Source organism: Flavobacterium sp. PS2 (genome assembly GCF_046250155.1).
GTDB lineage: Bacteria > Bacteroidota > Bacteroidia > Flavobacteriales > Flavobacteriaceae > Flavobacterium.
This window is the reverse complement of sequence record NZ_CP176426.1, coordinates 5,190,435-5,248,105: the sequence shown is the minus strand read 5'-3', so window position 1 is coordinate 5,248,105 and position 57,671 is coordinate 5,190,435. Positions and strand designations below refer to the sequence as shown.

At 32.1% G+C, this 57,671-nt stretch carries 41 protein-coding genes, 1 pseudogene and 1 riboswitch (1 of these 43 only partly in view); of the genes and pseudogenes, 5 read left to right on the top strand and 37 right to left on the bottom strand.

Going from position 1 to position 57,671, the window contains the following annotated elements:
- Positions 1–264: 264 nt before the first annotated feature.
- The 12 genes from ACJ6WR_RS22530 to ACJ6WR_RS22475 form a co-directional block, all read right to left on the bottom strand.
- Positions 265–552, bottom strand: a complete 288-nt coding sequence (locus tag ACJ6WR_RS22530; RefSeq protein ID WP_409416581.1) for a hypothetical protein — start codon at positions 550–552, stop codon at positions 265–267.
- A 222-nt stretch (positions 553–774) separates the two neighbouring features.
- Positions 775–2,133 carry a S41 family peptidase gene (locus tag ACJ6WR_RS22525; RefSeq protein WP_409416580.1) on the bottom strand — a complete coding sequence of 453 codons (1,359 nt, stop codon included), beginning with the start codon at positions 2,131–2,133 and terminating at the stop codon, positions 775–777.
- 41 nt (positions 2,134–2,174) lie between these two features.
- A complete protein-coding gene (locus ACJ6WR_RS22520; protein ID WP_409416579.1) occupies positions 2,175–2,963 on the bottom strand; it encodes a hypothetical protein in 789 nt (262 codons plus the stop codon).
- Positions 2,964–3,023: 60 nt separating this feature from the next.
- Positions 3,024–3,881, bottom strand: a complete 858-nt coding sequence (locus tag ACJ6WR_RS22515) for a T9SS type A sorting domain-containing protein (RefSeq protein WP_409416578.1) — start codon at positions 3,879–3,881, stop codon at positions 3,024–3,026.
- 71 nt (positions 3,882–3,952) lie between these two features.
- Complete coding sequence (locus ACJ6WR_RS22510; RefSeq protein ID WP_409416577.1) at positions 3,953–5,254, bottom strand: hypothetical protein; 1,302 nt, start codon at positions 5,252–5,254, stop codon at positions 3,953–3,955.
- Between the two features lie 469 nt (positions 5,255–5,723).
- Positions 5,724–7,025 carry a hypothetical protein gene (locus tag ACJ6WR_RS22505; protein WP_409416576.1) on the bottom strand — a complete coding sequence of 434 codons (1,302 nt, stop codon included), beginning with the start codon at positions 7,023–7,025 and terminating at the stop codon, positions 5,724–5,726.
- A 94-nt stretch (positions 7,026–7,119) separates the two neighbouring features.
- Positions 7,120–10,347: a TonB-dependent receptor domain-containing protein gene (locus ACJ6WR_RS22500; RefSeq protein ID WP_409416575.1), complete on the bottom strand. Its 3,228-nt coding sequence runs from the start codon at positions 10,345–10,347 to the stop codon at positions 7,120–7,122.
- A gap of 174 nt (positions 10,348–10,521) precedes the next feature.
- Entirely contained in the window at positions 10,522–11,370 is an 849-nt protein-coding gene (locus ACJ6WR_RS22495; protein WP_409416574.1) for a FecR family protein, read from the bottom strand.
- 335 nt (positions 11,371–11,705) lie between these two features.
- Positions 11,706–12,284 carry an RNA polymerase sigma factor gene (locus tag ACJ6WR_RS22490; RefSeq protein ID WP_409416573.1) on the bottom strand — a complete coding sequence of 193 codons (579 nt, stop codon included), beginning with the start codon at positions 12,282–12,284 and terminating at the stop codon, positions 11,706–11,708.
- A gap of 191 nt (positions 12,285–12,475) precedes the next feature.
- Complete coding sequence (locus ACJ6WR_RS22485; protein ID WP_409416572.1) at positions 12,476–13,072, bottom strand: hypothetical protein; 597 nt, start codon at positions 13,070–13,072, stop codon at positions 12,476–12,478.
- Positions 13,069–13,692, bottom strand: coding sequence for a hypothetical protein (locus ACJ6WR_RS22480; RefSeq protein ID WP_039119756.1), 624 nt, complete (start codon positions 13,690–13,692; stop codon positions 13,069–13,071). Before ACJ6WR_RS22480 ends, ACJ6WR_RS22485 begins: the two co-directional genes overlap by 4 nt.
- Before the next feature lie 222 nt (positions 13,693–13,914).
- Positions 13,915–15,120 (bottom strand): CynX/NimT family MFS transporter, encoded by a 1,206-nt coding sequence (locus tag ACJ6WR_RS22475; RefSeq protein ID WP_409416571.1) that lies wholly within the window; start codon positions 15,118–15,120, stop codon positions 13,915–13,917.
- A 96-nt stretch (positions 15,121–15,216) separates the two neighbouring features.
- Here ACJ6WR_RS22475 and ACJ6WR_RS22470 point away from each other — a divergent pair, with 96 nt between their 5' ends.
- Entirely contained in the window at positions 15,217–15,987 is a 771-nt protein-coding gene (locus tag ACJ6WR_RS22470; protein WP_409416570.1) for an AraC family transcriptional regulator, read from the top strand.
- Between the two features lie 44 nt (positions 15,988–16,031).
- On the opposite strand, the gene ACJ6WR_RS22465 is transcribed toward ACJ6WR_RS22470, so the two are convergent.
- From ACJ6WR_RS22465 to ACJ6WR_RS22440, 6 genes are all read right to left on the bottom strand, one after another.
- A complete protein-coding gene (locus tag ACJ6WR_RS22465) occupies positions 16,032–16,553 on the bottom strand; it encodes a hypothetical protein (protein ID WP_409416569.1) in 522 nt (173 codons plus the stop codon).
- Positions 16,554–16,713: 160 nt separating this feature from the next.
- Positions 16,714–16,890, bottom strand: a complete 177-nt coding sequence (locus tag ACJ6WR_RS22460) for a hypothetical protein (RefSeq protein WP_409416568.1) — start codon at positions 16,888–16,890, stop codon at positions 16,714–16,716.
- A 25-nt stretch (positions 16,891–16,915) separates the two neighbouring features.
- Entirely contained in the window at positions 16,916–17,614 is a 699-nt protein-coding gene (locus ACJ6WR_RS22455; protein WP_409416567.1) for a hypothetical protein, read from the bottom strand.
- 274 nt (positions 17,615–17,888) lie between these two features.
- Positions 17,889–18,575 (bottom strand): hypothetical protein, encoded by a 687-nt coding sequence (locus tag ACJ6WR_RS22450; protein WP_409416566.1) that lies wholly within the window; start codon positions 18,573–18,575, stop codon positions 17,889–17,891.
- A 3-nt stretch (positions 18,576–18,578) separates the two neighbouring features.
- Positions 18,579–19,715 (bottom strand): hypothetical protein, encoded by a 1,137-nt coding sequence (locus ACJ6WR_RS22445; RefSeq protein WP_409416565.1) that lies wholly within the window; start codon positions 19,713–19,715, stop codon positions 18,579–18,581.
- A 3-nt stretch (positions 19,716–19,718) separates the two neighbouring features.
- Complete coding sequence (locus ACJ6WR_RS22440; protein ID WP_409416564.1) at positions 19,719–21,527, bottom strand: type VI secretion system Vgr family protein; 1,809 nt, start codon at positions 21,525–21,527, stop codon at positions 19,719–19,721.
- 365 nt (positions 21,528–21,892) lie between these two features.
- Here ACJ6WR_RS22440 and ACJ6WR_RS22435 point away from each other — a divergent pair, with 365 nt between their 5' ends.
- Positions 21,893–22,966, top strand: coding sequence for a BamA/TamA family outer membrane protein (locus ACJ6WR_RS22435; RefSeq protein ID WP_409416563.1), 1,074 nt, complete (start codon positions 21,893–21,895; stop codon positions 22,964–22,966).
- 318 nt (positions 22,967–23,284) lie between these two features.
- Here the strand turns inward: ACJ6WR_RS22435 and ACJ6WR_RS22430 are convergent, their stop codons facing one another.
- The 3 genes from ACJ6WR_RS22430 to ACJ6WR_RS22420 all read right to left on the bottom strand — a co-directional run bounded on the left by ACJ6WR_RS22430 (position 23,285) and on the right by ACJ6WR_RS22420 (position 25,917).
- A complete protein-coding gene (locus tag ACJ6WR_RS22430) occupies positions 23,285–23,773 on the bottom strand; it encodes a GNAT family N-acetyltransferase (RefSeq protein WP_052250142.1) in 489 nt (162 codons plus the stop codon).
- 133 nt (positions 23,774–23,906) lie between these two features.
- Complete coding sequence (locus ACJ6WR_RS22425) at positions 23,907–25,322, bottom strand: PLP-dependent aminotransferase family protein (protein ID WP_409416562.1); 1,416 nt, start codon at positions 25,320–25,322, stop codon at positions 23,907–23,909.
- 184 nt (positions 25,323–25,506) lie between these two features.
- Entirely contained in the window at positions 25,507–25,917 is a 411-nt protein-coding gene (locus ACJ6WR_RS22420) for a hypothetical protein (protein WP_039112118.1), read from the bottom strand.
- 237 nt (positions 25,918–26,154) lie between these two features.
- Here ACJ6WR_RS22420 and ACJ6WR_RS22415 point away from each other — a divergent pair, with 237 nt between their 5' ends.
- Entirely contained in the window at positions 26,155–31,095 is a 4,941-nt protein-coding gene (locus ACJ6WR_RS22415; protein WP_409416561.1) for a hypothetical protein, read from the top strand.
- Positions 31,096–31,185: 90 nt separating this feature from the next.
- On the opposite strand, the gene ACJ6WR_RS22410 is transcribed toward ACJ6WR_RS22415, so the two are convergent.
- The 6 genes from ACJ6WR_RS22410 to ACJ6WR_RS22385 all read right to left on the bottom strand — a co-directional run bounded on the left by ACJ6WR_RS22410 (position 31,186) and on the right by ACJ6WR_RS22385 (position 39,224).
- The gene (locus ACJ6WR_RS22410; protein WP_409416560.1) at positions 31,186–32,133 is read right to left on the bottom strand and encodes a DUF4465 domain-containing protein; all 948 of its coding nucleotides are present in this window, start codon (positions 32,131–32,133) and stop codon (positions 31,186–31,188) included.
- Between the two features lie 79 nt (positions 32,134–32,212).
- Positions 32,213–33,439, bottom strand: a complete 1,227-nt coding sequence (locus ACJ6WR_RS22405; RefSeq protein ID WP_409416559.1) for a hypothetical protein — start codon at positions 33,437–33,439, stop codon at positions 32,213–32,215.
- A 4-nt stretch (positions 33,440–33,443) separates the two neighbouring features.
- Positions 33,444–34,685: a hypothetical protein gene (locus ACJ6WR_RS22400; protein WP_409416558.1), complete on the bottom strand. Its 1,242-nt coding sequence runs from the start codon at positions 34,683–34,685 to the stop codon at positions 33,444–33,446.
- A 40-nt stretch (positions 34,686–34,725) separates the two neighbouring features.
- A complete protein-coding gene (locus tag ACJ6WR_RS22395) occupies positions 34,726–36,021 on the bottom strand; it encodes a hypothetical protein (protein WP_086894265.1) in 1,296 nt (431 codons plus the stop codon).
- A gap of 12 nt (positions 36,022–36,033) precedes the next feature.
- Complete coding sequence (locus tag ACJ6WR_RS22390) at positions 36,034–37,179, bottom strand: YncE family protein (protein WP_086894264.1); 1,146 nt, start codon at positions 37,177–37,179, stop codon at positions 36,034–36,036.
- Positions 37,176–39,224: a TonB-dependent receptor gene (locus tag ACJ6WR_RS22385; RefSeq protein ID WP_409416557.1), complete on the bottom strand. Its 2,049-nt coding sequence runs from the start codon at positions 39,222–39,224 to the stop codon at positions 37,176–37,178. Before ACJ6WR_RS22385 ends, ACJ6WR_RS22390 begins: the two co-directional genes overlap by 4 nt.
- 116 nt (positions 39,225–39,340) lie before the next feature.
- A riboswitch (cobalamin riboswitch) is annotated at positions 39,341–39,550 on the bottom strand.
- 339 nt (positions 39,551–39,889) lie between these two features.
- Here ACJ6WR_RS22385 and ACJ6WR_RS22380 point away from each other — a divergent pair.
- Positions 39,890–40,732, top strand: a complete 843-nt coding sequence (locus ACJ6WR_RS22380; protein WP_039112124.1) for a GNAT family N-acetyltransferase — start codon at positions 39,890–39,892, stop codon at positions 40,730–40,732.
- A gap of 319 nt (positions 40,733–41,051) precedes the next feature.
- Positions 41,052–41,513, top strand: a complete 462-nt coding sequence (locus ACJ6WR_RS22375) for a DUF1810 domain-containing protein (protein WP_039112125.1) — start codon at positions 41,052–41,054, stop codon at positions 41,511–41,513.
- A 92-nt stretch (positions 41,514–41,605) separates the two neighbouring features.
- On the opposite strand, the gene ACJ6WR_RS22370 is transcribed toward ACJ6WR_RS22375, so the two are convergent.
- From ACJ6WR_RS22370 to ACJ6WR_RS22325, 10 genes and pseudogenes are all read right to left on the bottom strand, one after another.
- Positions 41,606–41,887 carry a hypothetical protein gene (locus ACJ6WR_RS22370; RefSeq protein WP_131474456.1) on the bottom strand — a complete coding sequence of 94 codons (282 nt, stop codon included), beginning with the start codon at positions 41,885–41,887 and terminating at the stop codon, positions 41,606–41,608.
- A 938-nt stretch (positions 41,888–42,825) separates the two neighbouring features.
- Positions 42,826–43,464, bottom strand: coding sequence for a peroxiredoxin-like family protein (locus ACJ6WR_RS22365; RefSeq protein ID WP_409416556.1), 639 nt, complete (start codon positions 43,462–43,464; stop codon positions 42,826–42,828).
- A gap of 693 nt (positions 43,465–44,157) precedes the next feature.
- Positions 44,158–44,721: a DUF922 domain-containing protein gene (locus ACJ6WR_RS22360; RefSeq protein WP_409416555.1), complete on the bottom strand. Its 564-nt coding sequence runs from the start codon at positions 44,719–44,721 to the stop codon at positions 44,158–44,160.
- Positions 44,722–45,158: 437 nt separating this feature from the next.
- A complete protein-coding gene (locus tag ACJ6WR_RS22355) occupies positions 45,159–45,548 on the bottom strand; it encodes a hypothetical protein (RefSeq protein ID WP_409416554.1) in 390 nt (129 codons plus the stop codon).
- 12 nt (positions 45,549–45,560) lie between these two features.
- Positions 45,561–46,535: pseudogene (locus ACJ6WR_RS22350) on the bottom strand (hypothetical protein); the annotation flags it as partial.
- A gap of 270 nt (positions 46,536–46,805) precedes the next feature.
- Entirely contained in the window at positions 46,806–47,291 is a 486-nt protein-coding gene (locus ACJ6WR_RS22345; protein ID WP_409416553.1) for a hypothetical protein, read from the bottom strand.
- Positions 47,288–48,964: an RHS repeat-associated core domain-containing protein gene (locus ACJ6WR_RS22340; protein ID WP_409416552.1), complete on the bottom strand. Its 1,677-nt coding sequence runs from the start codon at positions 48,962–48,964 to the stop codon at positions 47,288–47,290. Before ACJ6WR_RS22340 ends, ACJ6WR_RS22345 begins: the two co-directional genes overlap by 4 nt.
- A gap of 138 nt (positions 48,965–49,102) precedes the next feature.
- The gene (locus ACJ6WR_RS22335) at positions 49,103–49,672 is read right to left on the bottom strand and encodes a hypothetical protein (RefSeq protein ID WP_409416551.1); all 570 of its coding nucleotides are present in this window, start codon (positions 49,670–49,672) and stop codon (positions 49,103–49,105) included.
- Between the two features lie 2 nt (positions 49,673–49,674).
- Entirely contained in the window at positions 49,675–55,146 is a 5,472-nt protein-coding gene (locus tag ACJ6WR_RS22330) for a DUF6443 domain-containing protein (protein ID WP_409416550.1), read from the bottom strand.
- Between the two features lie 10 nt (positions 55,147–55,156).
- Positions 55,157–57,671, bottom strand: partial view of an RHS repeat domain-containing protein gene (locus ACJ6WR_RS22325; RefSeq protein ID WP_409416549.1) — the 3' portion only. The gene runs 749 nt beyond the window's last position; only the last 2,515 of its 3,264 coding nucleotides appear in the window; the start codon falls outside the window, past its right edge; its stop codon occupies positions 55,157–55,159.

The window sequence follows — 57,671 nt, the reverse complement described above, 5'->3', positions numbered from 1 at the left end:
TTGTTAAAAAAATGAAAACTTAAAGCGTCTATTTTCTTAATTATTCGTTAAGAAATCTTGAATTATGGAGTGTTTACTGGGGATTATTCAATAATAACTTTATTGTTTAGTTTAAGAAATGTAGAATTATTGATAAGTTTGATAAAACAATTAAGCCTAGGAAATCGCAAAAGTTGCATAGATGTAAACATTTGTTTCCATTAGTTATATAAACAGTAAAGCCCGACAGTGATGTCAGGCTTTTGAATATTTTAGGAAATATTTCTAACTATATTGGTCTCTTTTTTGTACCTCAGGAACTAATCTTCGCATGCTTTTATTGATAATGCTGCGTACTGATTTCTTTTTGAACTCATAAGCTTTGGTGCATTTCTCGAGTTCAACATATAATAACTGAAACTTATCGTATAGCGCATCAAGCTCTTCCATGGCTTTTCGCGTCTTTTCGTCTTCAGTTTCTTCGATTTTATTTTGGGATATCTTAGACAGATATTCAAATTTATGAAATGCTGTTAGCAAAATTCGATGCTCTCTTGAGTTTATTCCTTGCATAATATGGTAATCTAAATATTGATAAACGATATAACTGTTTTAAACTATATAAGCCATAAACATAAGTTTTGCATACTTCGCTTAAATGGACTTATATAACTTACATGGTTAACCTTTTTTAAACCATATAAGTCATTTAAGAGAATATACGTTTTTGTACACTTCACTTAAATAGACTTACATCACTTATATGGTTGCTTTATTTTTTTATAAAACTTGAATTTAAGGTGTAAAGCGCAATAAGGGATCTATATCGGTATAAATTCTGGATGTAGGCAACAATCGCAATTTTGTGCTCTCTCTTTTGCTTACATTTCCCGATATTTTTCCTAATACTGCACTTATCAGAACTTCTGAACGGTTGCCTAAAGGAAAGACTTCGAGCTCTTGTAGTTCATCAGAATATATCAATGGATTTATTCCCTTTGAATAATTACCTTCATGTTTAGCATTAAATAATTTATAGATTGAAGGATATAATACCCAACCTTTAGTTCCTGTAATTCGATTATCTTCTATAGGAAATCCTGCTACATCTTTACCAAAGGTTTTATCGCCAATGGTAATTACATCCATATATGGTTTCAGATTATTTATGATTAATTCTGAAGCAGATGCTGTACGATTTCCGCATAATATATATACTCTATTAATGAGAGGATGCGCATTTTGTAATGCTTCAAAACTTATTTTAGATTCATTACTTTCTAATGCCTGCTTAAAGGATTGATCTACATTTCCTCCATTTTTATTTCCTTCAAATTTTATAAAAAGATCATTGGCACGAACATTTGGAGCTATGGCAATACTCAGCGCAGTTGCCGAGGCGATATCTCCTCCTCCATTATATCGTAGGTCCAGAACGAGTTCTGTTATTGATTTACTTTTTAGCTCCTGAAAAATTTGCAGGATTTGTTGTGATTGCCCAACATCAAAATGTGGAATTTGAACATATCCTATTTTTATGTTTTTATCAGTAATTATTTGATATGATATGGGTTGTAAAAAAGTGAACCCTGATGATAAAGTAACATCTTTTGTTTTAGAAAAACCTGATTGTGCCGTATAAGAGTTTATACGTAAACTTAATTGGGACGATGCTATCATGTTTGTATACATACGATCATAATTACCCTGATTAAGATCTGTCCCGTTTATCTGAGTAATAAGATTTCCTCTTTGCAGTCCATTATTTTTGGCTGGAGAATCTTCTAATACGTATAATACAATACCATAGTATTTTCCCTCAAACTCAACAAAGCTTATATCAAAACCAAATTTTCGCCTTAGACTTTGTGGTGCTGTATCCGGTAATGCAGGATGTAAAGCATAAGAAAAAATATCATCTTTCTGTAACAGTTTTGCGAAGTACTCTTTTGGAGTAGCCGACAAATCGCCTTGGGCTGGCATAGTTTCATTCCAGCGATAATATTTTTTCATTTGTTTGTACATCCATTCATTTACATATTCGTTGGTCCCTTCATTATAGACTTGCGTCGAATGATCATCTGGCGTACAGGAAATAAATAAACACCATAGAAAAAAAGATAAGTAGGTAATAAAAATAAAGGGGCGTTTCATATTTTATGCTTGAAATTTATAAGTGTAGGTTTATTTATTAACTATTTAAAAGTAAAAAAATCAACTAAATTTAAAGTTCCCTCTACTCCTGAAAATGCGCCGCTTGCATCTTTCTTTTCATCGAGTACAATTAATCGTGATTTATTTACCGACATAGTCATCATAACAGTAACTTTTTTTCCTGTAATGTAAGATTCTGTTGTGCCATGTTTTACTAGTTCCATTATGATTGTAGGTGGTGAACTAAAAGGAAATTCTATAAACGAACTAAATTTATCTTTATCAATATTCTCGACAACTCCCAGAACCTGGCCGTTAATTTTACGGATAATTCCGTCGAGCTTTCCTTCGTATCCGCTATTCGAATATTTGTTTTTGGATGGGAAAATAAATTTAAAGCCACTATTACTTGGTTTGCTTAATACACCAGGTTTTATGGATGTAATTTTATCAATCCAAATGTTTTCTTTAGTAAAAAAAGAAAGTGTATCAATAGGTGTTTTAGAGTTAAAACGATACGTACGTAATAACTCTTTTGTTACTTTATTTGTAATTTCTAAAGTTTTCTCAGCGTTTCCGTAATAAACAAATTCATACTCTTTTTCGATTTTTTTTGCAAAGGCAGTTTTTTTATCCTTCCCTATTTCAATCAGTTTACCATTTGCAGTTATCTGAATGGAATCTGCTAAAGCGCTATATCCTACTATAACTACTTTTCCGGGTTGGTTGGTTTCATTACTATAATAAGGTGTTAGCTCATCATTGGCACAAGATCCAAAAAAAGCCATTGTAATCGTAAAAAATAATGTTCTTGTTACTGTATTCTTCATATTTGTTTTTTTATTGTAGAAACTCTGTTTATCTGAAAAGCGCGAAAACTTTCTCTAATATTATTTTTTAATGAATTTTAATTTTTTAGAAATGTTATTGTTGGTTACTAAAAGAAAATATACGCCTTGTGATAAATGATCTACTGCTATACCTTCTTCTTTATATGCAGATGCTGCAACTAACATTCCGCTTGTATTGTAAATTTTTAAAGTTGTTTTTTCAGTCTTAAATTCTTCTCCTAGTTCTAATTGTAAATTTCCTTCAACTGGATTTTGTTTTAATTTACAAACTTGTGCTTTTAATTCTGCTTCATCTACACCTAGCAATGATTCAGCTGTAACAGAAATTTTATCGATTTCATAACCAAAAAAATTAAAATCACGAATAGTACCTAAAGCTATATATACAGCTGGTTTACCTACAAATTGCGAAATATCTACGTTATAATCTTTAAACTCTGTATCTTCAATTGTTGTTCTTTTTAAGTTTACTGTACTTAAAAGTGTAAAAGTTGCAGGATCTGGAGAGGTTGATCCATATACAAATAAATCCTGATTACCATCATAAACACTTGTTTGCGCATTTAGGATTAAGGAAATTTTTCCCGAATAAAAGGAAATATCTATTGCTGGAGATATTGCCAAATTGTCTTCTGTAGTTCCTAATTGTGTTCCACCATTTAATAAATCAATATTGTAAGTTCCCAAAACATCAATTGTACCATCTACAATAGCGCCAGTACCTGCATCTAATTGAATGTTTTTTCGGGTAAGCCAATTACTTCCATTTCCGTCTTTGTCCAATAAAGTCCAGTCTGAAGCATCGGCATCATCAAAATCATCTTCCCAAATTGTATATTGAGCAAATGATGTTCCTGTAACCATGATAAGTAATAATAAAAGTAGATTTTTTTTCATTTTTTTAGTTTTTTAAAAACATGGGCAGCTTAGTACTGCCCATGTGGAATTTTAATAATTAACCTAATGCATTAAAAATTTGTAAACTTTGTCCAAGTACCAGTCCAGTTAGATTCAGTTTTGAATGCTCCTGTAATACCTGTAAAGTTTAACGCTCCATCATTAAAGAATGGTTGGCTAAGAGCCCATTTTGTAGCTGGATCTGCTATAGAAGTACTTGTACCTATACCTGTAATAGTTGTTCCTACTGGTAATAATGGGTTGTCAAATCCGTGGATTGATATTCTTAAGTATGAAGAACCAGTTGGAACTGAAGGAGATTCCCAGTTGATACCTCTGTTGTATCCTGTAACTGTAACATCTGTAAGGCTGATGTTACCTGCTCTACGTACGTGAATAGCATTTTCGTATAAATCTGCTACTGTATTAGAGCTAACTCCGATAATTGATAATTGAGAAATAACAGGACGTGTAATAATTGTAGTAACAGTTCCTGTTGAATTGTTGTCTAATTCGATACCATTAGAATCTGGTTTTCCGCTACTTAAACTATGAGTTGAATTACTATCTGCAATTGCAATTGCTTTTGTGATCTTTCCAGTGTAACCAAAATCGAAATCGAAGTTATCATCATCTGGTGCAAATGAAACTAAGTGACTAGCATCTACTTTACCACCAAAGAATTCAAATGAATCATCTTTACCGTATGATACCTGGATGTGATCAACTACAGTTCCGCTACCTACTCCTGCAAGTGTAAGACCGTTAATTTCAACATCAGTATCTAAGATACGTCCTGCAAATTCGATACGTACATAGTTTAATGCTCCTGCACTATGAGCATTATTTGTACCTCCATAATAGAATTCAGCAAAATTAGGCTGATCATCTAATCCTTCAACGATATTAGTAACTGAACCAGTGTTAACTTCTGCATCTCCTAAAAGTACTATACCTCCAAAATCTCCAGGAGCTGCTCCTGTATTTGCGTTACCATCTAATAAATTATAACTTGTAAAAATTACCGGAGCAGTTGCAGTTCCCTGCGCATCTATTTGTCCCGTTTTTGTAATTACAAGAACTCCTGTAGCTACACCAGCAGCAAGTGGCTTAGCTTTAATATAAGTACCTGGCTGAATAGTAAGTTTAGCACCGCCCTTTACAGTAATAACTCCATCAATTTCCCATACTCTGTCGTTTGTCCAGGTAGTATTGGTTGTTATAGCACCACTTACCGTTTGAACTGCAGCTGGATACCCTGTGTAATCTGCTCCAGAAGCTTTCATAGAAAAAGAAGAATCTGTAGATGAATCATCATTTTGGCAAGAGCTCACAACTAGAGCTACCATTGCGAATAGAAAAAATTTTTTCATAAATAATTTAATTATTGCTATATTTGCCGCTATTACAATCTAGGCCTTTGGAGAGAGCAGCAAAATATCTTTCCTCAGGTCTTTCTCTTTTTTGGTAAAGATTTTTTTATAATTTCCCCGCTTTACCATCGGATTTTGTACCTACTATTTACTTCTTTTGCTCTTAGGATTTTTTACCGCAACAAAAGGTTATCTTTCCATTCTTTTAAAATTTTATTATCCAAAATTGTAAAAGACCTTATTAAGTATTTCGTTATTTTTTGTGCTTAATGCATTAAAGCAAAAAATCAAATTCAATACTTACAACTACTTATATTAGATTTTGAAAAACCAAAATATCATGCCAGATTTTATTGTTAACGGTTTCTTAATATTCAGTGATTGAAATCATTTTTTTATAAGATGTAATACTTTAGATTATAAAATTTAATCACCTGATAAATTGAATGTTATGAATAAATTATTAAAATTAAAAGTTTATAAACTTGGTCCAAGTGTTAGTCCAGTCAGTTTCAGTTTTAAATGCCCCTGTAGTACCTGTAAAATTTAATGGTCCATCATTAAAGAATGGTTGGTTAATAACCCATTTTGGAGCTGGATCTGCTATAGAAGTACTTGAACCTGGACCAAATAAACTTGTGCCGACTGGTATTACAAAATTATCAAAGCCATGAATTGATATTCTTAATCTTGAAGAGCCACTTGGGACTGAAGGAGATTCCCAGTTAATACCTCTGTTGTATCCTGTAACTGTAACATCTGCAATGCTTATGTTACCTGCCCTGCGTACATGAATAGCATTTTCGTATAAATCTGCTACTGTATTAGAGCTAACTCCAATAATAGACATTTGAGAAATAACCGGATTTGTAATAATTGCTGTTGCCTGACCACTTGGATTGTTATCCAACTCAATACCATTAGAATCTGGCCTTCCTCCGCTTAAACTGTGAGTTGAATTACTGTCAGCAATTGCAATAGCTTTTGTAATAGTTCCTCTATATCCTAAATTAAAATCAAAATTATCATCATCTGGAGCAAAAGATACCAAATGGCTTGCATTAACCGTTCCTCCAAAAAACTCTATAGAATCATCTTTAGAATAAGATACCTGAACATGATCTACTATAGTACTGCTACCTACCCCTGCAAATGTTAATGCGCTTAATCCGTAATTTGAATCTATAAGCCTTCCTGCAAATTCGATTCGTACATAATGTAAAGCTCCTGAATTATGAGTATCATTGGCTCCTCCATAATAAAAATCAGACCAAGTAGGTTGGTCATCTAATCCTTCGACAACATTTGTAGTAGAGAAAGTATTAATTCTTGCATCTCCTAATATTGCTACACCTCCAAAATCCCCAGGAACTGCTACAGTATTGGCGTTGCCATCTAATAAATTATAACTTGTAAAAATTACTGGAGCAGTTGCAGTTCCCTGTACATCAATCTTTCCCGTTTTAGTAATGACAAGTACTCCTGTTGCTACATAACTTCCTAAATATTTTGCTTTAATAAATGTACCTGCCTGAATGGTTAGGGTCGCTCCGTTTTTTACAGTAACAATTCCGCTAATTTCCCATACTCTGTCGTTTGTCCAGGTAGTATTGGTTGTAATAGCGCCACTTACAGTTTGTACCGTTGCAGGATATCCTGTGTAATCTGCTCCAGAAGCTTTCATAGAAAAAGAGGAGTCAACAGCATCATCATTGTTTTGGCAAGAGCTCACCGATAGAGCTATCATTGCGCATAGAAGTAATTTTTTCATAAAAGTATATTTATTAGATATTTGCCGCTCTTAAGAAGAAACCTTAGAAAGTGCAACAAAATATCTTTCCTTAGTTTTTTGATAAAAATCTCACTTAAAACGAATAATTAACTGATACACTTATAGTTCTACCGCTCCAAGCTTTAAACATAACCTGATCTATGTCTTCATCATATTTTTTACTAGCATTGGCTCCTAATGAAAATTGGCTTCTAGGATTACTCCCCATCGAAAAATCTTCAAGATGTGAATAGCTATTAGCATTATTATAGGTTTGAATACCAGCATCAAACATGTTTTTTATACTGCATTTTAATTCCAGATTTTTTTCTTTAAAAAACTTATAACTTACCTGAGCATCAGTTACAGCATAAGGCATTCTGATTTCTTCTCTGGAATATTCAAATCCTACCAAAATATATTGGTCACCAATTCCATTTTGCCTCACACTAAATCCCATGCGGTCTCCTATATAGTCTAATCCTAAATTATAGGTATAAGGTGATTGTCCGTAAAGTGGTCTGTTAGCCTCATATAGTCCACCCTCACCATCTATACGTACGTATGATGTTACTTTTGTATCATTAATAGAAACATTTCCTGAAACGAATAATTTTTCTAAAATTGGTCCTTCTCCTAAAAAAGTAAGATTTTTATAAAATTCCGCTTCTATCCCCCACAGTTTGGCGTTATAAGAATTAAGATTATAAATAATACCTGAGTTTCCGTTTACAGTACCAATAGCTTCTATAGGATCCTTAATGTCTTTATGATAAACTCCAAAAGACAAAATTTCACCACCTGATGGAAACCATTCTAATTTTAAATCATAATTATTAGATACACTAGAAATCATTCCTCCAGACCAGTTTAGAATTTTGGCGTTACGAATGGGATCATAATACGGAGTACCTACTCGTTCCGAAAATTGAGGACGTAATACAGATCTATTATATCCAACTCTAACATTCATTTTATTGGTTGGACTAATTGTTAAACTAGCGGATGGTAAAAATTGCCACTTTTTGTCTTCTTTTATGAATGAAAAAACGCCAGAACCTTCAAACTGATTCGATGTTTCGCTATAAATATAACTTTCGGCTCTTGCTCCCCAAACGAGTCTTACAAAACGACCAATTTTATTATCGAGCATTAAAAAAGGGGAATGAACTTTTACATCTCCTTCATATTTATCTCCATATTTTCCGTAATCATCCCAGCCAAAACCACCATAATAATATTGCGAACCATTCAAAAATTCTGAAAGCGGCATATAAATTTCAGATGTTTCACTCTTTTGTCCAACAGTTATAAGTTTAGCCGATCTTTGCTGATTAGTAGCTGTTTTATATGTTCCGAAATAACCTGCTTTAATATCATTTTTGCTTACTTCACCTAAATCAAAAGAATAATCTAAATTAATAGCCCAGTTATAATCCGTTTCATCATTAGAATAATTGTCTCTGCTAAATGGTAATCTATTTCCGCTGTTGTAGACTGTATTATAAGCTAATACATCGTCACCTACTTTTTTATATGAGGTTTGTAGAAAAGTAGCATCTTTTGTGTCTTTTGTGATATTGCTATAACTAGTATACCAATTAATCTCAAGTTGATCAAAACGATGATTTCCCTCAATTTTATTTTGAATAAAAGTTGTATAAATAGGATAATTAGTTTCAATTGTTGTTGGAAGATCACTACCGTCTATAATTCCGGTAATAGTATTCCCTTTTTCCCAACCCGTAATTTGAGTCAATTGATTGTTATAGATATGCATTGCGGTGTTACGAGTAGTAATTTTATGTTTACCTAGCTGAATAGCAGCATTAAACATTCCCCCCAAAGTAGAATTATAATTATAATTTGCACCTGAGTTATTAAATCCATATTTTTCAAAAATCGAATATGCTCTTCCTCCTTCTCCTTCTTGTGCAAATCTTGAGTTTTCAATAAATCTTCCTCTTTGTGTGTGTTCGATCTCTATTTTTTCTTGTGTATTCTTGAAAAGTATGGATCCCACAAATCCCCATTTATTGTTGTTTTTTAAATTATATGATCGCCCCAATGCAAATTGTAATGTAGTTCCTGGTGCGCCATACGTTTTATAGGTAGAAAAATTATCCTCGGTAAACTTTTTAGACTGTTCTATAAAAGGTCCTGATGTGGCTTGACTTGTTGGTGGCTCCAGAGGTAACATATTAGGATAATCACGTCTTCCGTCATCAAAACCCAAATAATCATAAGCTCCTTCTTGTTTGGTAAGTCTTTCTTTAAAAGCGCTTCGACTGTTATACGAGGTACTTACCGAAAAACTTGTAAAATCTTCTTTAGGAATATCCTTTGTTTTTATCTCAACATATCCTCCGGCAAAATTAGCGTACATATCTGGCGTTGCCGATTTACTTACTACAATACTTTCTACCATAGCAGTTGGGATAATATCAAAAGAGAAGTTTTGCTGGTATGCATCTGTACTAGGCAACGTGATTCCGTCCATTACAGCTTGGTTCCAACGTTCTCCCATAGAACGAACTACAACATATTTATTATCAATTGTTGTTACGCCCGTGATACGTTTAAGCGCACTACCCACATCTTTATCTGGTGTTCTTGCGATTTGTTCTGCCGAAATTCCATCAGAAAATTGTGCTGCTTTTTTTTGCTGTATCAACATTCCCTGAACAGATGCTGTTGCTTGTTTATAATTCTGAATTATAATTACTTCATTAAGCGATTGCGCATCTTCTTTTAAGGAAACTACTAAAGGAGTTTCGCCGCCTTCAAGCACTTTTATGCCAGTAATTTTTTGTGTTTGAAACGAAATGGCGCTAATCTCAATAGTATATTCGCCAGGCTCTAATTCTAAAACATAATTACCATCAATATCCGATTGTGCTCCCAAACTCAGTTGGGTTACTTTTATATTTACTCCGGGTAATGAAAGTCCGTTTGCATCGACAACTTTACCTACGATTTTGCCCTTCTTTTTTTTTTTGCCCGAATCTTTACTATTTACAGCTATATTATTTTCATTTCTTCTGAAATTTAAATTTGTCTGATTTTGCAAATCATTTAAAATTTCATCAATTGTAACATTTTCTTTTTTTAGTGTAACCAGAGGTAAACTTAGATCCAAATCTTTTTGATAAATAAATTGATACGGAGTTCTGGATTTTAAATTATCAATAATTTTTTGTGGTGTAGAGTTTTTAAAATCAACCGAAACTGTTCCGGTTTGTGAGTAAATAATGTTTGTTCCGAAGAATAATCCGAAAAACAAAATCCAAAAGGCAAATTGCCTGGAGTAATCATTGTTCATAATTGATAATTGTTAGTTTGTTATTGGTATTTATTTTAATATGAGATTTATGGTTAATATTTTTATAAAATTTTAATAGCTTCCCAGCAGCTAGCCATTAAATCATTTTTCTTATTGATTTAATACTGCTGAATTCTTTCTGTCAAAGTCTGTTTAAAAAAACTGTAGAACGGATTATCTACTTATGAGATAGGTGTCTTTGCCAGTTGTTCTTATTTTAATTTCCAGAGCAAACGCTACAGTTTGAAGCATTTCATAAAACCCTTGTCTAGTATCGAGGGTTCCCTGTATTTTAAGGTCTTTTATATTTTCCTCTAGATAGTCAACCGTAAAAGAATGGTCAAGTTTTAGTTTCTCTATAACTTGTGCGAGAGTTAACCCATCTACATAAATTAAAACCTTTTTCCATTCAGGCTCAAGCAAAGTAGTTTTTTGCTTTTCAATTTTTGCATCAGCATTATTATAAATAGCCTTATCCCCTTTTACTAAGAAAACTACATCTTGATCACTTTCTACTTTTACTTTACCAGTTCTTACATTTACTTGAGGTTCTTTGTTAGCATAAGAACTAATATTAAATGATGTACCTAAAACAGTCGTTTTTATAGCTCCAGATGTAATTACAAAAGGTCGTGATACATCTCTCTTAACTTCAAAGAAAGCTTCACCAGTTAATTTTACTGCTCTTTCATTTTTAGCAAATTCTGTTGGATATTCTATTAGAGTATTTTGATTTAGCCATACACGTGTTCCATCAGGTAAACTTATCAGGCGTATATCTTTGTTAAATGTTTTTGTTGAAGTAATTGCTACTGTAGCATTATGCGATGGAGTAAAAACCTGATATCCACTAAAAGACAAAATTATTACTGCACACGCTGCTGCAACCCAATTATAAAAGCTTTTGTATTTATTAATTGTAACGCTCTGAATGTTATCCCACATTCGGGATGCAATTTGGTCAGGAAGAATACCTCTATTAGGTATTGCGTTCCATTCTTCTTTTAATTTTTTAGATCTCATTACAATTAAGTTTACTATTGAAAATTATACATGAATTTTATCAATTCAATTACATTAGATTCCTAGTCGGGCAAATATCATGGGGTAATATTACTATTAACGTTTTCTTAATCTAAGTAACCATTTGAGAAGGTTTTTTTTGGAAGTGATAAACCAAAAATAGGTTAGCCAAAAAGAAAAAAGGGAGAGTAACGAGCTACTGTAATGTCATTAAGTTAAGAGATTTGAGATTGATGATTAATGATTCAAAATTTAGTGTTTCGGATAGTAAGATTATCCAATTTTTTGAGGTTTCAGAGTTCTGAAATCAAAAATCGTTAATCGAAAATCACCAATCAATTTATCAAGCTTGGCTGACTTATAAAGAATAATGCAAACCAGTACAGTTCATGATTATGTACTGAATTCTTTTTAAGAAATTGTAAGGTCTTTGAGATTTGATTAGCAACCGCGCTTGGCGACATATCCATCTCTACGGCTATTTCTTTATAACTAAGATCTTCAAATTTATGTAGATTGAAGATTTTCCTTCTTTTTGGAGGGATTTTATTCAGGAGGTATTCTATTTTTTCCAGCTTGGAACTTATATCATCTTCCGTTTCAGATACGCTATCAAGTTCTTTAATTAACTGGTCATTTTCTACAGAAAAGATTCTGTTTTGTTTTTTATACCATTTCGATATCTCTTGTTTTGAACTTTTAAACAAGATAGCTTCTAAGCTTACATTTGGGTCCAATTTGGTTCTGTATTTCCAAAGGTGAATAAATACATTTTGAGTCACATCTTCAGAATCTGCAAGCTGCGAGGTATATTTCTTTATAAAACAAAAAACTTTATAATGATATAGATCATAAATTTCTTTGAAGCAGGAATCATCTCCCTCTCTTAACCTTATTACTAAATTAGAACTCATATTGTAATTTTAAATCGTTAAAGAAGACCCTTACAAAAGTAAGATTAAACCTTTATCAATATTTTGTGGTTTAGTCATTTAATAATTTATTAATATTACGCTATGTCTGTTTTATAGATTTACGTTGAATTATTTAGAGGAACTATCACAATAAAAAAAAGCCATCTTTTTAGGATGACTCTTTATATAGTTTAATTGAAAGATATATAGGATGAAGAAGGAAGCGGAAATATATCTTTATCTAAAATGATGCTTGCATTAAACAGAGACACTAATTTACTTGAATTAAGTGTAGTGCTTAATTGGTAATCATCCAGATGATTAAAGATTACTTCAAGAAAATTACAAATTCCTAATACTTTTATTATAGCGGAACGATTCTCACTTTGAAATCCCATTTCTATAATCAAAGCAAAATAAGATTCCCATAATTTTTCTTTATTTTCCAGATAAGAATCACTTTTAAGATATATTAAAAAATCATTTACATTAGTATTAAAAAACACGCAGGTTTGTTCTATTATTTGGGTGAAATTTTTATCTTTATTTAAGATGTTATAAAATGATTTGAATTTATTAATATTTCCTTGTAAGTCGCTTGGATTAGATACATATTGTAATTCATAAGGAGCAATTCCGTCAATATAAGCAATAGCTTCATTTTGCATTTGTTCCCTATGTCCTCTTATTTTTAACGACGCTAATTTCGCAAGAAAAGAAAAACTGGCGGAGTCTTTAGCAAAAGGTTTGTACTGAAAAAAATCTAATGTTTTTATTTCTCTATTCATTGTTTATTTATGTTTTCTAAACTAAAATTGAATGCTGGCGAGTGATTACCAGGTCCCCCACCTGTCATTACAATATCTGCACTAGTTATACCAAATAAATTTATTTGTGAATTAATCTGTGAGATTATTGCAGAGTCTAATACATCTCCTTCTTCTATTTCAGGAACAACACCTATAAAAAGTCTTGGGTAAAATTCAAAAACTGCTTTTTCTCCAGGAGCTAGGTTTGTTTTTGTAGCAATTAATCTATTGTTTCTGTAGCAGTTTGCGTTGATTATTCCAGACGGAAGCGCGTTTTTTACTTCTATTTGGCTAAGATTAGTAGCTGGTTTTGATGCAACTCTCAGTACACTGCCAGCGTTATCCTTGACCATTTCATACGCTGTTCCTTCATAAGTGTAAAGCATTGGGGTAAAATTGCCGTATGAATCACAAGTAGCTACTTCATAGCCCATTGAAAATGCAAAAGGATGGTTGTCTAGTCTGCTACTATTTTCTATTACCTTCCAGGCAATAGCACTTTTTTCAAATTCCTGAGCAACATTTTGTTGAAAAATAATGACATTGTTGTTATTTGCGTCATTAGATTTGTTGATGAAATTCAATTTAATTTTGTCCATTATCATAATAATTTGGGGGTTGAACTTTCCTTTTTTACTTACCCTAATAATATTTGGTTTATGGATTTTTAATTTAAATACAATTTAAAACGAAAATTTAAATATCAATACCGTATTTATACCTATTTTGAAAATGTTAAATTCATACAAATAAGGATGATTATATACATAAAAAAAAACAGGCAATTACGCCTGTTTTAAACTTAAATATGTAGGTTGTAATTACTTTATAAGATGGTTTCTTGCCGCCTTAAGCCCTACAAAAAACATTATAACTATCATTATTAAAAGAAAGTATAAAGATAAATTCCATGTCTCACCGTATTCATATAAACTACCAAATATAGGAGGTCCAAATGCAGCCAATAAATAACCTACCGATTGTGCCATACCAGATATTCTTGTAGCAGTGTGACTATCTGCAGTACGAAGAACAAAAAACATCATTGACAGACTAAAAGATAATCCTGAAGATATTCCGAAAAGGATAACTGCAGTATAGATATATTGTAATTGAAAGAATAGTATAAGCAAGACACTAATAAACATTCCTGCAGCAACAACAAAAATTAAGCTTTTCTGGTTAGTAAGTTTAGATGCAATAATTGGCCCAAGGAAAGTTAAGGGTAACATCGCCATTTGCATAAAAGACAAAACCCATCCACTTTCTTCTTTTACCATACCAAAACCCTGTAACAACATCGGAAGCCAGGTTACAAGAGAATAATACATTAATGATTGAAGCCCCATGAATATACTAATTTGCCATGCCAATGGTGATTTAAATATATTTAGATTGCTCTTTACTATTCCTGTCTCTTCAATGTTTTTTGTTCTTTTTAATACGATTGGTAACCATATTAAAAAAGAAAATACAGCAATCCAAATCCAGATTCCTAAAGAGCCTTTCCAGCCAAGACTGCTTAATTTACCAATTGCTATACTAAATCCAGAAGCTAGAGCTGCAGTAAAATTCATCGATACAGAATAGAAACCGATAACCATTCCGGATTTATTAGGAAATGTTTTCTTGATATATCCTGGCACTAAAACATTTCCGATGCAAATTGCAATACCAAGTATGGCAGATCCTAGAAATAGTGTTACTACTGTCCCCATTATTCTTATATATAATCCTGCGATTAAAAGTGCAATCGAAAAAAGTAGAAATTTCTCCAGACTCAGTTTTTTAGATAATTGCCCAACAAGAATAGATAGGAATGCAAATGCCATTAATGGAATGGTTGTAAGGAATCCAGCCTCGCTATTTGAAAGATTTAGTGATTTACTAATCTCGGTTAATACAGGCCCTAGTGCTGTTAATGGCGCTCGCAATGTGGAGGCAACAAATAATATTCCGATAAATGGCAGTACGATTCCGAAACAGACCCCTGTCTTACTTTTCCAGTCTTTTTTATGCTTATTCATAATATTTTTTTTCTTCTGCAAATTTACCATGCGTATTATAATTAAATTTGCCATATATTTAATCTAAAACGACAAAAGCAAATCATATAATGCATTATGAAGAACTATGAATTAGTAGATCGTATTGCCAAAAAAGCCTACGTTTGGTTTGAAGATAATTGGATACATGACTCCAATGAGCATTCTCATAATAGGGCGCAACTTGTTTATGTAGAGAAAGGTTTTCAATACTTACATGTGGCTGGGCGTATCTATCTCTTGCCTCAAAATCATGCTGCATGGATTCCCTCTAACCTATCACACAGAACAACTGCAGTTTCTGAGGATATAAATTTGAGAACCATTTTTTATTCTATTAATGAGGAAGATAATTTTTATGATAAGCTAAGAATTTTTTCTGTTCCTCCAGTACTTCGGGAGATGATATCTTATTGCGTAAAATGGAGTAAAAAAGAAGAATATTCGATTGAAGAGAAAGCTTTTCTGAATGCCATTTTTGTAGAGTTGCCTAGCTTTTTTAAAGGCGCAATAACTTTAAATATCGTTATCCCAAACGATGAGCGATTGTTACAAATAAGCAATTTTATCTTAGATAATATGGCAAATTATATACATATAAGTACTATTGCCGAAAACAACAATATGTCTTTGCGATCCTTAGAACGAATATTTAAGAAAGAAACAACAATTACGATTTCAAAGTATATTCAATTGGTACGAATTATAAAAGGTATCGAGTTTTTAAGTACCGGAAAATATACAGTTTCTCAGGTTGCTTATCTTGTGGGTTACAAAAGTATACAAGCATTTAGTACTAGTTTTTTTCAGATACTCAACAAAAGACCTAATGAATTCTTAGGGTCTTGAAATAAATAAACTATTATTAAAAATGAAGTTGAGAAACTTTACTTTCAGAAAATTTTATTATACCTATTCATCTTCATTGGAGTTTTTAACTCTAACATTTTATTCTCGATTACATTTCCTCTTAAATCTATTTTAAAGCACAAATAAATATATCCACTTCCTATAGTTGAATATGAAAAACTATATAATTCAATTACAAGAATATAATATTCTGCTTTTTTAATACCATATATTTTATTTGGAATTAAGTTTTTAAAGTCTTTTATATTAATATCTTCTATAATATATTTATTTATCTCTATGAAAGGATTTTGAACAGTATTTAGTTTAATAAGAAGTTGATTGTCTATAGTTACATTAGAACATTCTTGAGTAATTAAATTTTCAGTCTTGATCATAATTTCAATAGTATTATTATATATTTTCTCCTGAATTTTGTACACACTTATTGAATCGTTTATTGGTATACGACAAGGTTCTATATTTTTTTGAATATAACTAAGATTTTTATTTTGAGCATTTAAGATACCAAAAATTGAGCAGAGAAAGAGAATTGCTATTTTCATAGATTACCTGTTGTACTATTTTTAAAACTAAAAGCAGTTAATTTATAAATAAATATTGTACCAAAATCCCCTTTGAATACAGAAACAGATTCAATAAAGGATTCTTCTAAAGTATAAAGATTAGACTCTTTTAATATTTGAAAATTGGAAGACATTACTTTCATATAATACTCAGTAATCGTAACCTTTTTTGTGTCTCTACTTCTTCGATATGTTTTGCTATATAAGCGTTAAACTCGTTTATATCTTTCATGATTTGGTTTTTCATAATGCTAAAAATCAATCCAGCTAATGGGTTTCCACCTGCAACCAGAGTAGGAAGTACCAGGCATTGCATCGGGTTCGCTTTTAAGTTCTTATCATTACTTTAATAATCTCTTTTTAAATATTGGTGAAATATAATTTTCAATTTCTTTCCATTCAAAGTGAATAATAAATTCTTCATATCCACTATTCCTATATTTTTTAGTATCAAAAATTGAAAAGTCAATGCCTGAAATGTTTTTATTTTTGTCTGTAATTATTTTAAAATTTAATAAATCATTTGCTTTTACTAACAAATTAACATCTTGGTCTTTTAATTTTTTTTTAATTTTTTTTAAAAATATTTGTTGATCTACAAATAAATTTATTCCAACTCGTTTGCCGTTGTTTAAATCAAAACAATAATATTTAGTTGCTTCCCATGGTGAACTATAAGATTGTATCGAAATCGAAATATTAATGATATTGTTTTTATCATAGTAAATTTCATAATGTTCAAATCCTGAATTTGACTCTCTTAAAGTATTCATCAAAATGCGATTAGAGATCGTATCTTTTTTCATTTTGATTCTTTGTTCAGGCTTGCCTATAAAGGTTTTTTTAAATATTTCATAAGTATTCTGAGTAATTGCATATATTTTATTATTTGCCTTTTCAATATTTGAATTAATTTTTAGTTCTTCAATCACAAAAAAGCTAGAGTCTACAAATACAGAATCTTTTAAAATTCTAATATTTTGACTATTTACTGAAATTGAAAAAAAAAGAAGTACTAATGATATAAATTTGGTTATCATTTCTTTGTAGATTTTACTTCTTCTTTTTTTGTAGGATTCTTTTTTTGAGTTGTCTGATTGCAGCTAGAGTATAATAATAATTGTTTCATAATTTATGATTCATGTAATATTTCCATAAATATCCTTTGTTATTTGGGTGGTCATAATGAAATTTCCAAAATATATGTTTTTGATCTCTTTTCATTTGTTTATTTTAGGTGGAGGAAGAAATCGATAATTTTTTTTATATTTTTCTAATTCAATAAAACATAAATAGTAGTTTATAGATAATATTTTATTTAGTTTTCTTTATTTTAAACTCTACTGAAGATGGACAATCCTTAAATGCTATAAAGTAATATTTGTCTGTAACTCTTTTTATATATGAAGCTTTTTCAAAATAGTCATTACGTGTACATTCTTGCTTGTCTGCAAAGGATTTTGGGATATCAACCAATGTCTTTGTTTTTGTGTTTACATCATAAATGAATTTTTTATATTCATTATCTTCATCTTCGTATAAGATTAGCTCGTTTTTTAAGTCAAAATCTAGTCGTATTTTAAAATAACTATATGTTAAAACTTCATTACCAGTTTCTTTATCATACAACCAAAAATAGGAATTACTTGTTCCTCCTCCATTACTATGTAAGGCAAAATAATTTTGAAAATCAACTCCTTCATAATACGGACGATAATTTGCGATGAAAGTGCTGGCTAATAAATAGGTATTATCTTTTTTGCCATTAATTAATCTAAAATTAATTATACCTTTATTTTTTTTATCTAAAGCAGGAAAAATAATCAATTTATAGTTGTTTTTAAGATAAGCGGTTTGTGATTTTATAGTATCGCCTTTTTCATCAAAAAAAACTGTGTCGATTGTCTTTGTTATTTTTTTTTCTTCATTAGGAGATTCGCGATTATCTGTTTTACAACTGATAAAGCAAATCACTAAAATGATTAAAATTTTATTTTTCATTTTTTATAATTTATGATTCATCATTCCTTTCCAATAATATCCTTCATTGTTTGAGTGGTCTTTATAAGGTTTCCAAAATATATGTCTTCCTACAACTACTGTTGCTTTATTAAGAATTCTTCCTTTATTGTATTTACCTGTGCCAACTGTTTCGTAATAATCGACATTTTTTAATCCTTTTGAATCAACTAAAATATCCCAAACACTACTTTTCTTTTGTCCAAAATCAAAAATATTATATGAATCGTTTGCAGAGGCATTTTTCTTTTCTTCAAACGGTATGGTCGCTAAAGCTTCTGCTTTTGTTTTATCTTTATCATGACCCTTTCCGTCTTTTCCTTCTAAATGTCTATAAAGCCTTTGAATTCCTTTACTGTCTGGCTTATACTCACAAGCATTGACAAATTTGATCCATAGATCTTTTGTAATATGAATTCCTCCATCTTTATCCGTTTTAGGATGTGGTCTTGCACTTATGACTCCTCTATCTGCAAAATCAATTCCATCCCATAATACTGCTTCTTCTGAATAATCCTTTCCTCCTTGTAAAACATGAATTAGTCCTTTGCGAGCATTTTTGCAAAGACTATCATTCTCTGTGTCTTTTAATGATTCTTTCAACGTTGCTGTTGAATAACCTGTAGAAAGAAGTTTTTCAGCAAATTTACTCTGTTCTTCCATCGTCAGCTTATCACCTTTTTCAAATTTTACGGCATTAAATGTTGCTTGGGTGGTTGCAGCTGCACTCTCAAATGTACTGGACTCTTCTGCTTTTATAACACCAGCTATATAACAAAATTGCTGATGGGTAATATCAAGCTTTTTATTATTCTTAAACGAGTTTTTTGTTTGGACTTTCCCATCACAAACATAAACATCATCTATACTTCCTTCAAAACCAGGTTCATCTATCTTACCTTCAAAAGTACCATCTTTATTATAAAAATGGCCATTTACATTTATAATACGGTCAAAAGGCATTAATGGTGGTGCGTCTTCAGGATCCCCATAAAGATACCCTTTATCTGCTATTTCATTGATAGAACCACCTGCATTTGTAACAATATCTCCATTGGAGTACATATTATGATTTCCTCCTGTTGTTTTTGTTATGATTCCTTTTACAACTCTTATTCTCATAATTTAATTTTGTTTTGTCCCTTCAGTACTATTATGTTGGATGTTGTTTTTTGCATGTTTATTGACATCTTTTTCACTGCTATTATGAATACCTTCTAAACCCGTTTCATATCTTTCTTTTTCAGTATGTGACATCAAATCTCCTTCAATATTTTCATTATGATCACCTCCCACATGCATAAAGCTATCTCCTGTAACATTTGTATTAAGAATCCCTCCTACAATTGTACTTTTATTTATTAGTGCGTTTTCTGAGATATTTGTACCTGCATTATAAGTAATCCCTTCTGATGCATTTATTATAAAATTTTTGCAATTAAAAGTGATTGTTTCGGGAGAAGTAAAATTCATGTCTTTGTTTTCTTCATCCAGATGAACTTCGTTTCCGCTTGGGTCAGAGAGCCAAATACCTATTTTTTCGACAAATTTAAATAGTTGTCCAAATCGTAGTTTCCATCCTTTTATCATGTTTTTTGACTCAAAAAATTCAGGCTTATCTTTTCCATTGTAATAGGAACCCGATACATACGGGCAATCTACATTTCCGCCCTCAAAACTTACTTGTACTTCGTCTCCTATTTCGGGATTCCAATAATTTCCCCTTCCTGCTCCTGCGTAGTGTTGTACAACACGCATCCATTCGCTTTTTGTGCTACCAGCTGCCCAATAAAAATCAACTTTTACCCGCCCCATTTCTTCTGGATCGTTGTTGTCTGTTATTCTTGCAGGTTGACTATCGGCTATAGAAATTACTTCAACATTGGTATAGTGTGGTGCAGCTACATCGGCAGGAATGGCTACAAACTCACAGTTATAATTACCATTTACTTCTGAGTGATGTATTACTTCGATAGCTATCAGTTCATGCTCAACGGTTTGGTTCTGGATTGTAAAAACTTGTCCGACACCAATGGGCAAATAGGAGGTTCCGCTATAAAAAACACTATTAGCATCACGACCTGCTGTTTGTAGTTTTGCCATATCAGTAATCTCAGTAGAATCTTTTGCCTGATTGGTGTAAGCGGCGATACTTAAATCAGGTTGGGATACCGATGCTTGTCTATCGCCAACGACTCTCGCAAAACTGTCGGCACTTCCTGTGGTGGTTTTGGCTTCGGCACCTCTTAAAGGTGTTGCATTGGTGTAATTATATCCTGCAAAAGAGGTTTTATGCGATACTAAATTGGTTTCGATGCTAAATTCATGCAAAGAAGCTCCATTAATAAGTTTGATTTTGGACGTTTTAGTTTGTCCAAATTGCATACGCATTCCGTCAAAATAAAACCATTGTCCGTAACGTGCCGAGAGTCGCTTTAAGAACTCAAAACTGGTTTCGTTGTATTGTGGTTTATATTCAAGATATTTTGTATAAGTAGGTTCAATAGCATCTATTTGATAAAATTCTCCTGCAGTTTCATCAGAAAATATTTGTAATGCTATTTCTTTTATGCTACGGTTTAAGAAAGTTCTTGATTTTTTCATGTCGTCTAATAAAATCGTGTGGCTTATACCTGTTACGTATAAACCCACTGGGCTTCCGTTTAGATCAACAGATTTTAGCTTTGAAATTATTCCTTTTGACATTAGTCTTATTCCGTTGACCAAGAAGGTAAAAATGACTTCTCTACCTTTATATTTACGCAATGCCGCAGCTTGGTCAGCAGGCTTAATTACTGCTTTACCAGTATATTGCCATACAAACGAAAAATGATGATGATCCATCATAGTTTGTGAAAGCTTTAAATCATAATAAACTACATTTTGGGTAAATTCATCTATTGTTATATGTACTTGCTCGGAAAACTTTTTCATGATGTGCTTGTTAATAAGTGCTTTAGTTATTAAGTATTTTGTTGTACAAAAAATACTTGCATAAAGTACGGGTAAGGAAGTTTTTTTATGGGTTCGAATAAGTTATATAACTATCAGGATAAGTCTTTTTTATAAAACAAGAGAGGCGATTAATTTGATTATTATACTATAGCTGGGCATCTATAAAAAATATTACTTTATTATATCTAAGTTCTTACAATACAATATTTTGCTGCTTTAAAAAAAATATTACCTTTAAGTTTTATGAAGAGTAAAATTATTTATTCATATCAAAAAACACCCCATTTGCATACCTTCTGGAATACATTAAATAGTTTATAAAGTAACTTAAAAATACATCCAAAATGCATAAAATCTTACCTACTATAATGCTGTTTTTATTTTGTTTATGTGCTTCATCTCAAACAAAACCAATTGATAGCTCGGTTACAACAAAGGCAAAACCAAAGAATATAGATTTTAATGTAATGCCTTATCTTAATTACAATAGAACGCTGGATTTTATGTTTGGTGCTATTCCTATGATGATGTATAAACTCAATAAAGCCGATACTATTTCGCCTAAATCGCTCTCGGGTATATCTGCCGTTTATACGACTAATAAATCCTATTTTGTGGCTTCTTTTAACAAATGGTATTTTAACGAAGACAAGTGGCGGGCTCAATTTATTTTTGTAACTGGTGATCAAAATGCCCAGTTTTATGTGGATGATATCAACACGCCAGATTTTTATGATTATGCAACTAAAAAAACAGTTGTAGCAATGACTCTCCAACGAAAAGTGGTTAAATCGCTGTATGCTGGCATTGGTTATTCGTATGCGCATTACGATACAAAATATGAAGATGACATACAACCATCTTCTGTTACTCAAACAAATGGTTTGCAGCTAAATATGATGTATGATACTCGTGACGCTGTTTATTATCCGACCAAAGGTGATAAAGTAAAATTGCGTTGGATTGGTTATCCAACGTGGGTTGGTAATGATGTTAGTGCCAATAAAATTCTCTCAGAATACAATAAATACTTTCCTATGCGAAGTGGAACCGATGTACTAGCAGCTCGTTTTTCGGGTAAGTTTGGTTTAGGGAATATTTCTTTTGAGCAGCAAGTAACTATTGGCGGTGAGGATATTAGAGGATATTCAGAAGGGAAATACCGTGGCGACGGACTAATGGCTTTACAAGCCGAATACCGTTATAACTTTAATAAAAAAATGGGGCTTGTAGGTTTTGCAGGTGTAGCAACTATTTATGGATCTGATACATCCGATTTTAACTGGAATTTATATCCTGGTGCAGGAATTGGTTATCGCTACAGAGCATTTAAACACGAGAAATTTAATGTTGGTTTGGATGCAGCTGTTGGAAAAGGCGATTGGGGACTTTATTTCCGAATCGGAGAAGCTTTTTAAATTTATTATTAGTTGCTAAGTTACTGAGCTACTAAGTTTCTGAGTCGTAGCTTGTATAGTTTAACCACAAACTTGTCTTCCTTCGTCAGGGAGACAAGATTGGGGATAAATTATGCTTAAAGCTTTGCTTACTTTGCGGTTAAATCCACTGGTTCTTCTTCATTCTAATATTTTTCCTTTTATTCTTGAGCCACTTGTGGAGCCACTTCCTTCGTCAGGGAGACAAGATTGGGGATACATTGTGGTTAAAATTAATCTTGGTCTCTTCTTTTTTTTCAACCTTTGAGCCTTTGTTGCTTTTTTTCTTTGTTCCTCCTCTTAAGGTAGCTTCTTCTCCATTTTAATATTTGCTCGTTCATAAAGTCCCTGCTCCAATGGGATTTCTTCAAATCCATATTTGCGATAAAGATGTATTGCTGATTCTAACTTTGTGTTAGAATACAGAATTAGCTTTTCTATTTTCATATCCTTTGCAGTTGTAATGCAATGCTCCAATAATAATGTGCCAATACCATAACCTTGTGCTTTATCACTGACCGCCATTTTTCCTAATTCGAAAATAGTATCGCTTTTTTTTAGAAGTGAAGCTGTCCCAACAATTTCATTATCTAATGTAGCGTAGTATATAAAACCACCTTTATCAATGATTTCTTCTTTTGGATTTGAGAGTGAAACTTCATCCATTTTTTCAATTCTAAAATATTTTTCTAGCCAAGCGTAGTTCAGAATTTTGATAGATTCTTTGAATTTATCTGTGTAATCTATTATTTTTATTCTTGATTGAGAGTTAATTATATCTTGATTCATTTGTTTTATATTGAACTTATTAGTTTAAGTAGTTTTATTTAAGTTACTGATATATAGTTATTTTGCTTAAAAATTAACACTAATCAAAACGAGCTATCACAATGACAGTTATATGTTTTTATAGGCAACAGTATTACAAAGCATTTTTTACAATTGTGCCAAGTCGTTTTATATCTAGATTCAGTTTATCATTCCACTCTAAAGCAAAATTAAGACGCATGCAATTATTGTATTGATCATGTTGGGTGAAAATTCTTCCTGGAGCAAAACTGATTTTTTGCTTTATTGCAATATCATATAATGAAGCGGTATCAATTTTTTTGTCAAGTTCAAGCCAAAGAAAAGATCCACCTTGTGGTTGAGAAATCTTAGTGTTTTCAGGAAAATAATTTTCGACAGCACGCTGAAAATGTAGGCAATTTGTATGCAAAGTGTGCCTGAAATTTCTTAGATGATGATCATATCTTCCAAATTCCATAAAATCGGCAACTACTTCTTGATACAAAGATGGCGTAGAGATTGTTTGTACTAATTTCTGCCTGATTATTTTCTCTTTAAACTGTCCCGGAGCAACCCACCCTACTCTATATCCTGGTGCAAGTGTTTTAGATACTGATCCGCACCACATAACAATTCCAGCTTCATCATAATATTTACAAGGTTTTGGTCTGGCTGTGCCAAAGAAAAGATTGCCATACAAATCATCTTCTATAAGCGGAATGTTATGATAAGTAAGCAATTCGACCAATTCCTTTTTGCTTTCATCGGGCATTAAACTCCCCAAAGGATTACTGAAATTGCTCATAAAACAACATGCTTTAATCTTTGGTATTACTTTTTTTAAAGCATCAAGATCTACTCCAGTTGTGGGATGTGTAGGGAGCTCGATAACATTAAGTCCCATAGACTTTGCTATTTGGAGTATTCCAAAATAAACGGGACTTTCGATAGCGATGGTATCTCCTCGTTGGGTTGTGACCATTAAGCAGCTATAAATAGCATTCATAGCTCCAGAAGTAGTCACAAAATCATCTTCGGTTAGTTTACCTTCTAATACAAGCGACCATTTTGCGAGATTGCGTCTTAGGTTTAAATTTCCTTGCACTAAATTATAATCAGTTCCACTCTCCTCCAGATTTCGCGTAGCTTTAATAATTCCTTTATTCAGTTTGGCAATAGGAAGCAAACTCTTATGCGGAACTCCCAAAGAAAATTGGGTAATGCTTTTATCACCAAAAGTGTCAAACACCTTAGTAATTAAATCGTCAGGACTTTTTTGGGTTTCTGATACTTTCAATTTATTCATCGAAGGAATCGAAAATTTCCTATTAGATGTATTACTTACATAAAAGCCAGATTTAGGTCTTGATTCTATCAAAGATTTACTTTCTAATTCTAAAAATGCTTGCTTAACAGTATTGATACTTACGTTATATAATTTTTGTAGTGCACGAATTGAAGGTAGCTTATCTCCTATTTTTAGCGTTTCAGATAAAATCTGTTCCTGAATAATATGAGCAATTTTTATATATAAGACTTCTTTAGCCATTTCTTTAATTATTATCTTAACAAGTTATATAACCTTATTGGCTAATATTTTATTAAAAAGCATTTTAAACCATATAAGTGATTTAAGAAAATATAAGTTTTAAAACACTTCGTTTAAATGAACTTACATAACTTACATGGTTCGCTTTTTTGTGTAAACAAAGCTTAATTATTTGTTCTAAAAACTAGCACTGATCAATCCAGTTTGCTAGTTTATCAATCGCATTTTGTACTGCATTTTCTTTGGTAGCATTATCATTAAATAAAACTTTGAAAGTTTTTTTTGCTTCTAGTTCTAAACCATCTTTTATTTGTGATGCATTATGTTCTTTTTCTTCAAAGCAATAATTAAATTCAGTTTCTCCAGAGCTATTAATTGTTACAAATCCGTAGCCTAACATTTGGTTTCCGTAATGAGCAACACTTAGCGGAAGTCCAAAATGATTCATATTGTTTTCGTCTATATTTTGTATCAGATTTGGATTGTTTTTAGTCCTTTCTTTTGCACGGTTAGATATATTTAATATGCTACCAAGGTGCGAGATATTTACAGTTCCAAATTCTAGATATTGAGCGTTATTTGTTTGAGTATTCATAAGGAGGATTTGTTTACTACAAACCTACGTACTAAATAAAAACAGGTACAGATACAGAAAACAATTTATATATGGATACAGATTATAAATATATGCTATTTTATCGGTAAATTATTCAGGTATTTTTACCTATAAAAAAACACTTCCTTTTTATTTACTTTGAGCTAAGCGGCTACTTATAAATTATTGATTTATATGTGGCACGCGATTATTTACTAATACCCCAATTATAGTATTATGGCAATTATAAAAAGTAAAATTACACTAGGTACCACAACTAATTTAATCTTTGGATATAACCCTTCTTGGAATCCTTCGTCTGTAGATAATCAAGGCTTGTTTCTGCAAGATAAAAAAGCTTTGAAAGAGCTAGAAATAGATATAAATCCCGATAAAAAACTGGAATGGAATTACCCAATAGTTTCTATTCACAAAGATGCAGAAAATCTTTTAAATACTCTATTTCCATATCAAATTGATAACCCTAATGATGGTGCTCCAGATGCTGAAGTCGCTGCGGGAACTATGTTATTGCGTGATCAGGATCGCGATGAAGCATTAAAGAAACTTTCTGAGAATCTAGGTTTAGATTTAAAAGCATCAGATACCTCGTATGCTCTTGTTAAGCTAGAACGCTTATCAGCTACGGCTTTTCATCCTATCAATAAATCTGGAACAATATTACATCCTAATCCGTTATTACCTTCGACAGAATATCAGATTGAGGAAGATTTTCGCAAAAGTTTGATTAAAGTAAGAGCTTCTGATGATGAAAAAGGACAATACAATCCTGCAGAAACGACTTTAAATCAGGCAAATATTTGCATGAAGCATTTTAACGAATGGGGAACTCATTTTGTATCTGGTGTAAATGTGGGAGATATTATTTTTCAGGTGTTTGCATACAATAAAGACTCCTTTAAGAAGGTTTCGGCTAGTTTTTCTAAAAATAAATACACAAATGAAGACTCTGTTAATTTTTGCTATTTTACAACAAATGCCCTTACAGGAGCTTTTGGTTTTGTAAAGGAATATAGTAAACTCATTAGTTTTGGTAATAGCAAACTCTTAGAAAGCGACATCAAAAAGAATCTTTGGCACGATCAAAGATGGTCAGAAACCAATAGTATTTTTGAACCGTTTTTAGATGGAAAAATAAATCTTGCTAATTATAAAGAAAACGCAGTTACAAGATTCAAACTTACAACCTTGTCCGTTTTTGCAGAGTATAACCGCCGTTTGGTAATGAAGCGTATCTTAAAAGGGGCGTTAATCCAAAAATTTACGGATCGTGTTGTTCCCAACTTCGAAAAATATTTCCCGTATGATATTAAGAATGTTATCCCTGACTCCGAAATTCCGGGATTTCTTAGTACAATTGTAACAAAAGACATAAATACGTATAAAGCCAAACTAGCGTTGGATGAAATGCAGTTTATAGCCAGTAATAAGGCGTTAAAATTCATACTTTGTTCGCAATATCTATATTCAAAAATTGGCACGATAAGCATTCCCGGAAACTATATTAATATACTTACTCAAAGTACTAATATGGAAACTGATAAAGGCGTTGTTGTTTGCAAACTAAGTAAAGAGGGTTATAAATCATTTAACTTCAATAGTAAAGTTTTTTATGGCGGAATGGTTGTTACAAAAGACGATTTCACGGAGCATTTTACCATAGTAGACGGGCTAAAATTTATGCATGATACAGCCAAAATACACGGTAGATCTCTTGTATTAATCACAGATGATGTTCGTAAGGAACCTAAAGAAAGTGATGTATTTCCAGATATGGAAGAAAATTTATCTTTTGCTTATTCTTTTGCCGAATCTATTATGGCAGGTTGTACTGATTTTAACGATACGAATCAAAAAAATGCATTAAACTTTGTGGCAGATACGATGGGTTGGATTACCAGCATTCTTCCTCAAGTAAGTAGTAATGCAAGTGTGCTAGATTTGAGAGTACGAGCGATGGATAGTGTCCGAAATGCTATGAATCCCGAATATGCTGCTTATGTACCACTATTACCGGCTAAAGAATACAAAAAACATATAGAAACTATTATACAATATTCTGACGGTATTGCTCTTGAGATACAAAAATATCAGGATATTATTGAGGCAAGAAAGACAAAGGAACTAATTATAGATGTAGGTAAATCGCTGAATGAGAATATAATTGAATCGGGTAAATTGCTTACAAAGTTTATTCAGGCAAATGCCGACCAGCAACGTGACCTGAGTTCGTATTACAAAGAAATTATTACCCAAAAAGAAAAAGAACTCAAAAGTCTGGAAGCTAAAATTGCTACTTTTCAGAAAAATGTTGACAGTCAAAAATCTGATTTGCAAACTGCTGTAACAAACTATAAGCAGGCTGTAAGAGATTGGCAAACCCGGCAAGCGATACAATTTGGTCTTGATATGGCGACGACTATTTTTTCCGTAGCTACATCTATTGCTATTCCAGCCAAATCAATCAAAGCTGTAGAGGAATTAGGACTTAAAGTGCAACAGATGCAGAAATTACTTAATATTCTGAATGCTTCTTATAAAGTATTTACAACGGGGGTTAAAGGTGTTGAGGAATTGCTAAATGCGGAGAAAGCTCTTAACGAACTAAAAAATGCTTCGTTTGCTATCGAATCGAATCTGGCATGGGATGAAATGAGTGCTAATATGAAGCTTATAATCGATTCTGGACCGCCTGTACAAGAAAAGAATGATTTGATAAATGCATTTCAAATTCTACTTCTTCGCGGAAAAGCGTTGCTTAGCGCAAAAGATGCAGCAAACCAACTCGCCAAAGATATTTATAATCAGCAAAGATTAAACGTATTGAGCGAAGCGCAGCAAAAAAGACTCGATGGAATAAAAGACCAACTAAAACCGGGTAATATTCCGTCGCTAGAACCGCTTAATCTTGATTTGATTGGTATGACTGCTTCACTTCAATTCTTACGAAATCGTATGTTGAGCATGCTTTCTAAAACGCTGATTTTACAAGATCAGGCACTTCAATATGAGAATCTTCAAGCGCCCACATTAATGACAGCATTTGATTTGCTGAGTTTTAAAGGTACAATTGTTAAGCAAAGCCAGAATACCTTAACTGCTTTGAATTTGCTAAATTCTATTCATCAATCTGTAACTAGTCCGATACGTATTACAGTAGAAGTGCCTGTAGGTAAATTAATCAATGGTAATGCTTATATTCTGGATATTGGTCTTGATAATGTAAATTTTAGCGAATACATTAATTGTCGTGTTAAGTCTGTAGTGGCAAGCGTTGGAACTTCGGTAAAAACAAAAAGTGGTAAATACCTTTTAAAATTAACGTATGAAGGTAATCCGTTTTTTGATCGTGCTCCCAATAGGATTCCGCGTATGTTTAAAACGCCTTCTCGTGAACGTATCTATGAGTATAAATGTGATACTAACACCCCGAATTTTACAGACGGCGGCGATACATGGTCTAAAGAGGTTAGCCCGATTACGCCATTCTGTAAGTGGAACATTAGTTTTCCTAAAACAGAAATTAATAAAGGAATAGAGTTAGAAGATGCATTTGTACCCGTAACACTCGAGTTTGTACTTGAGGCAAGAATAGAGGATTTACCTGGTAGATTATTATCGGGAGTTAAAAAAGGACTTCTTGGTAATGCTCTTACCTCCGCTCCTTCTTTGCAGGATATGCTGGTATTAATGCAAGGAAAAACGGTTACAAATGGTTGGGATGTTGTTTTTAATATGGGGCTTACCAAAATTCAGGAAACTATTAACAAACAGTATGATGAATTAAAAAAAGATAAATCATACGGAGGAAAAATTAAATTAGAGTATCATTATGATGCCACATCTAAAGTGAAAACCTGGGTAAAGTTTGAAGCCGAATATGGATATCCTAAACTCTCTTTTCTTCCCAACAATCCATCCAATGTAAAGATGGAATGCATCATCCATTCTGGAAAGATAACGAAAGGATCACAATACAAATCAGAACCTATAGAATGGGATGAACCAGAAGTATCTAATCCTGGGGCTCTTATTCAAGCACAGATTCCGCTAAGCGAGGCAAAAGGAATTGTAGGATCGGGTACAATTGCAAGCGAGAATGTGTTAAGCGTAATTCTGGACATGTCACAGGGAACTTTTGTTCCCAAAAACATTAATATTGAAGGAAATGATGAAAAAGCAAGATTCAACTTGGAACTCATTTCTTATTTTACGCAGAATCCTGTAGTTTTTGTTATTAGCTCACTAGATAAAAGTAAGATTGGTAAAATTAGCGATATGAAACCTAACCAATTTTTATTTAAAACGCTGATTACACGCAATTCAGCTAATCAAATTTTACAACTTTTCATTATGACTAATGATAGAATTGCGGAAAGTAGTCAAACATTTCTTAATGATTTACCCGAACCTATCCCAATGGGATCAGATGTGAGTATGATTGTAAGTAGTAAAGTTTTATTTGAGAGTGTGTTGCCACAAAGTTTGGATAAATCGGGTTGGAAATTAGAAGGTACTAATCCTAAAGATACTAATAAGTCGAAGGCATGGTCAGGAAAGTTTAATCAAGGTGCGCTTACTGCAGAAGTAAATTTAAGTGCTCTGGATAGTAGCTATACAAGTCCTAGAGGTGTTGTTGAAATCTCCAAGTATGCTGTTGATGGAGGAATAATTTCTGAACCAATTTCAGGAATGACTTTAACTCCTAATGGAACAAATATAAAATTAGATTTTAATCAGCAGCGCACGCAACATTTTACAGAATACTGGAAAACAATTATTTGGTTCCGTACGGAGTCTGGTACTAAAGACCATTCATCTGATTATACCTTAAATATTTCTGCTTCTATGCCTCTTACCATATCGGGTACTGGCAGAGAACAAAATATTTCATTTAAAATGACTAATCAGGATGTTAAAATTAGCGGGCATCTTTCGGGTGGTGGCCCTTGTGGTTGTGGGAATGATTTGCAGGCATTATTCAATATTCAATTGAATGAACAAATTCCGCCAAAATTAACGAAGCAACTCAATGTAAGTTTTAATGATGTTTCTGTATTCGCATTAAAGAATTTGATTTTCCCGCAAGGAAATTACATTGAATTAAAGGATGTAAATTGCCCAGGAGATTTGCTTATTACGGGTAGTATTATTTAAAAACGGGTCATTTTAAACAGATATAAAAAATTAGATAATAAAAAGAGCCATCTTTTGAATGGCTCTTTTTTGTATTGTAAACAATTTGTTTTAGTCTATTCGTTTTACCGAAAGTTTGTCTAAACAAAAATATGCTGCAGTATTGATTCCGTAAATGGGATCTGAGTCTGTTGAAGCCATCTGGAAAATAAGATATTTAACATCTCCTAAACTAGCTAGTTTAAGAGCAGTTACATCTATCCAACCTGTTGGCATTACAAGAGAAGTTCCTGTATGATTTGCTAATGTATGTGTTACTGGAGCAGAGATAACTCCGCTTGCATCAACACCATAAATTAATAATTCGAAATGATCACCAGAAACAAATTTCTTAGCAAAACCATCTCCATTTAAACAACCATAATAAGGCCACGGATGCATATTAATTTTCAATCCTTTAACTTGGTATGTTCCTGTATTTCCTATTTTTACCCAGTTTGAAAATCCTCCTTCAGTAAAAGTAGTTCCTTGTGGATTTTTAGGATCTAAATAACTAGACCAATAAGCTACAATATAAGGATCTCCTGTTGTTCCCGGAGTTCCTGGCGCAATTGTAGAAGAAGTATTAAAACCACTTCCTGCCATAGTTCCCCATTGGTGAGGCACCCAACCATCTGATCCACCCGGAGCAGCACCAGAACCGTAATCTTTAATATCATTTACGTTAGATACTATAAAACCATCCCAGTAGTTGTATCCCGCAGATGTAGCCGTGTGCGAAAACGTAAATATATCTACATTTAGTTTTGTGTTAGATACATAAGTGTTTTCCCAATACTTACCACCAGTTGTACTGATTCCGCTTGCCAATAAAGAACTCGTTAGATTAAGAGTTGTTGTAGTTCCTATTGCCGGATCAGCAAGGATTCTGCTTGTAGATGCATTTGCACTGTTTGCGACTGCATTTCCATTACCATCAATTAAAACATCATCTTCGTTACTACAGGACGAAAGTCCTAAAAGTAAACCAACGGTCAAAAAATAAATTACTTTCTTCATTATTTATAAAATTAGGGGTTAATAATTCTTCTTTAATGTTTTTGCAATAGCATACTTTTTTAAGAATATGCAGTTTTAATTATTTGCTTTTTGCAAAATTCAAATCCTCAGCTTCTTTAAAAGAACTTGTCAATAAATCTGAAGCTCCAAGCTCTGTATATGTTGATACATATACTTTAACAAAATCGATTCCAGGTAAATGCACTTTTTTTCCGTTACTATCTACAGCCCAACTAATATCTATCGAAGGATCTTTGATACCAGCATAACCCCATTCAAAAGTTCCTACATTAAAAGCAGTCCCTTCTCCATCACTTACATCTTTTACTGGTAAGTATAGTTTTGTTCCTTTTAGGGTATAAGAATCTCCTATCCATTGTGGGTAATAATTTAAACGTCTCCATTTTTTTGTTTTAGTAATAAAGTTGGATGTGTTTTTATTATCTGTCCATTTTAAATATTCTTTATCAAACTGCCAATCGGCTTTGCCTGTTACAGCCACTTTGGCTGGATCTGGCTTGAAATAAGTGATTTCGTAATTTTTTGTTGTCGTAGATTTATTATGCTCACTCCCTCCTATCTCATACCATTCATTATCATCTGCAATACCGTTTTTATTGGCATCATACGCTACATATACACTTACTGGGAAAACTTTTACAGTAGTACTATTAGCAACAGTTTGAACAGTAAAATCTCGTTTGCCATAAGAATTAATAACAGTATGATCAAATTTTGTAACAATGTACCCGCCAAAAGTTCCAAGGTTAATATCTTCTCCCTGATTAAGACTTGCCTGAATATTTTCTAAAATTTCAGTTTTAGTAGTAAACTCATAATTATCAAGAGCATAACTTGGTGCTGGTAAATAATCTATAAGCGATAGCGCTTTTGCTGTATAGGTTTTACCTGTTTCTGAAACTTTAACTTTCGTTGAAGCTTGTTTTACTAATTTGTCTAATGTTACTGTAAATTCTACAGCATAATCAGCCGCTTTAGGAGCAATAAATTGTAACGTCTTTGCATCGCCAATAATAGAATCTTTCACAACTCCATCAGTACCAGTTACTTTAACAGTCCATTTGTATTTTGCAACAGCTTCACTAGCGTTTTCAATAACAACTTCTGGATTTATAGTTACTACGCTATATCTTTCTACAGCAAAATTTGGTTCTAATTTTAATGTAACAGAAGCGTTTTTAACGGGTTCAGGAGTTATTTCAGGTTTTGAATCATCATCGTTACTACAGCAATAAAAAGCACCAATAGCTACTAAAATCAAACTATATTTTAAATATTTTTTCATTTTCTTATTCTTTTACTTTTCTTAAATTATATTTTTTTAATATATGAAGATCTGCTGCTCCTGCGAATCTTGTTGCCATTGATGATTGCTGATGACAAAGTCCCATTGGCTCACTAACACAGTTTACAATTTTTATAAAATTTATTCCCGGTAGATTTGCTTTGTTTCCGTTTTTATCTACAGCCCAGTCTATATCAATATCAGGATTTACAGCATTTACATATCCCCATTCAGGAGATTCAAAATTCCATAGTGTAGTTTGTCCGGGACGTAGTGGTGTAAATTTTACATTTAGCCTGGTTCCTTCATATACAGCTGTATTTTGAGTTGTCCAAGCTGGATAATATTCTTTTTTTGTCTTAGATCTTGGTAAATAATAGGTTTCAGAATTATTGTTTTCGCAATAAATGTGTTCACGATCTATAAATGGATCATTAGGACCACTTACTACTACAGGCTTTCCTATGGCAGGTTTATGGTATGTAATCTTAAAATTTTTGGTAGTATTTTCTTTAGTATGCTGACTTCCTATTATTTCGTACCATTCATCATCATCTGGTTTTCCATTACCGTTTTTATCATAGGCTACAAATAGTAATCCTGGAGCTGGGGGATTGCCTTTATCGGTTAAATCTCCTCCATAAACTCTAAAATCTTTTTGTCCTGCATTATTAATAACAGTATGATCAAACCCTACAATAATAGATCCTCCAAAACCACCTAAGTCTAATGGATAACCAACACTAGTTTCATTAATCCTGCCTAATGCTACTCGCATTATATCTTCTTTTGTAAAACCAATTTTAAATAAATCATTGGCAAACATTCCCGGTGCAGGATCAAAATCGTAGATTGCTGTTATATAAGGATTGTAATTTTTAGTCTCTTTAGTAACATTTACTAGTGTTTTTTTGCTTCCTTTTTTTCCATCTGCCGATACATTTAATGTCAGTTCATATGCACCTGAGTATAGCGCTATGAATCTTAAATCTTTAGTATTTCCAACAATAGAATCTGTAGTTTTATTAACTGGATTTTTAGTCATTACCCATTGATATGTTGGGTTTGTTGCAGTAGCTGAAGCATTTATATTTAAGACACTAAATGTTCCTATATCATGTTTTTCTTGAAGAGTAATTGCTATTGTATTCTTAGCCTCGTCTACTGGTTTTGAGTCATCATCATTACTACTGCATCCTATAACTAAGAATGCAAGGAATAATAAATGGGTTAAATTTTTTTTCATGGTTTCTGGTATTATAGTTTAATTTAAAATCCTTTTTTATTTATGGTCTGGTAGGGATATTTTCTCCTAAAAGATGCAAATCTGTAGCACCCATTATTTCGGTAGAAGTTTCTCCTAACCATCCGGCTTGCTGATTAAGTGCATTATAAACTTTTACGAAATCGACTCCTGGCAAATGAATTTTGTTTCCATTTTTATCTATTGCCCAATCAATATCTATTGCAGAATCATTATCATTGTTTGGGGCATTATCTGCATATCCGTATAAAAATGCGTACTGAACAAAATAGCTTCCAGTTCCGCTTTCATCAACAGCATTATCTGGTAATCTTGTACCTTTAAAAGTGATTTTTTCCTGATCTTTGAGCCATTTTGGCCAATAATCTAAGGAATGATTATAAGCGTTGTTCTGGGCTAAATAACCGTCTTTACCTTGGTTGTCTTTCCAGTATATATATTCTATATCTGTAAATTGTACAGTTCCTGTACCACCTCCTGGAACCGGAATTTTATTAGGATCAGGTCTATAATAGGTGATTTCATAATTCTGAACTGTTTTTTCCATTTTATGCCCAGCTCCTTCTATTTCGTACCATTCATCATCCGGAAGTCCATTTTTATTTTTGTCGTAGGATACCATTATAACTCCAGCTTCACTACTCCCGCCACGCATAGTTTTATCAGGATTAGGATTGGCCTCTGCCCAAAAAGCATTCCCTAAAACTCTAAAATCACGTTTGCCTTTTACGTTTACAATTGTGTGATCGAAGCCAAAAACAATATAACCACCAAAGGCTCCTAGCGAAATCAGATCTCCGTTTTTCTTGGCTAGATACGTATTAGCTCTGCTTAAAATTTTATCATACGTTTCACCGTCATTCGCTGCAGGCAAATCATTTATAAACTGTCCCGGAGCAGGTTTAAAATCAAATACTTTGGCAATAAATGTTTTATAATCCTTAGCTTCCTTGCTTACGTGTACTTTAATTTTTTGTGTTTGCGTATTTCCGTTATCAGTTATAACTACAGTAAGTTCATACGTTCCTATTTCTGTTGCTGCAAATAAGGCTTCTTTTGCAGTGTTGTTTGCCAAAGAATAATTTTCTGAAGGAGAATTTGTTACACTCCAACTATAAGTTGCATTTGCGCTTACGGTACTATTTACAGTAATTGGTACTATTGTAGCTCTTTGCGCATTGTACTCATTGTTACCAATACCACCTGTTGGCGGATTACTATTATCAGAACTATCGTCTCCACTAGAACAATTGGTTACCAATGCTGCTGCGAGTATAAGCAATAGCGTTCGGAAATGTTTTAAAGATTTGTTATACATGATTTTACTATTTTAGTTTTTGGTTATAAAAGCAATATGTGCAGGTATATTTCCTGCTGTAGTTTTCCATTTTAATTTTCCATCGGGTGTAAAGCAATAGATATAGCCTGTTACGACATAATTTTGTGCATCGGTGATATAAATTTCTTTGGTTTCGGGATTTACCTGTAGTCCGTAAGGAATCATTATTTGTTTATCTGTACCGTCAGTGATTATCTTGTCGCTTATTATCTTTTTGGTTTTAGTGTCTAATATTCCGTAGGTTACTTTATTACTATTAGTAAGATAGCTCCACGATACACTATAGAAATAGAGTAAATCATCTACTAAACACATTCCTAGAACCGGAATATCGAGTTGCATTTTTTTCTCATCCGTTTTGGTATCAATTACAAAAAGATTTGATGGTGTATTGTAATAATCTCCTCTGGAACTCACATAAATATCTCCTCTACTGTCTATTTGCATACTGTAAAGATTTATACCAACATCTATCTTTTTTATTTCGGTAAAAGTCTCAAGATCAATCACAGATACGGTTCTGTCATAATTAGGAACTCTATAACCTCCTGAGTTTGCTACATATAATTTTCCGTTACTAACCACCATTTGCTCTGGCTGATAACCTACATTTACTTTTCGTTTTATTTCTAATGATGTGGTATCAATTTCAGCCACAAAACCTATCTCTGCGTTAGGATCTATGGCTACAGGACCAGAATAGGAACTTACATAGGCTTTGTCTTTGTAAAAAGCTACATATCGGCAGTTAGGAATATCAATTTTTTTGATACGTTTTGCCGACCATTTATCGATTACTTCAACTTTATTAGAACAGTTTATTACAGCATAAACCTTATTACCATAAATTTTGATATCGTTACCTACGTCACCCAATTCTTTTATAACTGTAGGGTTTCGTTCCGAATAAATATCGGTAGTATAATTTCCGGTTCTATAATTAAATATATCGATGCTCGCGCGGTTCATCCCCATATTACCTTCGTTAAGCAGATAAAAACCTTCTATCTTGCCATCACTTCTTGGTGCAGCAACGCTTTTATCCGAAGATGGAAAAATGGTTTCTTCTTCTCTACAAGAAGCAAAAGCAAGGGCTATAAATAAACCGAGGATTAATTGTGTAGTTATCTTTTTCATAGCGCAATACTTATTATAAATTTCATTGTACGTCCCGGCATCGGATAATTGTATATAACCTCATACTGCTGATTAAGTACATTGTTTACCTCTATTGTACCTTTTATTAAATATTTGCTTAAAGCAAAAGACTTTTGTACCGCTAAATCGTGTGTGTACCAAGGCTGAATTTCATTGATTTTGATATTGTTGACATTACCATTATATCGTTTTCCTACATAAACAAAACTGTAGTTAAAATTCCAGGTTTTATAATCCACATTTAATATCCCAGAACCGCTATGCCACGGAGTATAAGGAATCTGATCTCCGTAAGAAGACAATTCTAAACCTGCAAATTTTGTATAATCTCTACTTTCAGAATAAGTGTAGGTAAGATTCGTAGCTAAGTTTACATTACCAATATGCATTCCTATATTAAGTACCGATTCTATACCTTTTCCTTTTACTTGTCCCATATTGGTCATCATCCAGCGGAATAAATTTCCTGTTGGAGCTGCTACAATTTTATCTTTGGTATTGGTATAATATCCATCAACCTGAATAGAAAGTTTGTCTAAAAAAGAATTATTTACTGGTAAATTATAAGTAAACCCAACATCGTACTGGTTCATATATTCGGGTCTCAAAGTACTGGATCCAACCATGGTATAATACAAGTCATTAAAAGTGGGCATCCTGAAAATACGTTTTGCAAATGCTCGTAAATTAAAATCGTAGTCTTTAAATGGTGTATAACCAAGGAATAATGCAGGAGTAAACTCTTTTTTGTCCGGAGCTTTTGCGTTATAGCGCACTTCTTCCTGAACATAAGTACCAACAACACTACCTAAAGCTTTAAATTGCCCAAGTCTGAAGGAACTTGCCAATGAAAACAATGCTGTATAGCGTTGCGGAAATGAAAATTGAGTTTGTATCCCTTTTCTTGTAGCATTAAGTTTATTGTATTGAAAATCTGTAGATAACGAAACATCCCATGTTGGTAATATATTGTACATATTTACTGCCGAGAAGTATATTTCCTGTTGGTAATAACTATCGTCAGATTGTGCTCCTTCGGTTACTGTTTCGCCTAAAATATGGGTTGTATCTCTGGCAACATAATGTGTATAATCATAAGCATATTTTGCCTTTGCCTGAAATTTGTATTTTTTTGTAAAATCCTTTACTATAGATGCCTGTGTGAAGAAATTCTTGTCGTACTGTCTAAATCCGTCAGAAAACTTATTTTCGACAATTGCTCCCGGTGCTCCCCTATCTGAGTCGTAATAATAAACTTTGGCATCCCAGGAACCATTATTTATTTTTCCGTAAAGTCCAGATTCAAATCTGAATGCTTCAATATCACTATTATGTCTTGTGGCAGTAGTATCGTAAGCTACGGTACCATCCTGATTGTTTCTTTTGTACCTGAATTTATATTCACCGTTAGATTTTATATACTCAGAACTTACGCTCATGCTTACTTTATTGCTCAGCTTTTGTTCCCATCTAAAAGACGGATCAAAATAATTTATGGTCATAGTTTTAAACCGCACCAATAAATTTGTTTTTTTATTCCCTTCAAAAACGGGACGTTTAGTTCTTAAATAAATAGTAGATGCTGCTGCAAAGTCTTTTGCAGACTGGAATATTTCGCTTTTCTGACCGTTATACATGGTAAGAGATTCCATGTCGTCTAGGGAATATTTACCTAAATCTGTAACTCCGTTTTGCGCATTACCTAATTGGATTCCGTCGTAAAAAACACCTACGTGGTGCGTTCCCATATTACGGACATCTACAGTTTTAAGTCCGCCAAGACCACCATAATCTTTAATCTGGACTCCGGCAAAATAACGAAGTGCATCGGCAACATTATGACTGGCAAGATTTTCTAGTAATTTCCCCGAGAGGCTTTGCACAGGAATTACTTCCTGGTATGGTTTTGCCTTAAGAATTACTTCTTTTAGTTTGCGAATGCTATCATTAGTTGCTTGTGAATGAAGCAAAAATGGAGTAAATAAGATAAAAACGAATAAAAGCTTTTTGTTTGTATTATACATCACTAAATAAATTATAAAAACTTTTCGCGATGTAATAATCAAGAAGCATAATAAGAAAGTCCCGCTATAAAATAACAGGCTAATTTTCTTGTTCTTCAACTTTATTCCTCGAAAGTTTTAAACTATGTGATTTTGGCAGGTCTCCTGACTTGTTCCATCTTTAAACAACCTTCTCATCCCGAGAATCGGGACAATGGCATAAGTAACGTTTAAAGACTTATATAGAACTTACAGTAGCGGGTCTGTTCAGGATTTACACCTGATTCCCTTTTAACTATTTTTCCTTAAATTTTAAGAAAAAGTAGACCAAAATTTTGAGCAAATATATAACATAAGTTTATGAAAAAAAGTTCTTATTTAATTTAATTAGAATTAAGACAATAAAATAAGGGCATAATCTGCTAATTTGATAATTTTCATTTATATCCAATAAATTTAAAAATATGACAATATATCAGTTTGAAAACTAGACGATTCTTGTAAAAAAACAATATCTCGATGTTTCGACATCCATGTGGTTACCTCCTATTTTTTAATAAAATGTAAAATAGTTCATCATTGTTTTTTACATAAAATGTATATTTGATTTTCTCTATTTCAATATTTAGAAAACCTTTATAAATTAGAGAAACTCAATCTTAAACTCAAAAAATTTAGCATAAAAAATGGAAGTAAAAAGTTTAGAAAACATTGATATTAAAGATCTATTAGCGGTTATTAATTTATCTTTTTCAGATTATATCGTGCCTTTTAGTCTTAATTTAGAGCAACTTAAAGCTAAGATTTCTGCCGAAAATATTAAATTAGATTTGTCTATCGGAGTTTATGCCGAAGATAAATTAGTTGGATTTATGCTGCATGCTTTAAATACTACAAACGAAGAATTTGTTGCTTATAATGCTGCAACAGGAGTTGTTCCAGATTATAGAGGAAAAGGTTTAGTTGGTAAAATGTATGCTATTTTAGTGCCGAAATTAGAAAATCTTGGCGTTAAGCAAATGGTTTTAGAAGTTATAGAAGGAAATCATCCTGCAATACGAGTTTACGAAAAGATGGGTTATACAATACATAGAAAACTAGATTGTTTTAAAGGTAAAGTACCGGCATTAGATATAAATCCTAAAGTTGATATAAAGAATCTTAAAGAAGCTCAATGGGAATTGTTTAAATCTTTTTGGGATATAGAACCTTCATGGCAAAACGATATTATGGCAGTGAACAATAGTATAGAATTTAGCCAAATTCTTGGAGCTTATATAGATGCTGAATTGGTAGGTTATGCAATATATAATCCTACATCCAAAAAAATTAATCAAGTAGCTGTAGCTCCTAATTATCGCCGTAAAGGAATTGGTACGAGTTTATTTAATCATATTAACAATGCTGTGGATCAAAATGAATTATTAGTATATAATGTTCAGAATAGTTCTGCAGAAGCAAAAGGATTTATAAAAAATTTAAATATACCATATACAATTTCGCAATTTGAAATGAAAAGAAATCTTTAAGTAAAAAAGAAATATAAATTTTCGGTTGTAAAATTAATTAGGCAAAAGAATTAGTGACAATTAGTGTAATTCGTGTTTAAAATTGATTTATAATATTTGAACCTGGACGAAAGTTTACTAAAATTTGATTTTTTTTTATAATTTTTCAACAGAATTGTATATTTAATTATATCAGTTATTTGAAGCTGTTTTTTATAAAATTTTAAGTAAGATTATTACTCAACTTAGTCATAAAACTCACATAGTCTGAGTCTTCCATTAGGAAGAACCTATATTTTTTAGTATTTTTGCACCCTTTTTTACACAATATAATACAACAATGGCACATTCAAACAATGATTTAATCCGTTTTTTAGAAGCGCAAAACCAGCTGTATCTTACCGCTCTTTCTGAAATTAAAAAGGGGAAAAAAGAAACCCACTGGATGTGGTTTATTTTTCCACAAATTACGGGTTTAGGCACTAGCGATACAGCCAATTTTTATGCTATTACCGATTTAAAAGAAGCTACAGAATTTGCAGCACACCCAATTTTGGGAAAACACCTTGTTGAGATTTCTGAGCTTTTATTGACTTTTAAAATGAAATCAGCAGAATCACTTCTGGGAGAGTTAGACGCTAGAAAATTACGTTCTTCGATGACGCTTTTTAGCTTAGTAGAAAACTGCCACCCTATTTTTCAGGAAATATTAAATGCTTTTTTCTCAGGAGAACAAGACCCACGCACTTTGACCATTATTAATTCAATTATAGAGCAATCTATTGAAACAACTACGCTGTAATTATACAGTAATGTAATAGATTATTTACTCAAAAAAAGACACTACATTGTATTTGCTTTCGCAAATCGGTAGTGTCTTTTTAGTTTTGTTAATTAGTAAAGAAATTCATCAATAAATTCGTTTTCTTCATTGATATATAGATAATATGAACTAACATTTACGTCATCATCTTGGTGATGAAGTTCTAATCTTATTTCGATACATGGTGTCGGAATGAATTCATGATCAACTAATATTGAGATTGATTTATTTACAATCTTACTTATGTTGTCTAAATATTCTTTATCAATATTATAATAATACTTAATAGCTAAATTATAAAACTCTTCTTTTTTATCTAATATATCTTTATAGGAATTCATGTTGAGGATCATTTCTAAAATGTAAATTATTCATTCAATTAGTAGTAGTTACAATTTCTGAAGTACTAAAATTTATTATTATTGATAATTTATTTTTTTGATCTCTGCATTAGCTCCTCAAAGTACACATTATAATCAAATACTTGCTTTACGTTTCTTAATACTATAACAACAATTGGCTTTGTATAAATTGAATAGATTGAGTTAAATTATTGAAAATTAGTTTTAATATATAATTGCTTTAAAAAAATATATTACTGAAAAAAGCGCAGTTCTTAAAATAATTACCCAATGTTTTACTATACTTAAACGGTTACCCTCTTTTACAAATAGTTCGTTTTTACTGTTTTTAAGCCAAAACTTATGAAATTTATAAAAGATAAATGAAAAAATAGCCAAACAAACGCTAATAAGCATGTTATATATCATAAACTTTAATTTTATATTACGTAATATTTAGGAAAGGTAAAAATCATCTAACAGATTTCAATAATAGCTATAATTTATGATGTGATTAATTATATGATATCATTTATAAGATATATTATACAGCATATGTAAAAAATGAAAGACGGTATTACAAAATAAAAAGCTTTAAGAGGTTTTTTAAATTTATTTTTAAGATAAAATTGAAGCACTTTTATTGCTAGTATTAAATTAATAATGAAAAGAGGCAAGTGAAAAAAATAGGATAGTATAACTTTTGATCCTCTAATATAAGTACCATAACTATTAATTCTATTATCTATCATAATAATTTCCAAAATTAGAAGGATTATTAGAATAGTAAATGAAATGTAGGAAGTTCTTAGTGTTTTATTTTTCATATAGTTAAATTCCAACCTCTTTTGCTTGAATATATACAAATATAACATTGATTTACAATCAGTGTTTACAATAAGAATTAAAATAAAAAAATTCCCGTTCATTAAAACGTGATTTTATGTAGATCATAATTGTTCAATTAATTCTTGAATGTTTATTCTGTTCATATAATTGGAATCAACAAATTTATAGGTAATACGATAATCGGTATCGATAACAAAAACTGCAGGAATAGGTAATTCGTTGTTATCATTATCGTTATAATCAGATAACTTTATTCCTAGGCTGTTGTAAGTAGGAATTACATACTCTTGAAGTTCAAAAGAAATACCAAGTTGTTTGGCCAAAGCATTATCTTTATCCGTTAATAACTCAAAATCTAGTTGGTGATTATTCTTTAATTCTTTGCTATAATCAGTTTTTTGCGGAGAGATTACTAACAATTTTGCCTTTCTGCCGACAATCTGTTTTAGGTTTTCCTGCAATGCTTTCAATTCTAAATTACAATACGGACACCAACTGCCTCGAAAAAAAGCTACAATCACTTTCCCGTTTTTAAGAAGCTCTTTTAATTCTATTTTTTCATCATTTGTATTTGAAAGACAGAAATCAGGAAACCGTTCGCCTATCCCGATGCTACTTTCTTCAATCCCCTGAGTTTTCAATTCCTCAATGGATTTACTAAATATTTCTAAAACTTCTGTCGGAAGCTGTTTTGCTAAATTTTCATTTAATTCCTCTATCTGTTGCGCTAAAATCTTCATATTTTGTTTACTATTTCCGCAAAGATTTAAAAGTTAATTCAGAACCGCAATACCGCATAAAATTGTCCTTATGGGATAAAAAAGTCAATTTTAAGAAAACAAAGGAATTAGCGATAGAATAAAAAAATATCAATTTGAATTTACCTGAATTTCATTAGCCAAAAATGAAAAATTAGTACGGCTCAGGCATTCTAAGTTATAAAAAAAACTCGCCAGTATTAGACGAGGTTTTATTGGTTTCTGCGATTTGCTTTGTGGGCACGAAGTCAGAGACGTTCGCGCAGCTGGTACTTTAGAACTCTTCGCAGAGCGGGGATTTTATATCCTAGCGATGAGAGTTATTATCTTCAGATGAATCTTTAGTAAAAATCATAATCAGTTGGCAAAAGATAAATATTGATATAAAAACCCAGTTTATTTTTGGATTTTCATGAATCATAAATAACAGTATAAAAATTAAAAAAAAATCGCTTAAATTTTCAAAAACATTAATTGTAAAAACTCTTTTTTTTCTAATTAAATCAAAAATAAGAAAAGATAAAAAAATTAGTACAGTTAGGTAAAATAAATTAAACATAATTTTTTCATTAACAAACCACATAATATAAGGAGCAAGTTAATCCCAAGTATACATAAAAATATTTATTTTTTTTTCATAATCAGTAAGATTTTCTTTATGATATAATTTCAGGATTAGTAGGTGTATTCATATTTTTTTAATTTTAGTAAATCGCTTTTGATTTTTTTTATCCAACGCTGTTGAAGGATAGTGTTTCCATACACCTGACTGTCGTATAGCTTATTTAAATCATTTCTCTTAATTATATTTGATTCATAAATTATAGTATAATTTTCTATAAAATTATTATTTTTAATTTTAAGGCTATCAAATGCTTTTCTGATTTTTCTCGCATATAACTCACTAATATCAAAATGCAATTGTTCATGTGCTAAAATTTGTGGATCATCGGTTATAGTCCAAGATTTACTTTTTATAAAAGTACATTCAACTTTATAATCTGTTAATAAATTGTTTGAAGAGTTATACTCAAAATTTATATCCGAACATGTTCCAGCAAGCATTATTGAATTAAGAGTGTCTGGAATTCCTTTGAAATCTTTCCAAATTAACTTTTTATTACTTGACCAAAAGATTATATCTTTATCGTCTTCTAGACTGCTGTTACTATCATTATAATTACTTAATGAACTCAAAATAATTATAAAAGATGCTAAGAGTATTGATTTTTTTATCATTCTTATAGTTTTTATATTACAAAATTGATTAATAAAAATATTATTATTAAAAACAATGATGCTTTTACATGTTTAAGAAAGGTTAATTTTAATTTTATAGCGGTAATATTAATAAGGTATTGAATTTAAACACAATAGTACTCATTTACAATGAGTACCTGTAATCAAAATTAAACTATAATTTCGCTCGCTAAAATGAGAATTTAAACTAAGTCAAGATTGGTTTAAGTGATTCGCTTTGTGGGTAGAAAGTATGGTGACATCCTCACAGCTTGCATAAAGAACACTTCAAAGAAGTATAACATTCTACTCCATAATAAAACCTCGCCAATGTTTGACGAGGTTTTATGTGTTTTCTTTTGATTGTGGGGGCGAAGTCGGAGATGTTCGCACAGCGCTTCGTTTGAACACGTTGGGAATATTCGAGCGATCGGGATTTATAGATTTTGAATAAACTGTAATGATTGATTATCAATCTTCATTGAGTTTCCATTTAACATAACTCCAAATCTATCAACACATAGAGTTTCTTTTGAATTGTCAGAATATAAAATTATAATTTTCTTTCTTGTATCTATATTTTCTATTTTGCCAGATTTATGCATGGAATTCATAATAGAATCTAATTTTTTTATTTTTTTTTGATCCCTAATTTTATAAGCTTTAACTAATCCTTTAAATGATGAATCAAACTCGGCACAATTTACTCTAACTGCCGTATCAATATTTAAATTAACCTTTTTTATCAAAATTTCGGTAATTTTTTTCTCATTAATATTACATCCTAAATTTAAAAAGATTGCAATTATAAAAATAATTTTTTTCATATATTTCATTCGTTAATTTTGTTTTTTAACTGGAATAGTGATTATTACTTCATTTGTAGCAGTTGTCGATGTAGGACTGACTGTTTCAATTAGTGTTCCTCCGTGATCTTTACGAGTAACCTCTCCTTCCTTAATTTCACCAAGGGCTTTAGCTGTTTCTTGTTCACTGCCCTCAATAACTCTTTGTTCCTCTTTATTGTCGTATCCCTCTACTTTAGTAGCCTTATCAGCTTTTTTTTGATCTGGGTTTTCTAGTTCTTGTAGAGCATGATCGGCTTCATGATTAACAATGGTCGTCGCAGATATTACTACTCCTTCATTTGTGAGCAATCCTTTATTAGGGTCCCAACTAATTGTATTTGTATTTGGGTCAAATTGGCTTCCTCCATCAATTGCTCCAATTGTTATAGTTTCTTTCCTTGCTTGTAATTTAGCAAAAATACCATCTGCTTTATTTGCTTTTAAATATTTTATAGCTGATTGTATTTTAATTACTACTCCTTCCTTATATTCTGAATAATCCTTATCTGCAAAAAAAGCATTAATAGTCTTAAATGTGTCTTTTCTAGCATCTAAAGCAGTCCCACCAGTCAATGGATTATTGCCACTATTAGAATTTTCATCTTCGTCTCTACCCTCTTTTGAAATAAATACCCATCCCGTATCGTCATTACCTACTAATAAAGCATTATGTCCAAAACCGCCTGCACCTTTTGGTGCATTTACTATAGCAACATAATCTCCTTTTTTGTATTGTTCTTGTTTAGGTGTAGAAATACCGTGACTTGCCTTTGCTTGTTCAAATGATACTTCTTTATCTCCATCTTTATAAACTCCTTTTCTTCCTGAATTATGGGCATCCCAATCGTAAGTAGCTAGCATTCCATCTGGGTCAATAAAAAACACAGGATTGTTATAACAATATGTATATGGCGACCATCTTCTAGACATTTCTGCTAATGGGTCAATATTCATCCAACGTCCAAGAGCAGGGTAATATTAAACCAATTTCTGCTGAATCAAATTTTGAAACTAATTCTTTCCAATAATTTTCATTTATTAATTCATCTTCTGAATCAACTAAATCCTCATAACTTTACGTACCTTATAAATAAATAATGAAAAATATATCTATTAATAGTGAATCGTTGGAATTGAGTATTGATAAATCATATAATATAATTGATGCCCTTTACTTAAATGATATCAAAAAAGAATTATCAAATACTAAGTTAAAGACATTTGTAGCAGGGTATTTTATTCAAATTTTATTCCGTTTTCTTTCACTGGATAACCTAAAATTAAAGATTTTACCCCATAAGATTTATCTTTTTCTATAATTTTTGACTTATCAATTATTACTATACTTTTCAATATTTTATCGGATAATGAATCATTTTCAAAAGTTTTCGATGTAAACTTCGTCTTAATAGCGAATTTAATTTTCAAAGTATTTCTTTCTTTAATAAATTCTTTATTTTTAATGTCTGGAATTAAAGGAAAAGTATCTTTCTCTATGATTATAGAAAGGTCATTAAAATTATTGCTTGTGGAATCTGTATCCTTAAATTCAACTATCGTCGTTAAATCAACATTAAACAATTTTGATTTCTTATTAATTGAATCATAAAGCAATTCTTGAGAAATTACTTTTTGGGTTTCTTTTGACTCAAAAAAAATACATTTTTGAAATACGACTAAAATAAACATTAATAAAATAGTCAATAATACGTTAGTTCTCATTCTCCTCTTTTTTTATAATAATTAAACATACTTTTGAGATGTGTTATATAATCAGGTGTTGTAGTTTTTTCATATTTTTTTAATTGGTCAGTGTAAATAGCAGTGTGTTTTTTGTCTGGATTCTGCAAATGACCAATTTTTCCTCCTTCATGATCTAATGTGGCAGTAAAATTATTTTTATCAGTAAGTAATGGATCAACTTTTCCATCTATTAAATTAACTGTTACAGTTGAGCCTTTGGTATTCATTAAAGTTTCACTACCATAAACATCTGGAACACTTGCAACTCCATCATTGTATTTTTCTATAGTATATGGAGTTACTCCACCCGTAGCTTCTCCTGGTATAGCATCTGCAACCGATATTTTGCCATTATGGACATCTTTAAGATCAACTGTAGCATCACTTGCATAATGTCCTGCTATTTTTGATAAAGTTGAATAATTTGATTCATTAAAAGTGTAATCACTTAATTTTGTTTCAAAATTTGAAAGTGTAGCGGGATTAAACTGAGGCGAATCAATAACTATATTATTAGTTTTTTTAGTATCAGTATATAAAAAATTACCTGCAGTATCGAAATGGTCGTCAGGTGGTGAAGCCATCATTCCATCTGGGTCAATAAAATAAACAGGGTTATTAAGAGCGTATGTATAGGGGCTAAATCTACGTGATTTTTCTGCTAATGGATCAATGTTCATCCAACGCCCAATTGCTGCATCATAATTTCGAGCATGATAGTCGTAAAACCCAAGCCCCAGCTCGTCTTGCAGCTCTTTTCCGTTATACTTATATTTATAATTAACTTGTAAATTATCCGTATTATAGCCCTCATGTTTTAAACCAAATGGGTAATAATTGTTTTCTTCGAGAATTTCAAGAACGTTTTGTGCATTTTTTTTGTAACTCACTCGTATATTCCCTAGATGGTCAGTATAATTAAACACATAATTATAGTTATCTGCTCCACTTGCAGGTGTATTGTTTACATAGCCCTCTGCTGTTGGAAAAAACTGTAGCGCATTATCTTTATATTGGAATCCACCTAAATAAATGGTCTTTGTTATGATCCCCTTATCAGTAACGGTTTTTCCTAATTTTTGCCCTGCTGCGTTGTAAATATACTCAATCGTATTTGTCCCTCCAAATGTTATTTTGGTTGGCAAATTAAGATGATTATAGCGTATCTCGGTAATGTTTTTATTTTCATCTTTAATTAAATTACCGTCAGCATCATAAGCATAATCATCTGAGCTGTCATTATAACCATCACTATCGTCTTTAAATCCTTTTGGAGAATTTGATGTATCGCTTACTTTTATCAATTGGTTTGAGTTGTCAGTATAAAAATACCCTAAGTTGTCTATGTCTCCAACGTAAGGATTGCTTGATACTCCAGCCATGGACTTACGTTGTAGTCGGATAATGTTTCCGTTTTTATCATAATCCAGATTCTCTCCAAAATAATTCTTGTTATCTGTAAGATTTGGAGTTTGATAGGTTGCATCTTTTAAGCGGTTCAATTGATCGTATTGATATCCATACCCACGAATAACTCCAATACCATCGGTACCAGTAGCCCATGATATTTCAGAAATATTACCGTTATATAGTTTTTTAGCAGCTCCAGCATCCCAATCAAGCGGGGGGCATTTTATAATCAACGAAGGCAAAAAAGAAATTCTAATTGTCGCTATTCTCCTTAACAAACAAGATAAAAGCAAAATGATTAAACGATTGTAATTTTGCTTCTTCCATAATAAAAAACCTCGCAACTTTGCGAGGTTTTTTGTTGTTTAATCTCTAAAATATTACTCCTCTAAGATATATTCATATCTTTTTAATTGATTTAATTCGATAGCGATATTTTCAATCCATTGTTGCTGTCTTTCATCATTAAAATAAACTTTACTATCATAAAAATCATTGTATTTATTACATTTTTCTCCATAAGATTCAAAGACTGAATAATAAACTTTTATATCTTTAATTTTTTTTTCGTTTAGACTATCAAAGGACTTTCTGATTTTTCTTGCATATAATTCCCATATATCAAAATGTAATTGTTCGTGAGCTAAATTACTATCGCTTTTAACTTTAACCCAAGATTTACTTTTAGAAAAATAACAAATTACATTGATTTTTGGGATTCCTTCTTGCCAATATCCATTCTCTATTTTTAGACCTGCAAATGTTTGTGCTTTGATCATAAGGTTTATGGTGTCAGGGTCGCCTTGAAAATCATTCCAAGTAAGTTTTTTATTACTTGACCAAAATAATATATTATTGTCTTGTTCTTGATAAAAAGATTTCTTTTTAAGTTTTATGTTTGATGAACAAACAAAAAACACAATAAAAGCAAATAGAATCATTTTTTTCATAATCAAGGATTTGTTATTTGCAGTGTCGAACTTGCAGATCCGTTTTCTATTTTTCCTATTCCAACAGATATTCGATTAGGATCGATTCCTCTATTGATTAAAAATTGCCTAATTGCTTTCGCTCTTGCCAATTGTAATCCTCCTATCGTTCCGTCCGCACCATCTACTTTTGTTTTAGTATTTTTTGTGTATCCAGTAAACGAAGCATTCCCTAAAATCAAAACTTGTAAACTACTGAAATCGACTAAGGTTTTTAATAAAGCTAAAACTGTTTGATCTGATAAAGGAGAATTAATTTTACTAGTATTTTTTTGAAAAGAAATATCTAAATTAAAATTTTGAACTGAATTTCCTTTAGTAATTTCTATACCATTTATAATTGGGTTTTCAGGAATTGAAGGTATATTAATTTCAGGTGTCTGAATATTAATATTGTTATTCATTGTTATTCCAGCAGGATTTAGACTAACTACCCCAGCAACTTGTCGCGGTCCTTTTCCTTCCCCTCCAGTTGAATTAGGAGTTGGAGTTTGTTTTTTTCTCTCTTTTTTAACTACATCCCATCCTGTACCCCGCGATTTTCTTCCACTACTCCTTCCATCTGCAGAACTAACTTGTTCTGTTTTCGGAACAAAAATACTATTAAACACTCTACATAACCAACAGCTTCCCAGTCCGTATTCATCAATATTTTCAATAGGGTTATTATCTGCCATTACATAAGGCGATTGATAATTTACAAAATCTGCCATCGGGTCAATAACTCCAAATCTTCCTATATCTGGCATATACATTCGCGCTCCTAAATCATACATATTAAGCCCCATCTCGTCTTGAAGCTCCTTTCCGTTATACTTATACTTATAATTAAGTTGATTATTATCAGTATTATACCCCTCATGTTTTAAACCAAAAGGATAATAATTATTTTCTTCAAGAATTTCAAGAACATTTTGTGCATTTTTTTTGTAACTCACTCGTATATTCCCTAGATGGTCAGTATAATTAAACACATAATTATAGTTATCTGCTCCACTTGCAGGTGTATTGTTTATATAGCCCTCTGCAGTTGGGAAAAACTGTAGCGCATTATCTTTATACTGGAATCCTCCCAAATAAATGGTCTTTGTTATAATCCCATTATCAGTAACTGTTTTACCCAATTTTTGCCCTGTTGCGTTGTAAATATACTCAATCGTATTTGTCCCTCCAAATGTTATTTTGGTTGGCAAATTAAGATGATTGTAGCGTATCTCGGTAATGTTTTTATTTTTATCACTAATCATATTTCCATTAGCATCATATGTATAATCATCTCCGGTTTTGTTACCGTCTATAAATCCTCTTGCATCATTTCCAGCTGAACCATCAGTAACTTTTTCGAGTTGGTTTGGACTATCTATTTTATAATCATACGTTAGGGCATCTATTTGCATTTTACCCAATTGCTGATCCTGAAGGCCAAAACGATTGAGTGACATGATATTTCCATTTTTGTCATAGCTAAGATTCTCATCATATGCATTAGTGATAAGCCCTGATTTCTGATAAATTGAATTCAATAAACGATTTAACCCGTCGTATTGATAACCATATTTTCTTAAAAGCCCCCCGTCAGATTGCGTTTTCCAATACGTTTCGGCAATATTACCATTATACAATGATTTTACATTTGGGTCGGTAGTTTCTTTATTGTAATTAATTTTAAAGGCAAACAAATCGTCTGGATCTGTATCTTGTTGCAAATTATCTGTTTTATTTATTCCAGTTAACCAACCTCTTATATTATAACTATAATCAACCTTTTGTAGAGGGTTACCAGTACTTTCACCTACCTTTTTAGCTTTAAGTTGTCCTAACTCATCATAAATATTCTCTGCTAAGAGTTGCACTATTCCTCCATTAATTTGATGCGTATGAGTTAGTAAGCGGTCTTGTGCCGAATAAGTGAATTCTTCTCTTATTGTAAGCTCAACTGTTCCTGTTGCCCGTTTATGTTTGGTTATGGTGTATAATGGTTTTCCTGTAAAATCTAGTTTACTATCAGTAGTAGTATAGCCTCCTAAATAATTTTGAGTATAATTACGTATTGGTCTGGCTTTATTGTTATAAAAAGTACTTGTAGTTTCTCCCGAAATAACAAAAGCTGATGTAAGTGCTCTTATCCAACTACCTGTTGCCAAACCTTTGGCATTAGCCAAAACATCTTGCCCTTCAATACTTGTAGCTACAGTCGAAACATTAGGATAATCATAAGTATCATAATAGTTTACTGTAAGAAGCTTGAAACTCGTTGGTGCAATAAGATTACTATAATTGGTAGCAACTCCATCAATTGTGCCTGAAGTTTGCTTTGTTTCGAATATTTTTGATGCTGTATTTTGTGCATCCTGCATCGTCTTTCTACTTTCTGCATTAGCCGCAGAATTTAACCAACCCGTATAAATTGGTCTGCTAAAAGCATCATATTTAGTTATTAACCAACCTATTGTAGTTTCTCCTTTAAAGGGAGAATTGGCTGGACCTGTAGCTACAGGACGATCCAATTTATCGTAAACAATAAACTCCCATTGCTTTCCTGGTAGTTTCTTCTCGACCAAACGGTTACGATAGTCGTATTTGTACTGGTAACATACCCCTTTTAAAACTTCGTCACTTATAGCTCCATCAGCTTTTGGAGGAATTACATAAGTTAGATTCCCGTAATCATCATATACATAATAGGTATCGTGTTTTTGTTGTGATTCGTAGGTTCTCTTTAAAATTACCTTGCCTTCTCTATCTTTAAATTCTACTGTGCTTCCTGCTGTTTCGGTTGGATTTGCCGGAGAATTCTCATCATAAGTTACCGTTTTAGATAACTCATTAGCATCGTAAAATACCCCATTATCCGAAAAGGAAATATCAAATATTCCTGCTGAAGCATTCCAACTTGTAGCTACTGTATATAATTTTACTTCACTAGCTGTATTCGTTTGATAATCCAATTTAATTTCATGACCTCCGCCCATAGCCCAGTCCGTTCCAGGAGCAGCTTGTTTTAGAACTCTGCTAAGAGGAGATGATTCTAATTCCTTTACAGAAAAAGGATTTGCTGTATTTTCATATTTTTCTGTATTATAAAAATTAATAGTATTTACATCAGCATTTGCTTCATAAGCCATATTAGTTGATGTTGCTTCATAAGGCAAGTATTCCTTCGTTTGTCGGCCAAAATCATCATAGCCAATATGTGTTATAATATCTTTACCCAAATTAGATTGCTGATTAGCAATTTGTTGTATTGGTCTGCCTAATCCATCAAAATAAGTAATACTAGTTTGAGCTTGATTTGGTGATGGATTCGATAAAACAGTTTTAACTGGCTCTTTGTAATTTGTCGTTATGACATAATTATGATCTGATGAAGGATTTTTAATACTAGAACAATCTGGATCTGAGCCATAAAGCAATGGACAATTATCAGAGTAATTATCTACATAATTCCCAGCCGGTTTGGTACATTGTTGCACAAAATTAGAAGGATCTCCCAAGCCATCAACTTCGTTATCTGCATACCATTTTGTATTGGGATTTATAAGTATAGCTCTATCATCGCAATCTGAAGCATTGGCTACATAACCTGTAGGCTGAATACTGTAATACAGGCTTACATTTGGATTCCCAAAAGTATCTTTATCAAAATCTTCATAAAAAGTTTGTGGAGGAATATTAGTAATATTTCCGGTTCTATCGTTATAGTCTGAATTATTCGTTACATATCCTACAGGCTGAATACTGTAATACAGGCTTACATTTGGATTCCCGAAAGTATCTTTATCGAAATCCTCATAAAATGTTTGTGGAGCGATGTTGGTAATAAACTCTGTTCTATCATCATAGTCAGAATTATTGGTTACATATCCTGTAGGCTGAATACTGTAATACAAACTTACATTTGGATTCCCAAAAGTATCTTTATCAAAATCTTCGTAAAAAGTTCGCGGCGCGATATTAATAATATTGCCTGTCCTATCATCATAATCGGAATTATTAGTAACATATCCAGTAGGCTGAAGACTGCATCTAACACTCACATTCGGATTTCCAAAAGTATCTTTATCGAAATCTTCAAAAAAAGTTTGAGGAGGTATATTTGTGATACACCCTGACTCATCATCATAATCACTAGCATTATCTACATAATTAGTAGGCGGGATACATCTAGCTATTGTAGTTGTACTGCGTCCATAACCATCTCCGTCTTTGTCATAGTACCAAGTCCTAATATACTTATATGTCGGGTTATAATCATCACAATCGTCGAAATTTTGAACGTACCTGTCTGGTTTTGTACAACTTTGTACAAATGTAGAAGCATCACCGGCTCCGTCACCATCATTATCATAATACCAAATATTATTAGGATGTATTGTTACATTGCCATCATCACAATCTCCAAACTTATCAGTATACCCCTCAGGTCTTATACAATTCAATACAAAATTAGCAGTCGCTCCAAACCCATCACCATCCACATCACGATACCATATTGTATTTTCATTTATATCAATATTATTATCATCACAATCTCCTCCATTTCTTATGTATCTAGGAGGTGCAGCACATCCTTTAACTGTCATATTATCATCACCACTGCCATCTTTATCGTTATCATAATACCAAACGGTATCAGGATTTAGATCTGTAGCTGCATCATTACAATCATTTGCATTATCTACATAACCTGTAGGTTTGGTGCAACTTACTGTCGTTACTGCACGATTCCCAAAACCATCTCCATCTCCATCTTTATACCAAACTGTATTTGGGTTAATTGTGATATCTCTATCATTACAATCTAAGTTATTGGTTACATAACCTTCGGGTATTACACTGCAGTACATTGTCTCGACAGCACTCCCATAAGTGTCCTTATCGAAATCTCTATAAAAAGTTTGTGGTGTAATATATGTAATCGCTCCATTAGCATCATCAAGATCCCATCCGTTTGATACATAATTTGTTGGCTGTAAACAACTGGTTGTAGTGATTGAACGGCTACCATATCCATCATGATCACCATCATAATACCAAACCGTATTTGGTGTCATCAATCTATCATTGTCATTACAATCTAAATTGTTGGCAACATAGTTTGGGGGTTGCAAAGTATAAAATACACTAGCATTGGGATTACCAAATGTATCTCCATCCATGTCCTGATAAAAATACTGGGTAGGAGGCCTATTGGTAATATAAGGATTGGTATCATCTAAATCATCACCCTCCGATACATATCCCTCCATTGGTTCTGTACTCATATAATATTTAGCAGGGTTTCCAAATCCATCTTCATCAACATCTCTATACATTTTAACAGGGCGGTCACCGCCTCCACCTCCGCCTGGAGGAGCAGCTTTAAGACTTTTATCTTGTCCATATCCTAATGAAACCATCAATAGTAATAAGAAACTGTATATATATTTTTTCATCGTTTTCATACTAGTTTTTATAATGATATTGGTTTTCTGATAAAATATTTCCCTGACTGTCTTTTACTACTTTTAAACGATTAAACTCATCGTATTCATAATAGGTAGTTAAGCCTTTAGGATCTGTTACAGTACTTACTCCTATTAATGGTTTATAAGTATAGGTTGTAATCATTGCATTGGATAAGTTATTCCTAAATGTGTTCTCGTTTGTTGTGTATGCTGCACTTGCCTGATCGTAAGTTGCATTTTCAACCTTAGCGATTGGTTTTGTTTTATTATAGCCCCAAATAATTGCTACTGGTGTACCACTCTCTAAAGTATACTGAAGAATATTACCTGCATCATCATATTTATCATATGTAATTTTTTTCTCTAAAGAATTTGCTGTAGAAAGTGAATTAGGGAATTTGGCAGCATAGATAAACTTTGGTAACAACAAATTACCCGTTGTGGCGTCCTTTGCATATTCCGTTTTTTGCTCGGATTGTTTTGAACCACCTCTAAAAGTTTCTGTTTTCAGTGGGGTATCAATTCTATTATTTGTAATCATTTCAGAAACAAAAGGTTCTGTAGTTAAATCCTGAGGATAGTAATACTTGGTTTCCAAAGTTTCTTTTAACGAGGATTTGGTACTTTGCGAAGTTAGCTGAAGATGTACAGGATTATTATATCCATAATTTGTTGTAGTTTCTATTGGATTTAATCCTTTAAGATCATACGTTTTAGATATGGAAGATTCCAAATAGAACCAGTATGCTATTGTTTTATATTCTGCGATACTCAAATTATCAACAGAATTTACAGTTGCGCAGAGTTCTTCAAAATCTTTTCTTACAGTATATCCTTTTATCTCCTTGTTATAAGAAGGATCTAACTTGTACTTATTTTCATTCTCGGTTACAACTATAAATGGAGCACCTCCAATTTTTTTCTGAAATACCTGTGATTTTATTTCCAAGCCGTTATCCCATCCAGTATTAGTAAGCGGCGCGCTTTTAAGTTCACTTCCTAAAATAGGATTACTAAAATAGTCTCTATGAATAATAAATTCTTTCATTTCTCCTCCATTTTCAAAAGCATCTCCTCCTTCACTAACAGTTACGTACTTATAAAAACAATTACTACTACCGGTATCAAATAAAGAAATCAAACTACTAGAGCTAATTGTAAGATTACTATTATCTACAAAAGAACATGCTACTCCCATTTGTCCATCTGATACTGGGCACCTAGTTCTTTGATTGGATATATCTGCATAAAAAGGAGTTTTCCCTCTATCTCCCGAAGAATGATTGATATCATCTTTATTGGCATAATAATATCTTTTATAATTTGCCTTAGCCAATGGTTCTGAAAAATCTTTAGTAGCTTTAATTCGTACGCCTCCTGTTTCTATATTTGTATTTGTCGTTACTGAGGCGGTAGCGTAATAGGTAATATTTACCCATGCTGAAGCTTTGATTCCGTTTTTAGAAAGATGAAGTGTATATGTCTTACCCGCTTTTGCATCAAAATAAAATTTATTGTCTACAACATGATGATCTCCATTACTGGCAGTTATAAAAACAAAACCATCATCATGAAAAAAATCACCAAACTGAGAATCTTCATAAAATCTAGGGCAATCTTCTGAAGGATCTGCACAGGTTATTTGCATTGCTGCACTATAATGTCCTGTATTGCCAGAGCCTGGTATTGGGTTACCATTCTGATCCAAAAGAGGTTCTTGTTCACCTGCATAAACAACACTACCCATAAGCTCAATTTTTTGATCAGTAGGTGAAGTAATGTTTATAGTTTTTGCTTCATGGTTTGTTTCTGTTTTGTCTTTTTCTAAGATTAGTGTAGTTTTTTTAGGATAAGTTGTTTTCTCTCCCCAATAAGTATTACTCTCATAATCAAATTCGGTATATCCTTTGGTAGGATAAATAATTTTATTTAACAATCCTATTTTAGTAAAATTCCCATCAGGCTCTTTATCAGCTCCATAGTAGTCTATATCATCTAAGCCTAAACCAAAATCCTTTATATTTTTAGGCACTAAATTAATATTATCCTTACCATTATAATACCCCCAATGATCCTGGCTTGTAGAGAGTCTTCTAGGGAAACCAGACTGGTTTAGATATTCGAAAGCGTATTTTTTACTTGGATCGTTAAACGTGATATTTTGCAAAAAAACACGTTGGTTAGATGTTTTTAAATAATTGAAACTTATTTTTTCAATCACAAGCCCATCGGTATTATATTGCGTAATGGTTTCGATCTTGCTATTACCATCGACTTCCTCATTAATCCCCGAAGCAGTATAAGCAAAAGTTACATAGCCATCACTACTATTATTACTGCTTATTTTGCTTATTCGTTTCCCAATAACTTTCATATTAAACGATATAATACCACTAAGGGCTGGAGCATTACTGTATGGAGAATTACCCTCGCAACTTCTTTGCGTTCTTGGATACGACATAGAGAGTGTTTGAGAATTTGAAGCAGTATAATCCATATTCGCGCCATCATAA

Excerpts from the sequence above, each read along its gene's own strand:
- ACJ6WR_RS22425 (WP_409416562.1), bottom strand. The coding sequence starts at position 25,322 with ATGGCTAAAGAAGTCTTATATATAAAAATTGCTCATATTATTCAGGAA.
- ACJ6WR_RS22365 (WP_409416556.1), bottom strand. The coding sequence starts at position 43,464 with ATGAAGATTTTAGCGCAACAGATAGAGGAATTAAATGAAAATTTAGCA.
- ACJ6WR_RS22430 (WP_052250142.1), bottom strand. The coding sequence starts at position 23,773 with ATGAATCAAGATATAATTAACTCTCAATCAAGAATAAAAATAATAGAT.
- ACJ6WR_RS22490 (WP_409416573.1), bottom strand. The coding sequence starts at position 12,284 with ATGAGTTCTAATTTAGTAATAAGGTTAAGAGAGGGAGATGATTCCTGC.
- ACJ6WR_RS22495 (WP_409416574.1), bottom strand. The coding sequence starts at position 11,370 with ATGAGATCTAAAAAATTAAAAGAAGAATGGAACGCAATACCTAATAGA.
- ACJ6WR_RS22370 (WP_131474456.1), bottom strand. The coding sequence starts at position 41,887 with ATGATCCTCAACATGAATTCCTATAAAGATATATTAGATAAAAAAGAA.
- ACJ6WR_RS22520 (WP_409416579.1), bottom strand. The coding sequence starts at position 2,963 with ATGAAGAATACAGTAACAAGAACATTATTTTTTACGATTACAATGGCT.
- ACJ6WR_RS22505 (WP_409416576.1), bottom strand. The coding sequence starts at position 7,025 with ATGAAAAAATTACTTCTATGCGCAATGATAGCTCTATCGGTGAGCTCT.
- ACJ6WR_RS22480 (WP_039119756.1), bottom strand. The coding sequence starts at position 13,692 with ATGGACAAAATTAAATTGAATTTCATCAACAAATCTAATGACGCAAAT.
- ACJ6WR_RS22465 (WP_409416569.1), bottom strand. The coding sequence starts at position 16,553 with ATGAAAATAGCAATTCTCTTTCTCTGCTCAATTTTTGGTATCTTAAAT.
- ACJ6WR_RS22510 (WP_409416577.1), bottom strand. The coding sequence starts at position 5,254 with ATGAAAAAATTTTTTCTATTCGCAATGGTAGCTCTAGTTGTGAGCTCT.
- ACJ6WR_RS22475 (WP_409416571.1), bottom strand. The coding sequence starts at position 15,120 with ATGAATAAGCATAAAAAAGACTGGAAAAGTAAGACAGGGGTCTGTTTC.
- ACJ6WR_RS22440 (WP_409416564.1), bottom strand. The coding sequence starts at position 21,527 with ATGAAAAAGTTTTCCGAGCAAGTACATATAACAATAGATGAATTTACC.
- ACJ6WR_RS22345 (WP_409416553.1), bottom strand. The coding sequence starts at position 47,291 with ATGAGAACTAACGTATTATTGACTATTTTATTAATGTTTATTTTAGTC.
- ACJ6WR_RS22360 (WP_409416555.1), bottom strand. The coding sequence starts at position 44,721 with ATGATAAAAAAATCAATACTCTTAGCATCTTTTATAATTATTTTGAGT.
- ACJ6WR_RS22355 (WP_409416554.1), bottom strand. The coding sequence starts at position 45,548 with ATGAAAAAAATTATTTTTATAATTGCAATCTTTTTAAATTTAGGATGT.
- ACJ6WR_RS22530 (WP_409416581.1), bottom strand. The coding sequence starts at position 552 with ATGCAAGGAATAAACTCAAGAGAGCATCGAATTTTGCTAACAGCATTT.
- ACJ6WR_RS22375 (WP_039112125.1), top strand. The coding sequence starts at position 41,052 with ATGGCACATTCAAACAATGATTTAATCCGTTTTTTAGAAGCGCAAAAC.
- ACJ6WR_RS22500 (WP_409416575.1), bottom strand. The coding sequence starts at position 10,347 with ATGAACAATGATTACTCCAGGCAATTTGCCTTTTGGATTTTGTTTTTC.
- ACJ6WR_RS22415 (WP_409416561.1), top strand. The coding sequence starts at position 26,155 with ATGGCAATTATAAAAAGTAAAATTACACTAGGTACCACAACTAATTTA.
- ACJ6WR_RS22460 (WP_409416568.1), bottom strand. The coding sequence starts at position 16,890 with ATGCAATGCCTGGTACTTCCTACTCTGGTTGCAGGTGGAAACCCATTA.
- ACJ6WR_RS22525 (WP_409416580.1), bottom strand. The coding sequence starts at position 2,133 with ATGAAACGCCCCTTTATTTTTATTACCTACTTATCTTTTTTTCTATGG.
- ACJ6WR_RS22455 (WP_409416567.1), bottom strand. The coding sequence starts at position 17,614 with ATGATAACCAAATTTATATCATTAGTACTTCTTTTTTTTTCAATTTCA.
- ACJ6WR_RS22405 (WP_409416559.1), bottom strand. The coding sequence starts at position 33,439 with ATGAAAAAATATTTAAAATATAGTTTGATTTTAGTAGCTATTGGTGCT.
- ACJ6WR_RS22410 (WP_409416560.1), bottom strand. The coding sequence starts at position 32,133 with ATGAAGAAAGTAATTTATTTTTTGACCGTTGGTTTACTTTTAGGACTT.
- ACJ6WR_RS22395 (WP_086894265.1), bottom strand. The coding sequence starts at position 36,021 with ATGTATAACAAATCTTTAAAACATTTCCGAACGCTATTGCTTATACTC.
- ACJ6WR_RS22445 (WP_409416565.1), bottom strand. The coding sequence starts at position 19,715 with ATGAGAATAAGAGTTGTAAAAGGAATCATAACAAAAACAACAGGAGGA.
- ACJ6WR_RS22330 (WP_409416550.1), bottom strand. The coding sequence starts at position 55,146 with ATGAAAAAATATATATACAGTTTCTTATTACTATTGATGGTTTCATTA.
- ACJ6WR_RS22435 (WP_409416563.1), top strand. The coding sequence starts at position 21,893 with ATGCATAAAATCTTACCTACTATAATGCTGTTTTTATTTTGTTTATGT.
- ACJ6WR_RS22515 (WP_409416578.1), bottom strand. The coding sequence starts at position 3,881 with ATGAAAAAAAATCTACTTTTATTATTACTTATCATGGTTACAGGAACA.
- ACJ6WR_RS22385 (WP_409416557.1), bottom strand. The coding sequence starts at position 39,224 with ATGTATAATACAAACAAAAAGCTTTTATTCGTTTTTATCTTATTTACT.
- ACJ6WR_RS22380 (WP_039112124.1), top strand. The coding sequence starts at position 39,890 with ATGGAAGTAAAAAGTTTAGAAAACATTGATATTAAAGATCTATTAGCG.
- ACJ6WR_RS22420 (WP_039112118.1), bottom strand. The coding sequence starts at position 25,917 with ATGAATACTCAAACAAATAACGCTCAATATCTAGAATTTGGAACTGTA.
- ACJ6WR_RS22470 (WP_409416570.1), top strand. The coding sequence starts at position 15,217 with ATGAAGAACTATGAATTAGTAGATCGTATTGCCAAAAAAGCCTACGTT.
- ACJ6WR_RS22335 (WP_409416551.1), bottom strand. The coding sequence starts at position 49,672 with ATGAAAAAAATGATTCTATTTGCTTTTATTGTGTTTTTTGTTTGTTCA.
- ACJ6WR_RS22485 (WP_409416572.1), bottom strand. The coding sequence starts at position 13,072 with ATGAATAGAGAAATAAAAACATTAGATTTTTTTCAGTACAAACCTTTT.
- ACJ6WR_RS22390 (WP_086894264.1), bottom strand. The coding sequence starts at position 37,179 with ATGAAAAAGATAACTACACAATTAATCCTCGGTTTATTTATAGCCCTT.
- ACJ6WR_RS22400 (WP_409416558.1), bottom strand. The coding sequence starts at position 34,685 with ATGAAAAAAAATTTAACCCATTTATTATTCCTTGCATTCTTAGTTATA.
- ACJ6WR_RS22450 (WP_409416566.1), bottom strand. The coding sequence starts at position 18,575 with ATGAAAAATAAAATTTTAATCATTTTAGTGATTTGCTTTATCAGTTGT.